This window comes from Pseudomonas sp. NFIX10 (assembly GCF_900111955.1).
GTDB lineage: Bacteria > Pseudomonadota > Gammaproteobacteria > Pseudomonadales > Pseudomonadaceae > Aquipseudomonas > Aquipseudomonas fluorescens_AA.
The window spans coordinates 115,344-173,014 of sequence record NZ_FOKH01000006.1; the positions used below are offsets into that span (position 1 = coordinate 115,344).

48 protein-coding genes, 1 pseudogene and 2 riboswitches (1 of these 51 only partly in view) are annotated in these 57,671 nt (G+C 62.0%); of the genes and pseudogenes, 24 read left to right on the plus strand and 25 right to left on the minus strand.

The annotated features are described in order from the left end of the window. Nucleotides 1–96: 96 nt before the first annotated feature. Nucleotides 97–876, minus strand: a pseudogene (locus BM321_RS31230) (PAS domain-containing protein); the annotation flags it as partial. 159 nt (nt 877–1,035) lie between these two features. Continuing rightward, entirely contained in the window at nt 1,036–1,227 is a 192-nt protein-coding gene (locus BM321_RS07700) for a TIGR02450 family Trp-rich protein (RefSeq protein WP_092442096.1), read from the minus strand. A 196-nt stretch (nt 1,228–1,423) separates the two neighbouring features. Here BM321_RS07700 and BM321_RS07705 point away from each other — a divergent pair, with 196 nt between their 5' ends. From BM321_RS07705 to BM321_RS07720, 4 genes are all read left to right on the plus strand, one after another. After that, nucleotides 1,424–2,839, plus strand: a complete 1,416-nt coding sequence (locus tag BM321_RS07705; protein ID WP_092442097.1) for a sigma-54 interaction domain-containing protein — start codon at nt 1,424–1,426, stop codon at nt 2,837–2,839. A gap of 300 nt (nt 2,840–3,139) precedes the next feature. Beyond that, nucleotides 3,140–4,531: a GntP family permease gene (locus BM321_RS07710; protein ID WP_092254326.1), complete on the plus strand. Its 1,392-nt coding sequence runs from the start codon at nt 3,140–3,142 to the stop codon at nt 4,529–4,531. A 7-nt stretch (nt 4,532–4,538) separates the two neighbouring features. Further along, on the plus strand, nt 4,539–5,315 hold the full coding sequence (locus BM321_RS07715) for a 3-hydroxybutyrate dehydrogenase (protein ID WP_092442098.1): 777 nt from the start codon (nt 4,539–4,541) through the stop codon (nt 5,313–5,315). A gap of 197 nt (nt 5,316–5,512) precedes the next feature. After that, nucleotides 5,513–7,468 carry an acetoacetate--CoA ligase gene (locus BM321_RS07720; RefSeq protein ID WP_092442099.1) on the plus strand — a complete coding sequence of 652 codons (1,956 nt, stop codon included), beginning with the start codon at nt 5,513–5,515 and terminating at the stop codon, nt 7,466–7,468. A gap of 103 nt (nt 7,469–7,571) precedes the next feature. Here the strand turns inward: BM321_RS07720 and BM321_RS07725 are convergent, their stop codons facing one another. Then, nucleotides 7,572–8,690: a PilT/PilU family type 4a pilus ATPase gene (locus tag BM321_RS07725; protein WP_092442100.1), complete on the minus strand. Its 1,119-nt coding sequence runs from the start codon at nt 8,688–8,690 to the stop codon at nt 7,572–7,574. A 132-nt stretch (nt 8,691–8,822) separates the two neighbouring features. On the opposite strand from BM321_RS07725, the gene BM321_RS07730 reads away from it, so the two are divergent. Beyond that, nucleotides 8,823–11,360 carry a hybrid sensor histidine kinase/response regulator gene (locus tag BM321_RS07730; protein ID WP_092442101.1) on the plus strand — a complete coding sequence of 846 codons (2,538 nt, stop codon included), beginning with the start codon at nt 8,823–8,825 and terminating at the stop codon, nt 11,358–11,360. 48 nt (nt 11,361–11,408) lie between these two features. Then, nucleotides 11,409–11,684 (plus strand): peptidylprolyl isomerase, encoded by a 276-nt coding sequence (locus tag BM321_RS07735; RefSeq protein WP_019690952.1) that lies wholly within the window; start codon nt 11,409–11,411, stop codon nt 11,682–11,684. Nucleotides 11,685–11,808: 124 nt separating this feature from the next. Here BM321_RS07735 and BM321_RS07740 read toward each other — a convergent pair whose 3' ends face one another. From BM321_RS07740 to cobW, 15 genes are all read right to left on the minus strand, one after another. Next, nucleotides 11,809–12,723: a sugar kinase gene (locus tag BM321_RS07740; protein WP_092442102.1), complete on the minus strand. Its 915-nt coding sequence runs from the start codon at nt 12,721–12,723 to the stop codon at nt 11,809–11,811. A 151-nt stretch (nt 12,724–12,874) separates the two neighbouring features. Then, nucleotides 12,875–14,092 carry an amino acid deaminase gene (locus tag BM321_RS07745; RefSeq protein WP_092442103.1) on the minus strand — a complete coding sequence of 406 codons (1,218 nt, stop codon included), beginning with the start codon at nt 14,090–14,092 and terminating at the stop codon, nt 12,875–12,877. 41 nt (nt 14,093–14,133) lie between these two features. Then, the gene (locus BM321_RS07750) at nt 14,134–14,898 is read right to left on the minus strand and encodes an IclR family transcriptional regulator (RefSeq protein WP_092327516.1); all 765 of its coding nucleotides are present in this window, start codon (nt 14,896–14,898) and stop codon (nt 14,134–14,136) included. A 128-nt stretch (nt 14,899–15,026) separates the two neighbouring features. Next, entirely contained in the window at nt 15,027–15,413 is a 387-nt protein-coding gene (locus tag BM321_RS07755) for a RidA family protein (protein WP_025214537.1), read from the minus strand. Nucleotides 15,414–15,454: 41 nt separating this feature from the next. Next, nucleotides 15,455–16,261, minus strand: a complete 807-nt coding sequence (locus tag BM321_RS07760; RefSeq protein ID WP_092327512.1) for an amino acid ABC transporter ATP-binding protein — start codon at nt 16,259–16,261, stop codon at nt 15,455–15,457. Next, nucleotides 16,258–16,920, minus strand: a complete 663-nt coding sequence (locus BM321_RS07765; RefSeq protein WP_028236639.1) for an amino acid ABC transporter permease — start codon at nt 16,918–16,920, stop codon at nt 16,258–16,260. The genes BM321_RS07760 and BM321_RS07765 overlap by 4 nt, the downstream gene beginning before the upstream one ends. 9 nt (nt 16,921–16,929) lie before the next feature. Beyond that, nucleotides 16,930–17,592, minus strand: coding sequence for an amino acid ABC transporter permease (locus BM321_RS07770; protein ID WP_092327511.1), 663 nt, complete (start codon nt 17,590–17,592; stop codon nt 16,930–16,932). A 54-nt stretch (nt 17,593–17,646) separates the two neighbouring features. After that, nucleotides 17,647–18,495 carry a transporter substrate-binding domain-containing protein gene (locus tag BM321_RS07775; RefSeq protein WP_060738109.1) on the minus strand — a complete coding sequence of 283 codons (849 nt, stop codon included), beginning with the start codon at nt 18,493–18,495 and terminating at the stop codon, nt 17,647–17,649. A gap of 398 nt (nt 18,496–18,893) precedes the next feature. Next, nucleotides 18,894–19,235, minus strand: coding sequence for a YdcA family protein (locus BM321_RS07780; RefSeq protein WP_092442104.1), 342 nt, complete (start codon nt 19,233–19,235; stop codon nt 18,894–18,896). 55 nt (nt 19,236–19,290) lie between these two features. Next, nucleotides 19,291–20,937 (minus strand): phospholipase D-like domain-containing protein, encoded by a 1,647-nt coding sequence (locus tag BM321_RS07785; RefSeq protein WP_092442105.1) that lies wholly within the window; start codon nt 20,935–20,937, stop codon nt 19,291–19,293. Nucleotides 20,938–21,320: 383 nt separating this feature from the next. Then, nucleotides 21,321–22,034 (minus strand): methyltransferase, encoded by a 714-nt coding sequence (locus BM321_RS07790; protein ID WP_092442106.1) that lies wholly within the window; start codon nt 22,032–22,034, stop codon nt 21,321–21,323. 484 nt (nt 22,035–22,518) lie between these two features. After that, the gene (locus tag BM321_RS07795; RefSeq protein ID WP_092442174.1) at nt 22,519–23,076 is read right to left on the minus strand and encodes a vWA domain-containing protein; all 558 of its coding nucleotides are present in this window, start codon (nt 23,074–23,076) and stop codon (nt 22,519–22,521) included. A gap of 101 nt (nt 23,077–23,177) precedes the next feature. After that, nucleotides 23,178–24,176: a magnesium chelatase ATPase subunit I gene (locus BM321_RS07800; RefSeq protein ID WP_092442107.1), complete on the minus strand. Its 999-nt coding sequence runs from the start codon at nt 24,174–24,176 to the stop codon at nt 23,178–23,180. A 43-nt stretch (nt 24,177–24,219) separates the two neighbouring features. Next, nucleotides 24,220–27,993 (minus strand): cobaltochelatase subunit CobN, encoded by a 3,774-nt coding sequence (cobN, locus tag BM321_RS07805; RefSeq protein ID WP_092442108.1) that lies wholly within the window; start codon nt 27,991–27,993, stop codon nt 24,220–24,222. Nucleotides 27,994–27,996: 3 nt separating this feature from the next. Then, complete coding sequence (cobW, locus tag BM321_RS07810; RefSeq protein ID WP_092442109.1) at nt 27,997–29,061, minus strand: cobalamin biosynthesis protein CobW; 1,065 nt, start codon at nt 29,059–29,061, stop codon at nt 27,997–27,999. 97 nt (nt 29,062–29,158) lie between these two features. Further along, nucleotides 29,159–29,375: riboswitch (cobalamin riboswitch) on the minus strand. A gap of 201 nt (nt 29,376–29,576) precedes the next feature. Further along, a riboswitch (cobalamin riboswitch) is annotated at nt 29,577–29,800 on the plus strand. Between the two features lie 99 nt (nt 29,801–29,899). Here cobW and BM321_RS07815 point away from each other — a divergent pair. The 4 genes from BM321_RS07815 (at nt 29,900) to cobM (ending at nt 32,020) form a co-directional block, all read left to right on the plus strand. After that, a complete protein-coding gene (locus tag BM321_RS07815) occupies nt 29,900–30,088 on the plus strand; it encodes a CbtB domain-containing protein (protein WP_014338677.1) in 189 nt (62 codons plus the stop codon). A gap of 11 nt (nt 30,089–30,099) precedes the next feature. Continuing rightward, entirely contained in the window at nt 30,100–30,795 is a 696-nt protein-coding gene (locus BM321_RS07820; RefSeq protein WP_092442110.1) for a CbtA family protein, read from the plus strand. After that, a complete protein-coding gene (locus tag BM321_RS07825; protein ID WP_092327495.1) occupies nt 30,792–31,196 on the plus strand; it encodes a cobalamin biosynthesis protein in 405 nt (134 codons plus the stop codon). The genes BM321_RS07820 and BM321_RS07825 overlap by 4 nt, the downstream gene beginning before the upstream one ends. A gap of 77 nt (nt 31,197–31,273) precedes the next feature. Further along, entirely contained in the window at nt 31,274–32,020 is a 747-nt protein-coding gene (cobM, locus tag BM321_RS07830) for a precorrin-4 C(11)-methyltransferase (RefSeq protein WP_092442111.1), read from the plus strand. A 180-nt stretch (nt 32,021–32,200) separates the two neighbouring features. Here cobM and nfuA read toward each other — a convergent pair whose 3' ends face one another. Together nfuA and BM321_RS07840 are read right to left on the minus strand one after the other, a co-directional pair. Next, nucleotides 32,201–32,785 (minus strand): Fe-S biogenesis protein NfuA, encoded by a 585-nt coding sequence (gene nfuA / locus BM321_RS07835; RefSeq protein ID WP_003182850.1) that lies wholly within the window; start codon nt 32,783–32,785, stop codon nt 32,201–32,203. A gap of 115 nt (nt 32,786–32,900) precedes the next feature. Beyond that, nucleotides 32,901–35,192: a fatty acid cis/trans isomerase gene (locus BM321_RS07840; RefSeq protein ID WP_092442112.1), complete on the minus strand. Its 2,292-nt coding sequence runs from the start codon at nt 35,190–35,192 to the stop codon at nt 32,901–32,903. Between the two features lie 156 nt (nt 35,193–35,348). Between BM321_RS07840 and metH the strand changes: the two genes are divergently transcribed. The 4 genes from metH to BM321_RS07860 all read left to right on the plus strand — a co-directional run bounded on the left by metH (nt 35,349) and on the right by BM321_RS07860 (nt 42,101). Then, on the plus strand, nt 35,349–39,059 hold the full coding sequence (gene metH / locus BM321_RS07845; RefSeq protein ID WP_092442113.1) for a methionine synthase: 3,711 nt from the start codon (nt 35,349–35,351) through the stop codon (nt 39,057–39,059). Between the two features lie 141 nt (nt 39,060–39,200). Next, entirely contained in the window at nt 39,201–39,419 is a 219-nt protein-coding gene (locus tag BM321_RS07850) for a DUF2970 domain-containing protein (protein ID WP_092255470.1), read from the plus strand. Between the two features lie 545 nt (nt 39,420–39,964). Then, nucleotides 39,965–41,623 carry a nitrite/sulfite reductase gene (locus tag BM321_RS07855; RefSeq protein ID WP_092170368.1) on the plus strand — a complete coding sequence of 553 codons (1,659 nt, stop codon included), beginning with the start codon at nt 39,965–39,967 and terminating at the stop codon, nt 41,621–41,623. Continuing rightward, nucleotides 41,607–42,101 (plus strand): DUF934 domain-containing protein, encoded by a 495-nt coding sequence (locus BM321_RS07860; protein WP_092327489.1) that lies wholly within the window; start codon nt 41,607–41,609, stop codon nt 42,099–42,101. The genes BM321_RS07855 and BM321_RS07860 overlap by 17 nt, the downstream gene beginning before the upstream one ends. A gap of 246 nt (nt 42,102–42,347) precedes the next feature. Here BM321_RS07860 and sohB read toward each other — a convergent pair whose 3' ends face one another. Beyond that, nucleotides 42,348–43,379: a protease SohB gene (sohB, locus tag BM321_RS07865; protein ID WP_072405184.1), complete on the minus strand. Its 1,032-nt coding sequence runs from the start codon at nt 43,377–43,379 to the stop codon at nt 42,348–42,350. 226 nt (nt 43,380–43,605) lie between these two features. Between sohB and BM321_RS07870 the strand changes: the two genes are divergently transcribed. The 4 genes from BM321_RS07870 (at nt 43,606) to BM321_RS07885 (ending at nt 47,548) form a co-directional block, all read left to right on the plus strand. Continuing rightward, a complete protein-coding gene (locus BM321_RS07870; RefSeq protein WP_092442114.1) occupies nt 43,606–44,316 on the plus strand; it encodes a histidine phosphatase family protein in 711 nt (236 codons plus the stop codon). Nucleotides 44,317–44,367: 51 nt separating this feature from the next. Beyond that, on the plus strand, nt 44,368–44,685 hold the full coding sequence (locus BM321_RS07875) for an SCP2 sterol-binding domain-containing protein (RefSeq protein ID WP_092442115.1): 318 nt from the start codon (nt 44,368–44,370) through the stop codon (nt 44,683–44,685). A gap of 216 nt (nt 44,686–44,901) precedes the next feature. Then, complete coding sequence (locus BM321_RS07880; protein ID WP_092442116.1) at nt 44,902–46,620, plus strand: hydrogenase maturation protein; 1,719 nt, start codon at nt 44,902–44,904, stop codon at nt 46,618–46,620. A gap of 64 nt (nt 46,621–46,684) precedes the next feature. Beyond that, on the plus strand, nt 46,685–47,548 hold the full coding sequence (locus tag BM321_RS07885; RefSeq protein ID WP_092442117.1) for a LysR family transcriptional regulator: 864 nt from the start codon (nt 46,685–46,687) through the stop codon (nt 47,546–47,548). 222 nt (nt 47,549–47,770) lie between these two features. On the opposite strand, the gene BM321_RS07890 is transcribed toward BM321_RS07885, so the two are convergent. Beyond that, nucleotides 47,771–48,013: an HP1242/YdcH family protein gene (locus BM321_RS07890; RefSeq protein ID WP_092442118.1), complete on the minus strand. Its 243-nt coding sequence runs from the start codon at nt 48,011–48,013 to the stop codon at nt 47,771–47,773. A gap of 217 nt (nt 48,014–48,230) precedes the next feature. On the opposite strand from BM321_RS07890, the gene BM321_RS07895 reads away from it, so the two are divergent. Further along, on the plus strand, nt 48,231–48,752 hold the full coding sequence (locus BM321_RS07895; RefSeq protein ID WP_092442119.1) for a DUF4142 domain-containing protein: 522 nt from the start codon (nt 48,231–48,233) through the stop codon (nt 48,750–48,752). Nucleotides 48,753–48,850: 98 nt separating this feature from the next. Here the strand turns inward: BM321_RS07895 and BM321_RS07900 are convergent, their stop codons facing one another. Both BM321_RS07900 and BM321_RS07905 read right to left on the minus strand, forming a co-directional pair. Then, a complete protein-coding gene (locus tag BM321_RS07900; protein WP_092442120.1) occupies nt 48,851–49,636 on the minus strand; it encodes a pyrroline-5-carboxylate reductase family protein in 786 nt (261 codons plus the stop codon). Then, on the minus strand, nt 49,626–50,330 hold the full coding sequence (locus tag BM321_RS07905) for a TetR/AcrR family transcriptional regulator (RefSeq protein WP_060738128.1): 705 nt from the start codon (nt 50,328–50,330) through the stop codon (nt 49,626–49,628). Before BM321_RS07905 ends, BM321_RS07900 begins: the two co-directional genes overlap by 11 nt. 368 nt (nt 50,331–50,698) lie before the next feature. On the opposite strand from BM321_RS07905, the gene BM321_RS07910 reads away from it, so the two are divergent. The 5 genes from BM321_RS07910 to BM321_RS07930 all read left to right on the plus strand — a co-directional run bounded on the left by BM321_RS07910 (nt 50,699) and on the right by BM321_RS07930 (nt 56,881). Next, the gene (locus tag BM321_RS07910) at nt 50,699–51,637 is read left to right on the plus strand and encodes a LysR substrate-binding domain-containing protein (protein ID WP_092442121.1); all 939 of its coding nucleotides are present in this window, start codon (nt 50,699–50,701) and stop codon (nt 51,635–51,637) included. 139 nt (nt 51,638–51,776) lie between these two features. Next, the gene (locus BM321_RS07915; RefSeq protein WP_092442122.1) at nt 51,777–53,033 is read left to right on the plus strand and encodes an aromatic ring-hydroxylating oxygenase subunit alpha; all 1,257 of its coding nucleotides are present in this window, start codon (nt 51,777–51,779) and stop codon (nt 53,031–53,033) included. Nucleotides 53,034–53,042: 9 nt separating this feature from the next. Further along, the gene (locus BM321_RS07920; RefSeq protein WP_092442175.1) at nt 53,043–54,179 is read left to right on the plus strand and encodes an FAD-binding oxidoreductase; all 1,137 of its coding nucleotides are present in this window, start codon (nt 53,043–53,045) and stop codon (nt 54,177–54,179) included. Between the two features lie 187 nt (nt 54,180–54,366). Further along, a complete protein-coding gene (locus BM321_RS07925; RefSeq protein WP_072339727.1) occupies nt 54,367–54,630 on the plus strand; it encodes a hypothetical protein in 264 nt (87 codons plus the stop codon). 229 nt (nt 54,631–54,859) lie between these two features. Further along, the gene (locus BM321_RS07930) at nt 54,860–56,881 is read left to right on the plus strand and encodes a DKNYY domain-containing protein (RefSeq protein WP_092442123.1); all 2,022 of its coding nucleotides are present in this window, start codon (nt 54,860–54,862) and stop codon (nt 56,879–56,881) included. Here the strand turns inward: BM321_RS07930 and BM321_RS07935 are convergent. Continuing rightward, a protein-coding gene (locus BM321_RS07935) for a zinc-dependent alcohol dehydrogenase family protein (protein WP_092442124.1) crosses the window boundary here: on the minus strand, nt 56,878–57,671 show its 3' portion. It continues 247 nt past the right edge of the window; 794 of the gene's 1,041 nt are visible here — the last part of the coding sequence; the start codon falls outside the window, past its right edge; its stop codon occupies nt 56,878–56,880. The genes BM321_RS07930 and BM321_RS07935 overlap by 4 nt on opposite strands.

The following is a 57,671-nucleotide window of genomic DNA, read 5'->3' on the forward strand; positions in this document are numbered from 1 at the left end:
CTGGACAACCGCCGTGCCAAGCCGGGTGTGCTCGTCGGTCTGCCGGGACGTCTCGAAGGCCAGCCGCGCCGCGTTGGATTCGCTCTGGCGCTGCTCGACCTCGCGGGTGTGATCGGTGGCGAACTTGACCACGCCGTACAATCTTCCCTGGGCGTCGTAGAGCGGGTTGTAGGTTGCCTGCAACCAGACCGTGGCGCCTTGCTTGTCGATACGCTGGAACAGGCCGGTCACATACTCCCCCCGATTCAATCCAGCCCAGAACCGGCGATACGCGTCGCTCTGGACCTCACTGGGCTTGCAGAACAGGCGGTGGTGCTGGCCGCAAACCTCCTCCAGGCGATAGCCCATCACCTTGAGGAAATTCGCATTGGCATTCACCACCTGACCATTGAGGTCGAACTCGATGACCGCCATGGAGCGGTCGATCGCGTGCCTGAAGCTGGACTCGGTCTGGGTCCGAAGGACATGCTCACTAACGTCCCGGGCCACTTCAATGACGCGTTGCAGCTTTCCCTCCTGGTCCAGCACCGGGATGTAGCGGGCCTCCACCCACAACCCATGCCCGTCGCGGGCCAGGTGCAAGAACTGTGCATCGACACTCAGGCCTTGCCCCACCTGTTGCCACACAGCGGCATATTCCCGACTGCGCGCGTAGGCAGGCTCGCAGAACATCTGGTGATGCTTGCCCTGAATGTCCTCGAGGGAATAGCCCAGCATCTTCAAGAACAACGCATTGGCACCGAGCACCTGCCCAGCCGGATCGAGTTCGATAATCGCCATTGCCTGATGGAAAGCGGCTCGCTCGGTCTCGAGAATAGCCTGCCTGGCCTGAATCGGGTGCAAGGTTTCCTGATGCTTGCGGGTGCGAATGAACATGGATACCACTCCGGAAACGTAAGTGCTTGGCCGCAGCCAACTGAAGGCACGATGCCTTGTTTGCTAGAGAGGAACCATTAAGCCACTATCCTCCCATAAATTGTACAATTTTATTTATTTGTACAAGAAATTGCGAAGCCGGAATATTCACCCAACGGCTTAATGCCAACCGATTTTCCAGCGTTTGTCATCGCGCAACTCTGACCAGTCGAACAGCTCCACGCGCCCGCTGTGAACTGACTGAAGCTTAATCTGTACAGGAGCTCCCGCCTCGTCAAAGATCAATTCGGTGACCAGAAAATGCTTTTCCCGATTGACTGGCGCGCAGGCCGTCCATTTGGAGAGCTTCAACTTACGGGGATTGAATTCACGTGTTCACCAAAAAAGGCAGGAAACCCGGGCAGGATCATGTACAAAAACAGCTACCCGTACAAGTTAACCCCGAAAATAACGGTGGCGCTTCGATCTTGGGACTTCCCCCGGCATAATGCGGCTCTTGGCGCCCGTCCATGGCTGCCGGCAAATCCCTCCTCTCTGGAAATGCCCGATGAACCCCACCGAAAGCCTCAAGGATTACAAGCGCGTGCGCACGCTGGCGATCCGTTCGTTGTTCGAGATCATCGAGCAGTCCAGCGAAGGCACGGTGATTGTCGACCGTGATGCGAACATCGTCTGGATGAACGAGCGCTACGCCCGCCGTTTCGGCCTGAACTCGGCGCAAGACGCGATTGGCCGGGCGTGCGAGAGCGTGATTCCGGGCAGCCTGTTGCGCGAAGTGGTGCGCACCGGGCGCCCGATCCTGCTGGACATGCAGGACACGCCCAAGGAGCCGCTGGTGGTGATGCGCCTGCCGATCCACGACAGCGCGGGCGCGGTGATCGGCGCCATCGGCTTTGCCTTGTTCGATGAATTGCGCAGCCTGTCGCCGATGCTCAAGCGCTACCTGAGCATGCAGGAAGAACTGGCCTCCACCCGCTCATTGCTACGGGCGCGGCAAACCAAGTACAACTTTGCCCATTTCATTGGCACCAGCAGCGCCGGCCTTGAGGTCAAGCGCCGTGCCCGACGCAGCGCCAGCGCCGATTCGCCGGTGCTGCTGCTCGGCGAAACCGGCACCGGCAAGGAACTGCTGGCCCAGGCCATCCACAGCGCTTCGCCGCGGGCGCACAAGGCGTTCGTCAGCATCAACAGCGCGGCGATTCCTGAATCGCTGCTGGAGGCCGAGTTCTTCGGCACCGCCCCGGGGGCCTTTACCGGGGCCGACCGCAAGGGCCGTGCCGGCAAACTGCAGATTGCCCAGGGCGGCACGCTGTTCCTCGACGAGATCGGCGACATGCCGCTGCCGCTGCAAAGCAAACTGCTGCGGGTGCTCCAGGAAAAAGAGTACGAACCGGTGGGCTCCAACGAGGTGCTGCAAAGCGACGTGCGAATCATCGCCGCCACCTCCATGGATCTGGAAGCGGCGATCAAGCGCGGAGAGTTCCGCGCCGACCTGTATTACCGCCTCAACGTGCTGCCGATCCGGGTCCCGCCCTTGCGCGAACGCCTGGATGACCTACCGGCCCTGAGCGAGGCGATCCTGGAAGAGTTGCGCAGCCGGCACGAACTGAACCCCGCCGCCCTCGACCTGCTGCGGCAACACGCCTGGCCGGGCAACATCCGCGAGCTGCGCAATGTGCTGGAACGGGCTGCGCTGCTCAGCGATGACCTGATACTCACGGCTGCGGACATCCGCGCGGCCATCGGGACCTTCATGCCGGTAACGCGCCCAGCGGACGTGAGCTTCGAACCCCTGCCCCATGAAACCTTCAGCCAGGCCCGGGCGCGCTTCGACCGACAATTGATCGTAACCACCCTCGCGCAATGCGGCGGCAAGGTGGTGGAAGCGGCCGAGCGGTTGGGGCTGGGGAGGTCGACGTTGTACAAGAAGATGGTGGCATTGGGGATTGCCGAATCTCAATAAAGAGACTTCATTCTCAAAATATAGACTGCCGGTTTTGGAGTGCTTTGCGCTCATCGCGAGCAAGCTCGCTCCCACAGATTATGGGGTTCTCTTGAGCTACGCGCCCAACTGTGGGAGCGAGCTTGCTCGCGATGAGGCCAGCCCACCCCATAAAAATCTCCAAACAGAGACAAAACCCTTGCTTCGCCCCTACTAAACCAAACAATTTCCTTATATTTCAGCCAGTTACACACCTGGCACAAAACTCGCTAAAGCCCCTCCATAGCATCACCACAACAATAACAATCCAGGAGACACACCATGAGTGTGATCATTGCCTTGGCAGCCCTCGCGCTGCTGATGGTCGCTGCCTACCGTGGCTACAGCGTTATCCTCTTTGCCCCCATCGCCGCCCTCGGTGCCGTCCTGCTCACCGACCCTTCCGCCGTCGCCCCCGCATTCACCGGGGTGTTCATGGAGAAAATGGTCGGCTTCATCAAACTGTATTTCCCGGTGTTCCTGCTCGGCGCGGTGTTCGGCAAGCTGATCGAACTGTCGGGGTTCTCTCGCTCCATCGTCGCCGCGGCGATTCGCTTGCTGGGGACGCGCCAGGCCATGCTGGTGATCGTGCTGGTCTGCGCCTTGCTGACCTATGGCGGCGTGTCGCTGTTTGTCGTGGTGTTCGCGGTGTACCCGTTCGCCGCCGAGATGTTCCGCCAGAGCAATATCCCCAAGCGTCTGATCCCGGCCACCATCGCCCTCGGTGCGTTCTCCTTCACCATGGACGCCCTGCCCGGCACGCCGCAGATCCAGAACATCATCCCCAGCACGTTCTTCAACACCACCGCCTGGGCCGCACCGTGGCTGGGGGTGATCGGTACACTCTTCGTGTTCAGCCTCGGCATGCTGTTTTTGCAACGCCAGCGCAACAAGGCCCAACGTGCGGGCGAAGGCTACGGCACCGAGCTGCGCAACGAGCCGGAAACCGCCGAAGACATCAAACTGCCGAACCCGTGGATCGCCGTTTCACCACTGCTGGCAGTGGGCATCATGAACCTGCTGTTCACCCAGTGGATTCCACAGTGGTACGGCAAGACCCACAGCCTGGCGCTGCCGGGCATGGCGACACCGGTGACCAGCGACATCGCCAAGCTCACCGCGATCTGGGCAGTACAAGCAGCGTTGCTGGTGGGCATCATCATGGTCTTGCTGTTCGGCTTCCGGGCCATTCGCAGCAAGCTGGCCGAAGGCAGCAAGAGCGCCGTGGGCGGCGCGTTGCTGGCGGCGATGAACACCGCTTCGGAATACGGCTTCGGCGCGGTCATCGCGTCTTTGCCGGGCTTCCTGGTGCTGGCCGACTGGCTAAAGAACATTCCCAACCCACTGGTCAACGAAGCGGTGACGGTCACGCTGCTGGCGGGCATCACCGGCTCCGCCTCGGGCGGCATGAGCATCGCCTTGGCGGCGATGTCCGAAAGTTTCATCAACGCCGCCCACGCCGCCAACATTCCCCTGGAAGTGCTGCACCGGGTGGCCGCCATGGCCAGCGGCGGCATGGACACCCTGCCCCACAACGGCGCGGTGATTACCCTGCTGGCGGTGACGGGGTTGACCCACCGCGAAGCCTACAAAGACATTTTCTGCATTACGCTGATCAAGACCCTCGCGGTGTTCTTCGTGATCGCTGTGTTCTACGCTACTGGCATTGTGTGAGGTTCCCATGACAACTCCTCTTTCGGGCAAGACCGCCCTGGTCACCGGTTCTACCAGCGGCATCGGCCTGGGCATCGCCTTGAGCCTGGCCAAGGCCGGCGCCAACCTGATCCTCAACGGCTTCGGCGATGCCTCGGCGGTGATCGCCGAGGTCAAACAATTCGGCGGCAAGGTCGGTCATCATCCGGCCGATGTCAGCGACCCGGCGCAAATCGCCGACATGCTCGCCTACGCCGAGCGCGAGTTCGGCGGCGTGGACATCCTGGTGAACAACGCCGGGATCCAGCACGTGGCCGCCGTGGAGGATTTTCCGGTGGAGCGCTGGGACTCGATCATCGCTATCAACCTGTCCTCGGTGTTCCATGCCACCCGCCTGAGCCTGCCGGGCATGCGCGCCAAAGGCTGGGGCCGGATCGTCAACATCGCCTCGGTGCATGGCCAGGTCGGCTCGGTGGGCAAGGCGGCGTATGTCGCGGCCAAGCATGGGGTGATCGGCCTGACCAAGGTGGTCGGCCTGGAGACCGCCACCAGCAACGTGACCTGCAACGCCATCTGCCCAGGCTGGGTGCTGACGCCACTGGTGCAAAAACAGATCGACGACCGCATTGCCGCCGGCGTTGACCCGCAACAGGCGCAGCATGATCTGTTGGCCGAGAAACAACCGTCCCTGGAATTCGTCACCCCGCCGCAACTGGGGGAACTGGTGCTGTTCCTGTGCAGCGAAGCCGGCAGCCAGGTGCGGGGCGCGGCGTGGAATATCGATGGTGGGTGGTTGGCTCAGTAGATCCCTTGCGGCGAGGGGATTCATCTCCGCTCTGTGGGAGCAAGGCTTGCCCGCGATGAACGAAAACGCGGTTTAGCTGTTAAACCGCAGTGCGGCCATCGCGGGCAAGCCTTGCTCCCACAGAGAGGGAATAAATCCCCCTCGCCACAGGATTGAGTCGCTCTATAGTGTGTACATAAGAAAACAAGAGGCACCCCATGTCCGACCTCCTCTGGCAACCCAGCCCCGAACGCATCGCCCAGTCGCGCATGAACGCCTTTCGCCGGTTCGTCAACGCGCGGCATCACCTGCAACTGAATGACTACCCCGCCCTGCACGCCTGGAGCATCGACCAGCGCGAGGCCTTCTGGCAGGCCATCGTCGACTTCTTCGAGATCCACTTTCACCACGCTCCCGACGCGGTACTGGTGGAGGGTGCGCAAATGCCCAGCGCCCAGTGGTTCCCTGGCGCCACGCTGAACTTCGCCGAGCACCTGCTGCGCCGCCGCGACGACGCCGTCGCGGTGGTGGCGCTGGGCGAGAACGGCGACCAGGAACAACTGACCTGGGCCGAACTCGCCGCCCATGTCGCCGGCCTGCAGAAAAGCCTGCAAGCCGCTGGCGTCATCCGGGGTGACCGGGTCGCCGCCTGCATGCCCAACACCTGGCAGACATTGGTGGGCATGCTCGCCAGCACCAGCCTGGGCGCCATCTGGTCATGCTCGTCACCGGACTTCGGCACCCAGGGCGTCATCGACCGGTTCGGCCAGATCGAGCCCAAGGTGCTGATCACCTGCGCCGGTTATCGCTACGCCGGCAAGGTCATCGACCAGCGGGCCAAGGTCAATGAAATCCTCGAACGGCTGCCATCGCTGCAACAACTGATCGTGTTGCCTTATGCCCAGCCTGGCGCCCGCCCCGAGGACTTCGAGACCCCAGCCGCGGTCGCGTTGTGGAACGACTTCTATCAACACGGTGGCGAACCGGAATTCGTCAGCGTTCCGTTCGACCATCCGCTGTACATCCTGTACTCCAGCGGCACCACCGGCGTGCCGAAGTGCATCGTCCACGGCACCGGTGGCGTGCTGCTGCAACACGTCAAGGAACATGGCCTGCACGTCGACCTCGGCCCCGAGGATCGGCTGTTCTACTACACGACCTGCGGCTGGATGATGTGGAACTGGCTGGTGTCGGCCCTCGCCGTGGGTAGCGCGGTGGTGCTCTACGATGGCTCGCCGTTCCACCCCGGCCCCGAGCGCTTGCTGGACCTGATCGACCAGCAGCGCATCAGCGTCTTCGGCACCAGCCCCAAATTCCTCGCTGCCCTGGAAAGCGAAGGCCTCAAGCCCCGGCAGACGCACCGCCTGGACAGCCTGAAGACCCTCCTCTCCACCGGTTCAGCGCTGGCCCCCCATAGCTACGACTACGTCTACCGGGACATCAAGCCCGACGTCTGCCTGGCCTCGATGTCCGGCGGCACCGACATTGTGTCCTGCTTCGTCAACGGCAACCCACTGTCGCCGGTGCGCCGGGGCGAAATGCAGGGCAAGAGCCTGGGCATGGCCGTGCAGGTCTGGAATGAGGCCGGCAACCCGGTCATCGGGGAAAAAGGCGAGCTGGTGTGCACCCGGCATTTCCCGGCGATGCCCATTGGTTTATGGAACGACCCTCGGCAGGAAAAACTTCGCGCGTCCTACTTCGCCCAGTTTCCCGGGGTGTGGGCCCAAGGCGACTACGCCGAGGAACTGCCCCACGGCGGCCTGTTGATCCATGGGCGCTCCGACGCCGTGCTCAACCCTGGCGGCGTGCGCATCGGCACCGCGGAAATCTATCGGCAGGTGGAAAAGGTCGAGCAGGTGCTGGACAGCGTCGCCATTGGCCAGCAATGGCAGGGCGATGTCCGGGTGGTGCTGTTCGTGCGCCTGCGCGATGGTGTGACGCTGGATGACGCCTTGGAACAGCGGATTCGCCAGGTCATCCGGACCCACACCACGCCACGGCATGTGCCAGCGAAGATCCTCGCGGTCAGTGATATTCCGCGGACCATCAGCGGCAAGGTGGTGGAGTTGGCGGTGCGCAACGTGGTGCATGGCGAGGCGGTGAAGAACACCGATGCCCTGGCCAACCCCGAGGCGTTGGAGCAGTTTCGGGATCGGCCGGAGCTTGCGAGCTGACCGTCAGGGCCTCATCGCGAGCAAGCTCGCTCCCACAGTAGAACTCCGGTGATTGGCAGATCCCATGTGGGAGCGAGCTTGCTCGCGATGAGCGATAACCCGATCAATCCATAAGCCCCCACTCGCCCGCCTCCGGAGCGGCCGGTGGCGCCAGCGCCCCCGACTCGGTATGCAGCTTCAAACGCAACCGCAGGTTGTTCGCCGAATCGGCATTTTTCAGTGCCTCCTCCTCATCGATGGCACCTTCGACCACCAGGTTGAACAGTGCCTGGTCAAAGGTTTGCATGCCCATTTCCTCTGACTTTTCCATGATGCCCTTGAGCTCGCCAAGCTCGTTGCGCCGGATCAGGTCGGCCACCGTGGGCGAACCCAGCATGACCTCCACCGCCGCCCGCCGCTGGCCGGTACGGGTGCGTACCAGGCGTTGGGAAACGAACGCCTTGAGGTTGTTGCCCAGGTCATTCAACAACTGCGGCCGGCGCTCTTCCGGGAAGAAATTGATCACCCGGTCCAGGGCCTGGTTGGCGTTATGGGCATGCAAGGTGGAAATCACCAAGTGCCCGGTGTCGGCAAACGCCAGGGCATGCTCCATGGTTTCCCGATCGCGGATTTCGCCGATCAGCACCACGTCCGGCGCCTGGCGCAAAGTGTTTTTCAGGGCCGCATGAAAACTGCGGGTGTCGACACCGACTTCTCGTTGGTTGATGATGGATTTCTTGTGCCGATGGATATACTCCACCGGGTCCTCGATGGTGATGATGTGGCCGCTGCTGTTGCGATTGCGGTAATCGATCAGCGCCGCCAGGGAAGTCGACTTGCCCGAACCTGTCGCGCCGACGAACAGCATCAACCCCTGTTTCTGCATGATGCTGTCCAACAGCACCCGGGGCAGTTTCAGGTCTTCGAAGCGCGGAATGTCCAGCTTGACGTTGCGGATCACCATGGACACGTCATTGCGCTGCTTGAAGACATTGACCCGGAACCGCCCGACGCCGGCCAGGGAAATCGCCAGGTTCATTTCCAGTTCCCGATCGAACTCAAGGCGCTGTTCGGCGTCCATCAAAGACTCGGCGAGCCGGGCAATGTCGCCGACCTTGAAGGCCTCGTGACCCAAGGGCTTGAGCACGCCCTCGAAACGCGCGCACGGCGGCGCCCCCGTAGACATGTAAAGGTCGGAACCATTCTGGCTCGCCAGGATTCGCAACAACGGATCGATTTCCATGGACTGAAACTTCCGCGAGACATCAATGAAACAAGTTGAGCCGAACATGAAACCCTTCAGACCCGCCCGCACTTACTTTCCCCAAAGGATAGTAGACGCCGTGGTACAGACACGACAGCCAGGGATCGCGTGATGAACGCGACACCCGCCGGCAGCGATGCCCAGCGCCTGGTCAGCCAGGTGGACTGGGCCCAGACCCCACTGGGCACTGCCCGAAACTGGCCCCAGAGCCTGCGCACCGCCGTGGACATCATGCTCCATTCGCCGATGCCGATGGCCTTGCTGTGGGGCGCGCAGCTGACCCACCTCTACAACGACGCCTTCGGTCGACTGACCGGTGACAAGCACCCCCGGGCGTTCGGCCAGCCGACCCATACAGCATGGCCCGAACTCAAAGGGACGACCGAAGGGATTTACCACCGCGTATTGCAGGGCCAGACGCACACCTGCCGCGATCAGCGCTGGCGCGTGCCTTTCGCCGGTCGCCTCTGCGATGTCTGGCTGGACCTGACCTACAGCCCGGTGCATGACGAAAACGGCAGCGTCGCCGGCATCCTGGTCACCGCCATCGAGACCAGCGAGCGCCGCCGCCTGGCCATGGAATTCGAACGGCGCTCCGAGGCCAGCCTCAAGGCCCAGCACGAAAGCGAAGAGCGCCTGCAACTGGCCCTGGCCGCCGCCGACGCGCTGGGCACCTGGGACTGGGACATCAGCGAAGACCGCTTCATCGCCGACGCGCATTTCGCCCTGCTGCATGGCGTCGACCCGAACCTGTCGCGCCAGCTGCCCATCAGCGCCTACCTCGAAGGCGTGCATCCCGAGGACCGGGCGATGGTTGCCCGCAGCATCAAGCACTGCATCACCCATGGCACCGAATACGCCGAAGAGTACCGGCTGTTGCAGCCCAACGATGAATTACGCTGGGTGTACGTGCGCGGCCGTTGCTACAAGGACCGCCACGGCCGGCCCAAGCGTTTTCTGGGCGCGGCCCTGGATCTGACCGAACGCAAGCGCACCGAGCAAGCCCTGCGCCAGAGCCAGACCGAGCTGCAGCTGATCATCAACGCCATGCCGATCCTCATCAGCTACGTGGACCGCGAAGAGCGCTTCCGGCTGAACAACAGCGCCTACCTGGACTGGTACGGCCTGACCCCGCAGGAGCTCTACGGCAAGACCATCCGCGAAGTGCTCGGCGAAGAGGCCTATGCCGCCCGCGCCCAACAGATCGCCGATGCCCTGGCCGGCAAACCGTGCAGCTTCACCTTGCAGATGGACCATCGCGACGGTCGCCCGCGCCATGCACTGATCAACTACTTGCCTCGCCACGGGACGGACGGGGCGGTGAACGGTTTCTACATCTTCGTGATCGACGAGACCGAGAGCCGGAAAACCGAGGAGGCCCTGCGCAACCTCAACGAAACACTGGAGGAACGGGTCATCGCCCGGACCCAGCAACTGGCCGAAGCCAACCACCGCCTGCAAAGCGAGATGTTCGAACGCGAGCGCGCCGAAGAAGCCCTGCGCCATGCGCAGAAAATGGAGGCCGTGGGCCAACTCACCGGCGGCATTGCCCATGACTTCAACAACATGCTCACCGGCATCCTCGGCAGCCTCGACCTGATGCAACGCTACATCGCCGCCGGCCGCACCGCCGAGATCGGGCGCTTCACCGAAGCGGCGGTGTCCTCGGCCAACCGCGCCGCGGCCCTGACCCATCGGCTGCTGGCGTTTTCCCGCCGCCAGTCCCTGGACCGCAAGCCGCTGGACGCCAACGAACTGGTGCGCTCGCTCGAAGACCTGCTGAGCCGGACCACCGGCGATCACATCGTGCTACGACTGCAACTGACCCACGAACTGTGGCCGGTCAGCACCGATGCCAGCCAGCTGGAAAACGCCCTGCTCAACCTGGTGATCAACGCCCGCGATGCCATGCCCGACGGCGGCGAATTGATCGTCGAAACCGCCAACGTCTATCTCGACGGCACTGACATCAACACCCTCGAACCGGTCAAGGCCGGCGACTACGTGATGATCGCGGTCAGCGACAACGGTAGCGGCATGACCCCCGCCGTGCTGGCCAAGGCCTTCGACCCGTTCTTCACCACCAAGCCCATCGGCCAGGGCACCGGCCTGGGCTTGTCGATGATCTACGGGTTTGCCCAACAGTCGGGTGGACACCTCAACCTGGACAGCGTGCCGGGCCAGGGCACGCGGGTGCAGTTGTACCTGCCGCGCTTGCACGTTGCACCGGCCCAACAACCCACCACGGCGGAGACGGTCGACGTACCGCCGGCCATCGCCGGGGAAACCGTGTTGCTGGTGGAAGATGAACCGGCGGTGCGCATGCTGGTGCTCGACCTGTTGAAGACCTTGGGCTACACCGCCCTGGAGGCCCAGGACGCCATGACGGCCCTGCCCCTGCTGGAATCGGAGCAGCGCATCGACCTGTTGGTGACCGACGTCGGGCTGCCGGGCATGAATGGCCGGCAACTGGCGGAAATCGGCCGCCAGCACCGCCCGGGGCTGAAAGTGTTGTTCATGACCGGTTACGCGCAGAAAGCCGCCGAGCGCCAGGGTTTCCTCGACCAGGGCATGGACATGGTCGCCAAGCCTTTCACCCTCGATCTGCTGGCCAACAAGATTCGGACGATGATCAACCATGACAGCTGACTTGAGGCATAATCGCCGCCCCGTCGCACCGTTCAGGTCACCGCTGCAATGAAAGCCCAAGCCCGCCATATCCTGGTGAAAACCGCCGAAGAAGCCGAACAGCTCAAGCAACGCATCGCCAAGGGCGAAGCCTTCGATGTGCTGGCCAAGAAATACTCCACCTGCCCCTCGGGCAAACGCGGCGGCGACCTGGGCGAAGTGCGGCCGGGGCAGATGGTCGGTGCGATCGATGCGGTGATCTTCAAGAAGCCCTTGCGGGTGGTGCATGGGCCGATCAAGAGCAAGTTCGGCTATCACCTGGTGCAGGTGTTCTACCGGGATTGAAACTGAGCCTGGCGCTTGTGGGAGCGAGCTTGCTCGCGATGGCGGCGATACAGTCAATATCTCTGCAAGCTGACCCACCGCTATCGCGAGCAAGCTCGCTCCCACAGGTGTTGTGCCCACTTAATTATTTTGGCATCAATGCCCCCGGCACCTGGATCACCCGGCTCGCCAACAGATGCCCCGCCTCGGCCGCCTCCGCCGGAGTCCCCCCCAGCAAGCGGCTCGCCAGGTACGCGGCACTGAATGAATCCCCCGCCGCCGTGGTGTCCACCACACGCTCGACCCGTTGAGCGGGAATCTCATAAGACTTGCCATCGCACCGAATCAGGCAGGCCTCGGCACCGCGCTTGAGCACCACTTCCGGCGTGCCGAACTGCCCATAGGCGGCGAACACCGCGTCAGTGTCCGCATAGCCGAACAGTGCCTGCTCGTCTTCCACCGTCAGCAGGGCCAATTCCACGTGGGGCAGGACGCTGCGATACGCCGCCCGCGCCGCCTCGATCGAAGCCCAGAGTCTTGGCCGGTAATTATTGTCGAACACCACCTGGGCCCCACGGCGACGGGCCTCGACCAGGGTTTCGATGAGCCTGGCGCGCCCCTGCTCGCCGAGCACCGCCAGGGTGACGCCGCTGAAGTACAGCACATCGTAATCCGGCAATGCCGCCAGGATCGGTGCGGCGGCCGGGGTGGTAAAACACTCGCGCACCGCCGCCTCGTTGCGCCAGTAGAGGAATCGCCGCTCGCCCGCCGCATCGGTCTGGATGCAATACAGACCCGGCAGGCGTCCAGGCAAGCGCTGGACCCGTTGCAGGCCGATGTTTTCTTCGGCCCAGCGCTCACACATGGCATCGCTGAAACTGTCGTCGCCCAGGGCGGTGACGTAATCCACCGCGCCCCTGTCGCCCAAGGCGCGGGACAGGTACACAGCGGTGTTCAGGGTATCGCCGCCAAAGCTTTGCAGCAGGCTGCCGTCGGCGCGTTGTTGCAGTTCGATCATGCATTCGCCGATCAGGGCGATGCGGGGTTTGGCGTGGTTCATGGGTGATCCTGATGGTTCGGTGATGTCTGGCAGGCCGCTATCGCGAGCAAGCTCTCCCACAGTGGATTGCTGTGAATACAAACTCTGTGATCGTCTCGATCCCTCTGTGGGAGCGAGCTTGCTCGCGAAAGCCGCGACTCGGTCCTAAGCCCTAGAAACAAGTCTCCATGCTCTCGACCACCCGCAACTGCTCATCCACCAGGCACCCCACCCGCCACTTGTCGAACGTCAGGCACGGGTGTGAAGTGCCAAACGAAATGATGTCGCCCACACGCAGCTCAATCCCTGCCGCCACACTCATGAACGCATGCTGGTCCATCACCGCCGTCACCTTGCAGCCGCTCACGTCGTCCCCCACCACCGAATCCGATCCGGGCGTGTAGCGCTTGAGCGGCACCGGTAATCCGGCGTCGTAGGCCACGTCGCGCTTGCCCAGGGCGATCACCGCGAAGCCCGGCTCCGGCAGCGATTGCACATGGGCCCAGACTTCCAGGGCCGGACGCAGGCCTTCGTGCAGGTCGCTGCGGCGCTCCAGCACGCAGCACTGGGCTTCCTTGTAGATGCCATGGTCATGGGCCACGTAACTGCCGGGACGCAGCACGCTGAGGAAACGCCCGTGGGCATTCTGGGCTTCGAAGGATTCGGCGATCAGGTCGTACCAGGCCGAACCCGAGGCGGTGATGATCGGTTTGTCGATGGCAAAGGCACCGTTGTCCTGCAGCTGCACCGCCAGCCGTACCAACGATGCCGCGAATGCGCGGATGCCACTGATGGCGTGGTCGCCATGGATCACCCCTTCGTAGCCTTCGATACCGGTCAACGCCAGCGCCGGTTGACTGCGAATCGCCTCGGCCAGGGCCAACACTTCAGCCTCGGTTCGGCAGCCACACCGACCACCGACCACGCCGTACTCGATCATCACGTTCAGCTTCATACCGCGCGAGGCGAAGAACGCCCCCAAGTCCGCGACGTTGTCCGGATGATCGACCATGCAATGGAATTCGAACGCCGGGTCAGCCAGCAGATCGGCGATCAGCGCCATATTTGGCGTGCCCACCAGTTGGTTGGCCATCAGCACTCGACGAACGCCGTGGGCGTAAGCGGCACGGGTCTGCACGGCGGTGGCGAGGGTCAGGCCCCAGGCACCGGCATCGAGCTGGCGTCGAAACAGCGCCGGGGTCATGCTGGTCTTGCCGTGGGGCGCCAGTTCGGCGCCACTGTCGGTGACGAACGCTTGCATCCAGCGAATGTTGTGCTCCAGCGCCGCGCGGTGCAGCACCAACGCCGGCAGGCTGACGTCCTTGAGCAGATGAGCGGCGACGGTGGCCGCCCCCTTCTCTACGCCAGCATTGGGAATGACAGAAGACATGTTCGTACTCCTCGCACACGGCCGCTCGCAGCCGCGGTTATCTATTCATTGATGCGCCGGGCCAGGTTGTTGGCGCTTTCGATCAGCACCCGGCGGTAGTCGGCGTAATTGTTCTTGGCGTCGGCCCGTGGGGCGACGATGCACAGGGTGGCGATGGCCACGCCGCCGGGGTCTTTGACCGGGGCGGCGAAGCAGTGGGTGAAGGTGTCGGCAACGCTGTCGAAGGAGAAGAACCCATCGAGGCCGGCCTGGCGGATTTCCTTGAGGAATTGCTCCAGGGGCAAGCGCTCGCCGTCCGGCAAAATGAAGTCGTCGGGGTCGATCAGGTCGACGATCTGTTGGTCACTCAAATGCGCCAGCAGCAGGCGCCCGGACGCCGTCCACGGAATCGGCGCGTTTTCACCGATGTCCGATGAAATGCGGAAATGCCGCTCGCCTTCCTTCATCAGCGCGACGGTGTATTTGCGCCCGTTGAGCAGGCACATCTGCGCCGTTTCGTGGGTCTGGCGCACGATCTCCTGCAAGGCCTGGTCAGCCTCGCGACTCAGGTCGAAATGCCGCAGGTGCGCCTGCCCGAGGAAATACAAATGGCGGCCCAGGTAGACGTGACCGTCCTTGCCCACCGGCTCGAGGATGCGGCGCTCCAGCAGCGACGCCACCAGCTCATAGACCGTGGACTTGGGGCTGCCGATGCCACTGGCAATATCGTTCGGGCGCAGCGGCTGGCCGATTTCCTTGAGGAAATCGAGGATATCGAACGCCCGATCCAGTCCCCGGGCCCGGCGTTTGATGGTGTCTTCGGTCATGTCATTATTCCTGATCGTTCCCACGCTCTGCGTGGGCAATGCATCCCGTGACGCTCTGCGTCACATCGACAGAGGACGCGGAGCGTCCATGGCGGCATTCCCACGCAGAGCGTGGGAACGATCAATGATCACTTCTTCTTGTAGGCCACACAATCGATCTCGACCTTGCAATCGACCATCATGCTCGCCTGCACGCAAGCCCGGGCCGGGGCGTGTTCGGGGCTGAAGTACTCGCTGAACACCTTGTTGAAACTCCAGAAATCCCGCGGGTCATCCAGCCACACGCCGCAGCGCACCACATCCTTGAGCTCGTAACCGGCCTCTTCGAGGATCGCGATCAGGTTCTTCATGGTCTGGTGCGTCTGCTCGACGATCCCGCCGACGATGATCTCGCCGTTCACCGCCGGCACCTGACCGGACACATGCAACCAGCCATCGGCCTCCACGGCGCGAGCGAATGGCCGTGGCTGACCGCCGCCTGCGGAGCTGCCGGTGCCGTAGCGCGTAATGCTCATGGGTGTTTCTCCTTGCTTGGATAAATTAAAGATTCACTGAATTAAAAGCGGGTGTTCTTGAGAAATTCCGCCAACCGCGGCGATTGCGGCCGCTCGAATAATTCTTTCGGTGGCCCCTGCTCTTCGATGCGCCCCTGATTCATGAATACGATCTTGTCGGAGACCTCGAAGGCAAAGCGCATTTCGTGGGTCACCAGCAGCATGGTCATGCCGTCCTCGGCCAGGCCCTTGATCACGTTCAACACTTCACCCACCAGCTCCGGGTCCAAGGCCGAGGTGACTTCGTCGAACAGCATCAGGCTGGGGTTCATGGCAATCGCCCGGGCAATCGCCACGCGCTGCTGCTGGCCGCCAGACAACTGGCCGGGGAAGTGATTGCGCCGCTCCAGCAGGCCGACCCGCTCCAGCCATTTCTCGGCCAACGCCACCGCCTCGTCCTTGGGCAGTTTTTTCACTTTCAGCAGGCCCAGGGTGACGTTCTGCAACGCAGTCAGGTGCGGGAACAGGTTGAATTGCTGGAAGGCCATGCCGGTCATGGCCCGGTGCCGAGCGATGACCTTCTCGGGGTGGCGCACGCGCTTGCCGTCGATGTCGTCATAGCCGATGGATTCGCCGTCGAGCACAATCTGCCCGCCCTGGAATTCTTCCAGCATGTTGACGCAGCGCAACAGCGTGGTCTTGCCCGAACCGCTGGAGCCGATCAGCGTGACCACGTTGCCGCGCTGCATGCTCAGGTCCACGCCCTTGAGCACTTCCAATGGGCCGTATTGTTTGCGCAGGCCGCGAATGTCCAGCAACGGCTGGGTGTTGGAGTGCTCCGTATTGGAGAGATTCGAAACGTCAGTCATGGCAAGGCCACCCGCTTTTCAATGTGCCGCCCGAGCAATTCGATGGCGTAATTGATGATGAAAAAGAGAAACCCGGCGAACAGGTAAAACTCCAGGGTCATGAAGGTCCGGGCGATGATCTGCTGGGTGCTGAGCAGCAGTTCGGCGACGCCGATCACCGACAACAGGGTCGAGGCCTTGACGATCTCGGTAGAGGAATTGACCCAGGTCGGCAGGATCTGCCGCAACGCCTGGGGCAACAGCACATAGCCCAGCGACTGGTAGAACGTCAGGCCGATGGCCTGGCTCGCCTCCATCTGCCCGCGGGGCAGCGCCTGCAAGGCACCGCGCACGATCTCGGCCACATGAGAACCGCAGAACAGCGTCAGGCCCAGGACACCGGCCTGGAATGCGCCGATCTGCCAGCCCAGGGCCGGGGCCATGTAGAAGCAGGCCAGCACCAGCACGAACACCGGCGTGCCGCGGATCAGGTCGACGTAGAAGCGAAACGGCGCGCGCATCCAGGTCCGGCCATAGGTCAGCACCAGGCCGGCGACCAGGCCGATCAGCGTGCCCAACACAATCGCCAACAGCGAACACTGCACACTGGTCAGGAAACCGGCCCACAGGGTGTCCCGGGCGACCCATAACTCATGCAACCAACTGGGTGATTCGTACATGGGAGACTCCTAACGGCGGATCGCCAGGCGCTGCTCGAAATACCGCAGCACCATGGCAATGAGGTAACAGGCCGCGACATACAGGGCCGTGGTCACCAGCCAGGTTTCGATCACCCGGTAGCTCTCCACGTTGATCTTGCGGGCGTAATAGGTCAGCTCCGGCACGGCGATCGCCGCCGCCAGGGAGGTGTCCTTGAACAGCGAAATGAAGTTGTTCGACAAGGCCGGCAACACGTTGCGCAGCATCACCGGCACGGTGACGTAGGCCTTCACCTGCCACTCGCCCAGGCCGATGGCCAGCCCCGCTTCCCGCTGCCCCTTGTGAATGCTCATCAACCCACCGCGGAACACTTCGGTCAGGTAGGCCCCGGCGTACAACGAGAGGGTGATGACGAACGACGGCAGCTTGTCCAGGCGGATGCCCAGGCTCGGCAAGGCGAAGTAGATCAACAGGATCAGCACCAGGATCGGCGTATTGCGGATCACCGTGACATACACCGACGCCAGCACCCGCAGGACCCGGTGCTTGCTCAGCAGCGCGAACGCCATGGCCAGGCCGATCACGCAACCGATGGCGATCGACACCAGCGCCAGGGAAAGCCCCAGGCCCAGCCCCGCCAGCAAGGTGTCGAAATCGCGCCAGACGGCGGCAAAGTTCAACTGATAATTCATGGTTGGCAGTACCTTCGACGAAGCGCCCGCAAGGGGCGCCCCGGGCTCACAGGGTCATTTGAATTCAACGGGGAAACCAATCGCCGGCGACGGCAGCTCGACGCCGAACCACTGCTTGAACGACGCCGCATAGGTAGGAAATTCCACGCCGGTCATGGCTTCATGCAAGGTGGTGTTGACGAAGTTCAGCCAGTCCTGGTCGCCGCGCTTGACCGCACAGGCGTAGGTTTGCGGGCTCCAGGCATAGGCCGGGCTGCGGTAGCGCCCAGGGTTCTGCACCATCAGATACTTGACCGAGGATTGGTCGGTGGCGGCGGCATCGGCGCGGCCGGAGTTCACCGCCTGGTACATCAGGTCGACGCTGTCGTACTGGTCGACCTTGGCCTTGGGCAGCGCCTGGTGCACCAACTCTTCGGCGTAGACGTTCTGCAGCACCGCCACAGTGACGTCATCGCCCGCGGCCTTGAGGTCTTCGATTTCCTTGTACTTGCTGTTGGCCGGCAGCAGCAGGCCCACGCCTTCGCGGTAGTACGGCAGGGTGAACGCCACTTGCTGGGCGCGACTGGCGGTGACGGTGATGAACTGGCAGCTCATGTCGACCTTGTCGGTCAGCAGGTTGGGAATCCGCGCATCGGACGACTGCACCACGAACTCGACCTTCTCCGGGTCATTGAACAGACCCTTGGCAACCATGCGCGCGATATCGATATCAAAGCCCTGCAACTTGCCATCCGCTCCCTGGAAGTGCCACGGCGCATTGGTACTGCCCGTGCCCACGATCAATTTCCCCCGCTGCAGCACGCTGTCCAGCTTGCTGTCGGCCGCCTGAGCGACCCCCATGGCAGCCGTCGTGGCCGCGAAGAGAAAAACACACGCTTTGAACAAGGAAGGTCGGCGTTGCATGGCAAGCACTCCAGAATGAGTTTATTCCGCTATACCGGAACATGGTATGTAACAACGGAATAGACAGCAGAAAGTGTGCCACAGGCTTGATGCCCATGGGTGAGGAAAATGGAAATCTAAGGAAATCAGGGAGATGGGGAAAACAGACCTGCGGACGCTGGCGCCCGCATGTGAATGCTGTTGCTACCGTTAGCTACGACGCACGGGTAATAAGGCCCCAAACCGGGTACTCGCGCACCGAAACGGAGCCACTCTGGAGTTGTAAATGGATACCTGTGGGAGCGAGCTTGCTCACGATAGATATGGAGCAGTCAATGTTGATGTTGATGTTGATGTTGAATGACCTGACGCTATCGCGAGCAAGCTCGCTCCCACCATTGTTCGGCGGTGTGCCTGGTCTATTTGCGCTTGTAGCTCTTGCTGCCGCCAGGCGTGAGGCAATAGACCCCGCCCCGGGGACCGACGCAGTAATTGCCACTGCCGCATTGGCAACCGTCGGCGGACTTGAGCAGCGACTGCGGGCGCGCCTCGTTCCGAAGCCCCAGCACAGCGGAACAGGACTTCTTCGAAGCACTGATGGAGCCGTCATTGCACAGGAAGGTATCGCCGTCGCATCCGGCAATACCGCCCTTGCGCCCGGAACACGGTTGATTGGCGGCAAGGGCCGAGGTGCCCAGAGCCAACAACAGGATCGCGACACAGGTGCGAAGTAAAGCGGACGTTCCGTGACAGAGTTTCATGGCAGCTTCCTGGCTGATAGATGGCTCTATGCTATCACCCGATCATCTCCTGCGCCTAACGCCCGCAAAACCTCACCCTGGACAACATCCGCAAATCCCCCTCGCTGTAATAGTCATCACTCCAGCTGTCATCCACCGCCAGTGGCTTGACCTGTTTGAGGGCGAGTTTTTTCGCGAAGTAGCGAAAGCGGTAATGCTCATAGAAACGCAGCAGCTCCAGCCCGTAGCGGTCGGCCAGGTCGGTATTGCCCTGAATGATCAGGTAGTTCTCGTCGTTGCCGCTGCTGGCGGCGGCGCTGAGGTTGTGACTGCCGCTGAGGATGGTCGGCGTGTCGCTGGTAAAGTCGGTGACGATGGCTTTGGTGTGCACCAGTAGATTGCCCTTCTGACCTTTCATGTTTTCCCGCAGCCACCCTTCCAGACCGGTGTTGAGCAGCGCGGTGGCGGCGAATTCGGCAGTGCGGTCGGCATGGAAGCCGGTGATGCGGCTCTTGGTGTTTTGCAGGCCGTAACGCAGCACGTCATCATTGGGTTGGCCGAGCACGGCATCGAGAATCCGGTCGGGCAACACAAAGGCGGTGACGAACAACAGGTCCTTTCGCGCCCCTTTGATGATGTCGACAAAGCGATCCAGGTCGCCCTCCCCGGCGCGCGGCGAGAACCCGGCGAACAACGCCTCTTGCGGGGCCATGGCATTGTTCAGGGTCAGCCACTGGCGAGTGGCATCGACGTCCTGGGGCGTTGCCCAGATTTGCTCGAATACCTGGAGATAGCTGCCGCTGATCCGAGGGTCGTCCAGCACATGCACGACGTTGGCCTGGCGGTAGACACCGTTGGCGGTGAAGTTGGTGCTGCCGCACAGCACGGCTTCAGGTTGCAATGAGCCGCTGGCCTCCACCTTGCTCAGCACAATGAACTTGTTATGGAAAATGTTGTGGGTGATCCGCCCACGTTTGTTGGCCGCCGGCATGTTCTCGAGGCTGGCTTCGTTGCGCGCCGTGGTGTCGTCTCCCGGCTCGGCGTGATACAGCACCCGCACCTGGGCGCCGCGAGCGTGAGCGGCAGTCACCGCGTCGACGATCATCGGCAATTCGTATTCATAGATGGCGACATCAAGGGCCCAGTTGGCATCCAACGCCCGGTCGATGAAACCGGTCAAGCGCCCCAGCAAGCCGTTTTCCAACCAGCGACGTGGTGCGTCGGGCCAGTCATCGATGGACAGGTGCTTGTTGGCATCGAGCAGCGCGTCCACTTCGGGAAACTTGCGCTGGAACGCCTGGCTGGCGGCCACGGCACGGTTGAAGATGACCCGCTGGTCGGCCGGCTGCCCGTCGTCGCTGGTGATGGTGACGGCCAGGGATTCGCCCAATTGCGGTGAATCGGGGCTGCCATAGGCCAGGTGCACGCGGTAGCGGATCGTCACGCCGGGGTTGACGGCGTAGTCGGCCCAGCGAAATTTCTGCAGGGGTGCCTTGTCACTGGGGGTGGCGTGGAACTGGGGAAAGGTGTGGGCCTTGTCGGGGAACGTCAGGCTGTTGAACAGGAACAGCCAGGGCTTGTCCCCCTGCTGTTTCTCGATGGCAAAACCCAGCAAGCCCTTGCGCCGGGGTTCGGCCAGGTCCATGGCGAGCAGCACGCCGTTGGTGCCGGCATAGGCCTTGACCCGAAAATCGTCCTGGGGGTTGGTGACGAGTACGCGCATGGTTCACTCCTGTGAAGGGCTGCCTGAGCATAGTGCAGCGATACGGGTCAGGAGGGGATGCCATCGCGAGCAGGCTCGCTCCCACAGGGGTCCGGGGTTCGTCATTCATGTGTTTACAAAACAGTGGACTGACCCAAAATGTTCTTCAACAACGGCTGCACATCCAACTAATATCTGCTTGAAAACCTGCTCCGTATGCTGAGAAGGCGCAAGGTTCAACAACTCTGCCGTTTGACGATGAAGCTTGTTGATGTCTGGGCTGTCAGCGCTTCTGCCACACAGATGGCAACCGGTTTAGTTGCGCAAGATGAGATGTCCGGACGTACATATATCGCAAATTGTAACTCCATCGATAAGCAGGAGATAACAATCTAGCGTTTCGCTCAATGCTTTGATCGAGCGCTGATTATCCAGCGTGAGACCCCCGACTGCGTTGAAAATGAAGACGAGATGATCTTATATCGATAACTACCCAATCCACTTAACAACGCCTCGCGATTCATCAGGTTGGACGCCATAAAATAAAGACAACCCGTTGAAGTCAAGTGCTGTGGCGCCTCAGTTAGAAAACGAGTCAACAAATCGCCATTGGGGTCACATAATGCGATTTCAGCTTCGTGCTCTACAGTTTTGTCGAATAAAGGCGGATTAAATAGGATAGTGTCGAAGCGCATGCCTTTCAGATTTGAGAATAAATCACTCAAGATTACTCTCCCCGGTATACCAATACGGCGGAGATTTTCGGTTGTGCTCAAGATTGAGGCATTTGAAATATCGGCCAGAATCAGATCCATCCCTTGGCGATAGAGAGAGATTCCGACAAAACCACTGCCACACCCCAAGTCCAACACGGTTCTCCCCATGTTTTCGTTCAAAAGTGCGTCAACCAAAAGGCTGGAGGATAGTCCGACCCCGGGATGGTACACATTTGGCGGAAGAAATAGCTCGACGCCGCCTATTGAGGCGGCAGGTTGCGGCTTGGCTAGATTGGCAACGTGTTGCGCATGGCTCGAAAACGTACTCGGCCCGATTTCAATCCAGTCCATTGGAAAAATTCGGGGATAGATTTTTGTTGATTCAATTGTATCTTCGAGCATTGCCAACTCCCTTGGTTTGTATTGACTCAAGGTGAGTGGTAACAAATCCGTTGGGGTTCCAATAACTCAACTGACTGCCGCCGTTTGGCAAACCAAAACAGCGAGTTGGCCGCGCCCACCCCGTCTATTGCAGCAGGATGGCCTGCTATCGCGGTAAAGCAGTAGCCACCAGCAAACGACATTGGCGTTGATACCATGCCTCATCGCAATGGCCGCCACGGAAACATCGGACTGCTCGCGCACTCTTGGACTTGACCCGAAAGTCATCCTGGGCATTGGTGACGCGCATGATTCACGCCTGTAAGGGGCTGCCTGAGCATAGTGCAGTGATGCGGGTCAGGTGGACAGGTCATTGGAACCGAGGAGATGCCATCGCGAGCAGGCTCGCTCCCACAGGGGACCGGGGTGCTGATCACTCATGTATTCACAAAACAGTGTGGGAGCGAGCTTGCTCGCGATGGGGCCCTGACAGTCACAGAACCTTTCAGTCAGCCTCATCGATATGCCGATACTCAGCCTGCAACTGCCCCGCCAACTGCCGGGCCCGGCCCAGGCGAATCGGGCCGCGCTCGATGTCGACCAACAGGCACGGGCAATCCAGGGAGGGCAGTGACAGTCCCTCCTTGACTCGCCCGTCGGTCATCACCAACACCCGCTGTTGCTCCGCCGGGAAGCGCTTGCACCGGGCCGTCAACCAGCGTCCGGCCTCGTTCAGCGCCGCCAGCAACGGTGTACCGCCGCCGGCACCGAGTCCATCGAGCCAATCCCGCAGCCCGGCTGAGGCCTTGAGCCCTTGCACCTGCCAAGTCGGGACGGTACCGCTGGCGGTCAACAGCGCCAAGCGAGCGCGTTGCCGGTAGGCGTCGTCGAACAGTTGCGCCAACAAGCCTTTGCCGTCACTCAAGGCGCGATGACGACGGGTCGAGGCCGACGCATCGACGATGACCAGCCACAGCACATGAGGCGCCCGATGCCGAGCGTGCCAGCGCAAGTCTGCATGCCGGTGTGGCCGGCCATTGAGCAATGTTCCCGGCCAGTTCACCGCACCGCTGGCCGCGGCTTTGCTCCGACCCTGGCGTCCCTGCTCCAACTGTCCTGCACGGGGCCTGGCATTCGCCCCCGCCGTTGAACGAGGGCGAATGCCTAGGGCTTTTTTGGCCAGCTCGGCACGTCACGTCGGGCACCGGTCGGCAGTGCCCGGGCCGGCAGGTCGCCCCACTGGCCTTGGCCTTCGTTGGGCTTGGCCGTTTCATTCGCAGCCGTTTGCGGCGCCTGGGACGACGCCGGTGCCGAATGCCCGCGCCGCCGGTGCCGCAAGGCAAATTCGGCGACCGCATCGATGTCCTCATCGGCAATCCCAGCAGCGTCGCGCCAGGCCGCATGGGCCCGGGCCGCCCGCAGCCAGACCAGGTCGGCGCGCAGGCCATCGACCCCGGCGGCAAAACAGCGCTCGGTGATCTGCGCCAGCGCCGCATCATCCAAGGCGATCCCGGCCAAACGGTCACGCGCCCGCTGGCAGCGTTCACGCAACTGCTGCTGGGCCGTCTCCCACTCCGCGCAGAAGGCCAGCGGGTCACTGTCGAAATCCAACCGCCGGCGAATGATCTGACCACGTTCAGCCGGTGCAGTGTGACCGTCGAGGGCGACGTTCAGGCCAAAACGGTCGAGCAATTGCGGGCGCAGCTCGCCCTCTTCCGGGTTCATGGTGCCGATCAGCACAAAGCGCGCCGGATGCCGATGGGAAATGCCGTCGCGCTCGATCAGGTTGGTGCCACTGGCGGCCACATCCAGCAGCAGGTCCACCAGGTGATCGGGCAGCAGGTTCACTTCATCGACATACAGCACGCCACCGTCGGCCTTGGCCAGCACGCCGGGAGAAAACTGCGCGCGCCCCTCCCCCAGGGCCACATCCAGATCGAGGGTGCCCACCAGCCGCTCTTCGGTGGCACCGAGGGGCAAGGTGACGAACTGACCGCTGGCCAGCAGGTCCGCCAGGCCTCGTGCCAAGGTGGACTTGGCCATGCCCCGCGGGCCTTCGATCAGCACACCGCCGATTTTCGGATCGATCGCGGCCAGGCACAGGGCCAGTTTCAGGTCATCGGCGCCGACCACGGCGGAGAGCGGGAAATGGGGTTGGGTCATGGTGAATGTCTCATGAATGTGCGACGTTCCTGTTGTCCTCATTTCAGCCATCCTCCTCAATGTCCAACAACAAATTCTCCAGGGCTTCGCGATAGTCGCCCGGCGCCTGCCACATCCCCCGCTGCTGCGCTTCGAGCATGCGCTCGGTCATGTCCCGCAGGGCGCCGGGGTTGTGCTGGCGGACGAAGTCCCGGGTGTCCGGATCGAGCAGGTAGGCATCGGCCAGCAAAGCGTACTGGTGATCGTCGATCAGCTGCGTGGTGGCGTCGAACGCGAACAGGTTGTCCACCGTCGCCGCCAGCTCGAACGCGCCTTTATAGCCATGCCGCTTCACGCCGTCGATCCACTTCGGATTGGCCGCGCGGGAACGGATGACGCGGTTGAGTTCTTCCTTCAGGGTACGGATCCTGGGCAAGTCCGGCTGGCTGTGATCGCCATGATAGCTGGCCGCGGCCTGCCCGCTGAGGGTCTCCACCGCCGCCAGCATGCCGCCCTGAAATTGGTAGTAATCGTTGGAGTCGAGCAGGTCGTGCTCGCGGTTGTCCTGGTTCTGCAACACCGCCTGCACCTGGCTCAAGCGCCGGGAGAACTGCTCCCGGGCGGCGGTGCCTTCATCGCTACCGCCGTAAGCGTAGCCGCCCCAGTTCAGGTACACCTCGGCCAAATCCTCGCGGCTTTGCCACAAACGACCGTCGATCGCACCCTGCACACCCGCGCCATAGGCACCGGGCTTGGCACCGAAGATCCGCCAGCCGGCCTGGCGCGCCGCCGCTTCCGGCTCCAGGCCCGACGCCAACAAGGCTTCGCGTTCGCCACGGACCTTGGCCGCCAGAGGGTTCATGTCGTCCGGTTCATCGAGGGCGGCGACGGCCTGCACCGCTGCATCGAACAGCCGGATCAGGTTGGCAAAGGCGTCCCGGAAGAACCCGGACACCCGCAGCGCGACATCGACCCGCGGCCGGTCCAGCAGGCTCAACGGCAGGATCTCGAAATCATCGACCCGCTGGCTGCCGGTGGCCCACACCGGACGCACGCCCATCAGGGCCATGGCCTGGGCGATGTCGTCGCCGCCAGTGCGCATGGTGGCGGTGCCCCACACCGACAGGCCGAGCTGGCGCAGGTGATCGCCGTGGTCCTGCAAGTGCCGCTCGAGGATCAGGTTCGCCGACTGGAAACCGATGCGCCACGCCGTGGTGGTGGGCAGGTTGCGCACATCCACGGAGAAGAAATTGCGCCCGGTGGGCAACACGTCCAGACGTCCGCGACTCGGCGCACCGCTGGGGCCGGCCGGCACGAAGCGCCCGCTCAAGGCATCGAGCAGGCCACGGATTTCCGCCGGCCCGCAGGCGTCCAGGCGCGGAGCCACGACAGTGCGCAGGTTTTCGATGATGCCGCCCACCGTCTCCCAACCCGGCGCATTGAGCTGCTCGACCACACCGTCCAGTGCCTGCTCGATCAACTGCGCGGCGAACAACTCCAGGCGCTCGCGGGTATCGCCGGCGGTGCGCCAAGGCTCGTCGCTGACCCGAAGCAAGGCCTCGGGACAGTCGCCAGTCCAAGGCTCGGCCAAGGCACAATCCAGCGGATCGAAACCCAGCCCGAACGCCTTGGCCAGCGCCCGCAACACGCTCGACTGCGCGCCTTTGCCATCGCCCCGGGGAATGCGCAGCAACGCCAACAACGTGTCGATGCGCAGCCGCCCGCTGGGCGACTCACCAAAGATGTGCAAACCGTCACGGATCTGCGACTCCTTCAAGTCGCACAGGTACGTGTCCAGGCGTGGCAGCCAGATCGCGGCGTCAGCATCGCTGTCGAGGCCGGCATCCAGTTGCAGCTCGCGGTCGATGTGAGTCTCGCGCACCAGGTTGAGGATGTCCCGTTGCAGTTCCCGGGCGCGACGCGGATCGAGCAATTGCGCCTCGTAGTATTCATCCGCCAACAACTCGAGGTTACGCAGCGGCCCGTAGGTTTCGGCCCGGGTCAGCGGCGGCATCAAGTGATCGATGATCACCGCCTGGGTGCGACGCTTGGCCTGGGCGCCCTCGCCCGGGTCGTTGACGATGAACGGATAGATATTCGGCAGTGGCCCCAACAGCACGTCCGGCCAGCAATTTTCCGAGAGCCCGACACCTTTGCCCGGCAGCCATTCGAGGTTGCCGTGCTTGCCGACGTGGATCACTCCGTGGACGCCGTAGGTGTGGCGCAACCAGAAATAAAACGCCAGGTAACCGTGGGGCGGCACCAGGTCCGGGTCGTGGTACACCGCGCTCGGGTCGACCTGATAACCGCGGGCCGGCTGGATGCCGACGAAGGTCAGGCCCAGGCGCAGGCCGGCGACCATCAGGCGGCCGTCGCGGAACATCGGGTCCTGCTCGGGCGAGCCCCAGCGCGCCAGCACCGCTTGGCGATTGGCTTCGGGCAGCGCGTCGAACAGGGCCAGGTAGGCATCCAGGGCCAGGCTCTGGTGGCATGGCCGCAGGTCGAGGCTGTCCAGGTCGTTGCTGACGCCGCCGAGCAATTGCCGGATCAACGCAGTGCCGCTCGCCGGCAGTTCGGCCGGCAGTGGATAGCCCTCGGCCTGCAAGGCCCGCAGGATATTCAAGGCCGCCGCCGGCGTATCCAGGCCGACGCCGTTGCCGATGCGTCCGTCCCGGGTCGGGTAGTTGGCGAGGATCAGCGCCACACGCTTCTGCCCATTGGGCAGGCGCGCCAGGGTGGTCCAACGTCGGGCCAGCTCGGCGACAAAATCCATGCGTTCGGGTACGGCGCGGTAGCAGACCACGTCGCTCTGGCTGCGCTCACTGCGCCAGGCCAGATCCTTGAAACTGATGGGGCGGCTGATGATCCGGCCATCCAGCTCCGGCAAGGCAATATGCATCGCCAGGTCTCGCGGACCCAGGCCCTGCTCGTTGGCACGCCAGCCCGGTTCGTTGTCCTGGGCGCAGATCGCCTGGATCACCGGGATGTTGCGGCGGAATGGCCGCAGGTGCGGCGCCTCAGGGCTGGATTGAGCGAAGCCGGTGGTATTGAGGATCACCCCGGCCTCCACCTCGTCCAGCCAGTCTTCGACCAGCGCCAGGCAACCGGGCTCCTTGAGGCTCGCCACGGCAATGGGCAACGGGTTGAGCCCCGCCGCTTGCAGGCGCTGACAAAACACGTCAATGAACGCAGTGTTCGCCGCTTGCAAGTGGGAGCGATAGAACAACACCGCCGCCACCGGTTGTCCGGCCTGCCAGTCGGCTTGCCAATCGTCGAGGCTGGCGTTGGTTTTTCCGGGATGGTAGATCGCCGTGCGCGGCAGGACTTGCGGTTCGGCCCAGGGATAATCGCGGCCGAACCATTGACTGCCGAGGTTGTGAAACAGGTCCAGGGCATTGCCCAGGCCGCCCTGGCGCAAGAACTGCCAGAGCCGGTCGCGGTCCTCGACGGGCACGTTGCTCAGGTCGCTGAGTTCCGGGTCCGGTCGATCATCCCCCGGCACCAGGATCAGCTTCACCCCGCGCCCGGCCAGGTCCATCAGGCGCTCGATGCCGTAGCGCCAATAGCCAATGCCGCCGTGCAGCGACAGCAGGATAACTTTGGCGTGGCGCAGCACGTCTTCGAAATACAGATCCACCGAGGCGTGGTTCTGCACCTGCATCGGATTGGCGAGGCGAAACTCCGGATAATCGCCCGGTAGCTGCTTCGCCGCTTCGGCCAGCAGCGCCAGGCTGGAGTCGCCGCTGCACAGGATCACCAGCTCGGCGGGGGTTTGCCCCAGGTCGGCAATGTTGTCATCCGACACGAAACCGCCGGGCTGGGTCCTGAGCAGGTGCATGGCTTAGACGCTGAGGGCGGCGCGCAACTGCGCTTCAAGCAATGCGGCATCGAGCCCCTGGCCGATCAGCACCAGACGGGTGACCCGCGCTTCCTCGACGCCCCACTGGCGGTCGAAATGTTTGTCGAAACGCGTGCCAACGCCTTGGATCAGCAGGCGCATCGGCTTGTTCGGGATCGCCGCGAAACCCTTGACCCGCAGTACACCGTGCTGGACCACCAGTTGCGTCAGCGCGTCCAGCAACAGGCTTTCGTCGGCCTGGGGCAGCTCGATGGAGATGGAGTCGAAGGCGTCGTGATCGTGATCGTCATCGTCGCCATCGTGGTGATGGTCGTGATGGCTGTGGCGGCCGTCGATGTGTTCTTCGGAACCGGCGCCCAGGCCGATCAACACGTCCAGCGGCAGGCGACCGCTGCTGGCTTCGATGACCTTGACCGCCGGCGGCAGCTCTTCGGCGACTTCCAGGCGAACCTTGGCCAGGTCTTCAGGGCTGATCAGGTCGGCTTTGTTGAGGATCACCAGATCGGCGCTGGCCAACTGATCGGCGAACAGCTCGTGCAACGGCGACTCGTGATCCAGGTTCGGGTCGAGTTTGCGCTGGGCATCGACCTGGTCGGGGAAGGCGGCGAAGGTGCCGGCGGCCACGGCGGGGCTGTCGACCACGGTAATCACGGCATCGACCGTGCAGGCGCTGCGGATTTCCGGCCATTGGAAAGCCTGGACCAGCGGCTTGGGCAAGGCCAGGCCGGAGGTTTCGATCAGGATATGGTCGAGGTCGCCACGCCGGGCCACCAGCTCGCGCATCACCGGGAAGAACTCTTCCTGCACCGTGCAGCACAGGCAGCCGTTGGCCAGTTCGTAGACGCGGCCGTTGGCTTCTTCTTCGGTACAACCGATGGAGCACTGCTTGAGGATCTCGCCGTCGATGCCCAGTTCGCCGAACTCGTTGACGATCACGGCGATGCGCCGGCCCTGTGCGTTGTCGAGCATGTGCCGCAGCAAGGTGGTCTTACCCGAACCGAGGAAGCCGGTGACGATGGTGACGGGGAGTTTGGCCAGTGTTTTCATCGGATGCCCTTTGGCAAGGTGGCGGGCAAACGGGACGACAACCGCGGGCACAGGTGTGCACGGAAGATTTCGCCACCGGATCACCCCGCCCGGTTGTAGTGAGAATCTGTCTCGAGGCAGGTCTCCTGGCTGACGGCGGGCCAGTCTTGCGACTGGCAATGGCTGCGCCTTCCCGTGCGCCGTTGGTAAAAAGGGCATGCACAGTGGCCTTGCAGAAACCTCACCGTTCACAGTTGCGGGGGCAGCCGCGGCTTGGACCGCGTTCCCTTCTTAGCTTCGGCGCAGGCCGAAGAACCTCGAAGGCGCAAGGCTACGCAGGGTGTGGGGGCGGGTCAATCTCTGCCGCAGATTCAAGCGCAACTCACACTGTGGGAGCATGGCTTGCCCGCGATAAACGATAACGCGGCTTACCCGCTGGGAACGCGTCGCCTGGATCGCGAGCAAGCTTTGCTCCCACAGGTCTCCACATCAGATCCTACCCCTGCCAATTGACGCCCCGCCCCCACCCATGCTCTCCTGTGCGCCTAGTTACGGGTGCCCTTCACAGGGTGAAACGGGAAACCGGTGAATCGTGTGCTTTACTTCAAAGCCACGTCAGTCCGGTGCTGCCCCCGCAACGGTAAGCGAGCGAAGCGTCTGAACCACTGTGTCCCCGGACATGGGAAGGTGACGCTTGCAGGCAAGGCTCAGCCCCTGCCCCTCGCGAGCCCGGAGACCGGCCCATGACTCAAGCATCAACAAACCCGCGGTGGGCGGGCGCTGTTCGAACCCTGGCGGTCTTTCGCCCGGGGTCTCATTGCGCTCGCATCCCCACGGAACAAAAACAGAGGGAAGCGCCATGTCGACCATCAGCAGCACCGCCCGCACCGCCAGCAGCACCACCACCCTGAGCCAACGCCTGAGCGCCGCGATCCTGGCTTCGATCCTGGGCGCGGGGCTGGTCTATTTCGCCGGTTTCTCCCACATCGAAGCGGTGCACAACGCTGCCCACGATACCCGCCACAGCGCTGCCTTCCCCTGCCACTGAGAACCGACGACATGATCAAGCGTATCGCGCAGACCGCCGGTTTCAGCGGCTTGCTGGCCGCCCTGCTGCTGACCCTGTTGCAGAGTTTCTGGGTATCGCCGCTGATTCTCCAGGCGGAAACCTTCGAGAAGGCCCCGGCGACCGAGGTCCATGAGCACACCGACGGTGTGGCCCACACCCATGATGCCGAGGCCTGGGAACCGGAAGACGGCTGGCAGCGCGTGCTGTCCACCACCGGCGGTAACCTGGTGGTGGCCGTGGGTTTTGCCCTGATGCTGGCGGGCCTGTACACCTTGCGGGCACCGACTCGCACTTCCCAGGGTCTGCTCTGGGGCCTGGCCGGTTATGCCACTTTCGTCCTGGCACCCACCCTCGGCCTGCCCCCGGAGTTGCCCGGCACCGCAGCGGCCGACCTGGCCCAGCGGCAGATGTGGTGGATCGGCACCGCGGCCTCGACGGCGGTGGGCATTGCCCTGATCGTCTTCGGCCGGCATTGGCTGCTCAAGCTGCTGGGCGTGGCGACGTTGCTGGTGCCCCACGTCATCGGTGCGCCACAGCCCGAAGTCCACTCGATGCTGGCGCCCGAAGCGCTGGAAAGCCAGTTCAAGATCGCCTCGCAGGTGACCAACATCGCCTTCTGGCTGGCCCTGGGCCTGATCAGCGCCTGGCTGTTTCGCCGTGACGGTCAAGCCCACCACGACGCATGAACACTGGGGCGATGCTGGTGATCGGCCTCGGTTGCCAGCGCGGTTGCCCGGCCAGCACGCTGCGGGCCTTGCTCGAACAGACGTTGTCGGCCCACGGCATCGCACTTCACCAGGTACGGGCCCTGGCCAGTATCGACCTCAAGCGTGACGAGCCCGGGCTGCTGGAACTGGCCGGGCAACTGGCCCTGCCGCTGACCTGCTTCAGTGCCGAACAGCTGGCCGGTTACGAGCGACGGCTCAGCCATCGTTCCGAGATCGCCTTCGAGCGAACCGGTTGCTACGGCATCGCCGAAAGCGCCGCCCTGGCCTTGGCCGACCAATTGGGCACGACGCCCGCAACGCTGCTGATTCCCCGCCAGAGAGGCCCCATGAGCACGTTGGCGTTGGCGGTCGTGGCGTAAATCCCGATAATCGGCGTCCAGGATCATGAGCGATCTTCATCTGGGCCACGCTCACCCACCTTCCACAGGAGCCGGTCATGACCGTGTACTTCATCGGCGCCGGCCCCGGCGACCCAGACCTCATCACGGTCAAAGGCCAGCGATTGATCCGCCAGTGCGCGGTGATCATCTACGCCGGCTCGCTGGTGCCGACCGCCGTCCTCGAAGGCCATTGTGCCGAACAGGTGATCAACAGCGCCGAGTTGCACCTGGAACAGATCATCGAATTGATCAGCAGCGCCCATTTCAAGGGCCAGGACGTGGCCCGGGTGCACTCCGGCGACCCGAGCCTGTACGGCGCCATTGGCGAACAGATTCGTTGTCTGCGGGAACTGGACATCCCTTTCGAAATCATCCCGGGCGTGACCGCGACCTCAGCCTGCGCCGCCCTGCTGGGTGCCGAACTGACCTTGCCGGACATCTCCCAGAGCCTGATCCTCACCCGTTACGCCGATAAATCCCCGATGCCCGCTGGGGAAGAACTGGGCAACCTGGCACAGCACGGGACGACCATGGCGATTCACCTGGGGGTCAATCACCTGGAAAAGATCGTCGACGAACTGCTGCCCCACTACGGCGCCGACTGCCCGATTGCGGTGATCCACCGGGCGACGTGGCCGGATCAGGATTGGGTGATGGGGACGCTGGCAGATATTGCCGAAAAGGTGCAGGCCAAGGGTTTCCGCCGAACGGCGTTGATCCTGGTGGGGCGTGTGCTGGGCAATGACGTGTTCAGCGAATCGTCGCTGTACCGCGCCGGACATGCGCATCTCTACCGACCCTGACTCGCCAGAGAATCCACCTGGATCCCCCTATAGGGGCGAACCAGTGGGAGCAAGGCTTGCCCGCGAAGGCGTCGCCTCGGTCTATCAACTACACCGAGGTGTTTGCATCGCGGGCAAGCCTTGCTCCCACAAGCTCGCTCCTACAGGTTACGAACTGATCGCAAGACGGTATCGCCACAATCAGTAGTAGGCGTTTTCTTTCTGCGTATGGTCGGTCACGTCGCGCACGCCCTTGAGCTCTGGAATGCGCTCGAGCAAGGTGCGCTCGATGCCTTCCTTCAAGGTCACGTCAGCCTGGCCGCAGCCCTGGCAGCCGCCGCCGAACTGGAGCACGGCGATGCCGTCTTCCACCACGTCGATCAGCGAAACCTGGCCGCCGTGGCTGGCCAGCCCCGGGTTGATTTCGGTTTGCAGGTAGTAATTGATGCGCTCGTTGACCGGGCTGTCGGCATTGACCATCGGCACCTTGGCGTTCGGTGCCTTGATGGTCAGCTGGCCGCCCATGCGGTCGGTGGCATAGTCGACCACCGCATCGTCCAGGAAGGCTTCGCTGAACGAGTCGATGTAGGCGGTGAAGCTCTTGAGCCCCAACGCGGTGTCTTCGGGTTTTTCTTCTCCCGGCTTGCAGTAGGCAATGCACGTCTCTGCGTACTGGGTGCCGGGCTGGGTGATGAAGATGCGGATCCCGATCCCCGGGGTGTTCTGCTTGGACAGCAGGTCGGCCAGGTAATCGTGGGCGGCATCGGTAATGGTAATGGCGGTCATGGAAACTCCTCGCAGGCTTGCCGGCAGTTTACGCCAATCATCGCGCCGGACAAAGTCCTAGTATTTTTGTCAGGAAAGCGTCCGACGGCAGGGAGTTTGCCGCCGGACAGGCCGATCAGAGGTTCTGGTAGCGATTCATGTCCAGCACACCGCTTTCCACAGGCTCCGTTTCCTGGATGTACTGGCTCAAGTCATGGAAGTAATACCAGAACTGCGGGTGACTGCGGCGAATCCCCCAGCGCTCGACGATCCGCTCGAACGCCGGCTCATCCTGGGCTCGTTCCATGGCCTCGACGAAGGCCGGCACTTGCCCGGCCGGAATGTTGAACATGAAGTTCGGATAGCTGCTGAGCACGCCCGGATAGACCGTCAGCGTGTCCAGCCCCGGCTGGTAGCGCGTCTCCTCGCCCAGCAGGAACGCCACGTTGCTGTGGGCCCGGTTGCGCAGCAGGCTGTAGACCTCACGGTGGCCGCTGGCGGTTTCGATGCGCAACAGGGTCGCTTCCGGCAGTTGGTCGATCACCTTGAGCCCCGCCGCTGGGCGCGACACCAGCCGACTGAGGGCCTGTTCGGCGTTTTGCAGCGCCGGGTCGATGTTCGGGCGCGAGCAGTAGGCACCGTCGCAGCGGTTGATCGGATCGGGGTGCGCGTTCAGCTCGCCATAACGGGCCAGCAGTTGCCGGGCGAAATCACCCTTGGGGTCGCGTTCGTCAAGCTTGAGGGCGGTCGGCTTGTCATTGTCGATGGCCTCATAATCGAGCCACATCTTGAATTTGCCACCGGCCTGGTACCAGTCGTCGAGGTAGCCTTCCCGGGAGTCGGCCGGCATCAGGCGCAGGAAGTTCTGTTCCGCACCGTTGCGGATCAAATCGAAATACAACCGGGTCTGGGCCTGGTGGGAGACGTTGCCGAACACGTCGAAATTCACGGCCAACTGATAATAGGTACGCTCCAGCAACGGGAAGTCGAACAGCCACATCGTCTGCGGCACCTCCCCGATCAGCCCCTTGGTGACCGACGCGCTGTCGAAATGCCGGAAAATGCTCAGCAGCGCGTTGTCGTTGCCGGCCCACAGCGTCGACCAGCTCGGAGCCGGCAGTTCGGCATAGTTGTCGCGGCGCAAGGCCTCGTACTCGTTGCGCTTGTCACGGTAATCGAGCCACAGGCTGAGGACGCTGCCCACGTCGTCGTTCTGCCCCGGCATCGCCAGCAGCGGCGTGGCCTGGCCGCGGTAGTTCGGGTCAGTGATGTACAGGTCGTGTTCGGGGGCCTGGAACAGCGCCCAGAAATTGTCGCGGATCACGTCCGTGGCGATCTGGCCCCGGCATACCGGCCCGCGAATGAACGTCCGCACGAAATACTCGGCGTTATCGAGCATGAATTGGTAGCGGGCCTGGGCCGGGATCGCTTCAAAGGTGGAAAACGGGTTGGCCCGGCGCTCCGGACCGTAGCCCGGCAACGCGGTGACCTGCCACTTGCCGCTGTAGAACAGGCTCTTGATCCGCGCCATCTTCGCCGCGCTCAAGCCGTAGGTGATGTGGGTCTTGTGCACGATCACCCCTTGCACCGGCCAGAGCCGATAATAGACGCGGGTGCCGGGATCGTCGTTCGGGCGGCGGGTGTTGATCAGGTCGATGGGCTGCCCGGTGGGCGTACGCGAACGCACCCATTGGAAGAAATGCCCCGGCTCGCCGTCCTTGAAATAGATATGCGCCAGGAACCAGTGCTCGAACAACCAGCGCCCCACCAGGCTTTCCCGGGCACCTGGGGCGTTGAGCAGGTTTTCCCATTGCACCACTTGCAAGGCTTCGGCGGCACTCGGGGCCAAGGCCTGCTGGTCGATGGGGGCGCCAGCGGCCAGCCAGCGCTGCAGGGTCTGGTATTGCTGGTCGGTCAGACCAGTGACTGCCAGCGGCATGCCTTCGCGGGGATGCGCAGCGGCGTATTCGTCGAACTGCCCCGGCACCGGGCAGGTGTTGTCACGGTTGAGCCCAAGCACGATGTCTTCCGGCAATTTGGCGTTGGGCTGCAATGGCGTACGGTGCCCCAGTTCCAGCATCCGCGCCATCAACGCCGCCTGGCTGCCTTGGGCGTCGAGCACCGAATAGAAGCCTTTGCGCTGCCAGGCGCGCTGGCCGGAGGCGTCGTAGAACAAGCGCGTCGGCTCGGCCGCCTGGCGTCGCTCGCCGTCATACACCGAGAGCTTGCTCGCGCCCCGGGCCACGCCTTCGCCACTGCCCAGGTTCAATTGGCAGGCGGAGTCGTAACAGGCATGACATGCCACGCATTTTTCCGTGAAGATCGGCTGAATATCGCGGGTGTAGGACAGCGCTGGGACGGGATCCCTGGCCACTGCATTGAAAGACAACAGCAGCAACAGACTGCCGAAGAAGACGCGGTACGGCATGTCTCGGGTCCTGAAGGAGAATCCGGCGATTCTACCGGGCCAGCATTGCCTTGCAAACATGAGCGATATTCATGCAAAAGCCCCTCATGATCAAATCCTGCGCAGGTTTGCTATCATCCCGACCTTCGTAATGGTCTTTTTTTTCCAGGTAGTCCTATGTCCGATCGCAGCGCTCGCCTTTATCTTCTCCAGCAAGCCCTCAAGGAACGCATCCTGATCCTCGACGGCGGCATGGGCACGATGATCCAGAGCTACAAGCTGGAAGAACAGGACTACCGCGGCAAGCGTTTTGCCGACTGGCCGAGCGACGTCAAGGGCAACAACGATTTGCTGGTGCTCAGCCGTCCCGACGTGATCGCTGCCATCGAAAAAGCCTACCTGGATGCCGGCGCCGATATCCTGGAAACCAACACCTTCAACGCCACCCAGGTGTCCCAGGCCGACTACGGCATGCAGGGCCTGGCCTACGAGCTGAACCTGGAAGGCGCGCGCCTGGCCCGCCAGGTGGCCGACGCCAAGACCCTGGAGACCCCGGACAAGCCGCGCTTCGTCGCCGGCGTGCTCGGCCCGACCAGCCGTACCTGCTCGCTGTCGCCGGACGTGAACAACCCCGGCTACCGCAACGTGACCTTCGACGAACTGGTGGAGAACTACACCGAAGCCACCAAGGGCCTGATCGAAGGCGGCGCCGACCTGATCCTGATCGAGACCATCTTCGACACGCTGAACGCCAAGGCGGCGATCTTCGCCGTGCAAGGGGTCTACGAAGAACTGGGCGTCGAACTGCCGATCATGATCTCCGGCACCATCACCGACGCCTCCGGCCGCACCCTCTCCGGCCAGACCACCGAAGCTTTCTGGAACTCGGTGGCCCACGCCAAGCCGATCTCCGTGGGCCTGAACTGCGCCCTTGGTGCCAGCGAACTGCGCCCGTACCTGGAAGAGCTGTCGAACAAGGCCAGCACCCACGTATCGGCCCACCCCAACGCCGGCCTGCCCAACGAGTTCGGCGAATACGACGAACTGCCGGCCGAGACGGCCAAGGTCATCGAAGAGTTTGCCCAGAGCGGCTTCCTGAACATTGTCGGCGGTTGCTGCGGCACCACCCCGGCGCACATCGAAGCCATCGCCAAGGCCGTGGCCGGCTACGCGCCGCGGCAGATTCCAGAGATCCCGAGGGCTTGCCGCCTGTCGGGCCTGGAACCGTTCACCATCGATCGCAGCTCCTTGTTCGTCAACGTCGGCGAGCGGACCAACATCACCGGTTCCGCCAAGTTCGCCCGGTTGATTCGCGAAGACAACTACACCGAAGCGTTGGAAGTGGCCCTGCAGCAGGTCGAGGCCGGCGCCCAGGTGATCGACATCAACATGGACGAGGGCATGCTCGATTCGAAGAAGGCCATGGTGACCTTCCTCAATCTGATTGCCGGCGAACCGGACATTTCCCGCGTGCCGATCATGATCGACTCCTCCAAGTGGGAAGTGATCGAAGCCGGCCTCAAGTGCATCCAGGGCAAGGGCATCGTCAACTCCATCAGCATGAAGGAAGGCGTCGAGCAGTTCATCCACCACGCCAAGCTGTGCAAGCGCTACGGCGCCGCCGTGGTGGTGATGGCCTTCGACGAAGCCGGACAGGCCGACACCGAGGCGCGCAAGAAGGAAATCTGCAAGCGCTCCTACGACATCCTGGTCAATGAAGTCGGCTTCCCGCCGGAAGACATCATCTTCGACCCGAACATCTTCGCCGTCGCCACCGGTATCGAAGAGCACAACAACTATGCCGTGGACTTCATCAACGCCTGTGCCTACATCCGCGACGAACTGCCGTACGCGTTGACCTCGGGTGGCGTGTCCAACGTGTCGTTCTCGTTCCGTGGCAACAACCCGGTGCGCGAGGCGATCCACTCGGTGTTCCTGCTGTATGCGATCCGCGCGGGCCTGACCATGGGCATCGTCAACGCCGGCCAACTGGAAATCTACGACCAGATCCCGGTGGAACTGCGTGACGCCGTGGAGGACGTGATCCTCAACCGCACTCCCGAAGGCACCGACGCCCTGCTCGCCATCGCCGACAAGTACAAGGGCGACGGCAGCGTCAAGGAAGCGGAAACCGAGGAATGGCGCGGCTGGGAAGTGAACAAGCGCCTGGAGCATGCGCTGGTCAAGGGCATCACCACCCACATCGTCGAAGACACCGAAGAGTCGCGACTGTCGTTCGCCCGGCCGATCGAGGTCATTGAAGGCCCGCTGATGGCCGGCATGAACATCGTCGGCGACCTGTTTGGTGCCGGCAAAATGTTCCTGCCCCAAGTGGTCAAGTCCGCCCGCGTGATGAAGCAGGCCGTGGCCCACCTGATTCCGTTCATCGAGGCGGAAAAAGGCGACAAGCCGGAGGCCAAGGGCAAGATCCTGATGGCCACGGTCAAGGGCGATGTCCACGACATCGGCAAGAACATCGTCGGCGTGGTGCTCGGTTGCAACGGCTATGACATCGTCGACCTGGGCGTGATGGTGCCAGCGGAGAAGATCCTGCAGGTGGCCAAGGAGCAGAAATGCGACATCATCGGCCTGTCCGGCCTGATCACCCCGTCCCTGGATGAGATGGTGCATGTGGCGCGGGAGATGCAGCGCCAGGACTTCCATCTGCCGCTGATGATCGGTGGCGCCACCACCTCCAAGGCCCACACGGCGGTGAAGATCGAGCCCAAGTACAGCAACGACGCGGTGATCTACGTCACCGACGCCTCCCGCGCCGTGGGCGTGGCGACCCAGTTGCTGTCCAAGGAACTCAAGCCGGCGTTCGTCGAGAAAACCCGCCAGGACTACATCGAAGTACGCGAGCGCACGGCCAACCGCAGCGCCCGCACCGAGCGCCTGAGCTACCCCGCCGCCGTGGCCAAGAAGCCACAGTTCGACTGGAGCAGCTACCAGCCGGTCAAGCCGACTTTCACTGGCGCCAAGGTACTGGATAACATCGACCTGAACGTCCTGGCCGAATACATCGACTGGACACCGTTCTTCATCTCCTGGGACCTGGCCGGCAAATACCCGCGCATCCTCACCGACGAAGTGGTCGGCGAAGCCGCCACCGCGCTGTACGCCGATGCCCGGGCGATGCTGCGCAAGCTGATCGACGAGAAACTCATCAGCGCCCGCGCCGTGTTCGGCTTCTGGCCGGCCAACCAGGTGCATGACGACGATCTGGAAGTCTACGGCGACGATGGCAAGCCACTGGCGCGCCTGCATCACTTGCGCCAGCAGATCATCAAGACCGACGGCAAGCCGAACTTTTCCCTGGCCGACTTCGTCGCGCCCAAGGACAGCGGTGTGACCGACTACGTCGGCGGCTTCATTACCACCGCCGGCATCGGCGCCGAAGAAGTTGCCAAGGCCTATCAGGAGGCGGGCGACGACTACAACTCGATCATGGTCAAGGCCTTGGCCGATCGCCTGGCCGAAGCCTGCGCCGAATGGCTGCACCAGCAGGTGCGCAAGGAATACTGGGGTTATGCCCGGGACGAGAGCCTGGACAACGAGGCGCTGATCAAGGAGCAGTACACCGGCATCCGCCCTGCCCCCGGCTACCCGGCCTGCCCGGATCACACCGAGAAGGCCACCTTGTTCCGCCTGCTCGACCCCGAAGCCAGCGAACTGAAAGCCGGCCGCAGCGGCGTGTTCCTCACCGAACACTACGCCATGTTCCCGGCGGCGGCGGTCAGCGGCTGGTATTTCGCCCATCCCCAGGCGCAATACTTCGCCGTGGGCAAGATCGACAAGGACCAGGTCCAGAGCTACACCGCGCGTAAAGGCCAGGACTTGAGTGTGACGGAGCGTTGGCTGGCGCCGAACCTGGGTTACGACAACTAAGCGCCCTTAAAATAAGCGCCCTTAAAAGATCGCAGGCTTCGCCAGTTCCTACAGGGTTTTGTGTGTTCCCGTAGGCGTCGGCGAAGCCTGCGATCCTTTTTTGTCTATGCTTGTCCCACACACATGGCAGACGAGGGATTTATGGACGATCCAGTCGACAACAAGCCGCCAACCCTGTTGCAGATGATGCACAGCGTGCTGGCCGCCGCTTTCGGCGTACAGAGTGGCAAGAACCGCGCCCGGGATTTCACCCACGGCAAGCCGAGTCACTTCGTGATACTGGGGATCACGTTCACGGTGATTTTCGCTTTGACGCTGTTTGGCATCGTCAAGCTGGTGGTGCATCTGGCGGGGTTGTAACGCTCTCCAACACAACACATGACCCTGTGGGAGCGAGCTTGCTCGCGATAGCGGTGGTTCAGTCGGAGTGATGTTGACTGGTACACCGCTATCGCGAGCAAGCTCGCTCCCACAGGGTTTTCATCGCCAGGGATAACCGTTTATTGGTGACTGACCCAGAACACTGCGGTGCCCACCACCAGGATAATCAGGAACAGAATGGCCCAGGCATCAACGGTACTGTCGCTTTTCCTTGCTTTGGTCGGATTACTCATTGCATCGCCTCTTGTCGGTTTTGTAGGTGATTGCATAGGGACTCGACCATAGTTAAGACGATGATTGCCCGTACGACAAATGTGGGTTAGGCAATAATCAATCTCATTAGTCGATTTGGTTCTTTACATATATTCAAACATCACTTTTGCGCATAACTCAAAACAGGTATCTTGCACCGGCTCCTCTAGGAGTGCGCGGCCGTGCGCGCAGAATTGCCGAGGCAGAACCCGATTCCAGCGAGCCAACATGCAGCTGTTTCTGATCGGCCCAAGCCTGAGACCGAGACTTATATGTACGTATATGACGAGTACGATCAGCGAATCATCGAGGACCGCGTCAAGCAGTTCCGTGATCAGACCCGACGCTATCTGGCAGGCGAGCTGAGCGAAGAAGAATTCCGCCCTCTGCGCTTGCAGAATGGCCTGTATATCCAGCGCTTCGCCCCGATGCTGCGTGTGGCGGTGCCTTATGGCCAGCTGACTTCGCGCCAGGTGCGCAAACTGGCGCAAATTGCCCGTGACTACGACAAGGGCTATGCCCACATCAGTACCCGGCAGAACGTCCAGTACAACTGGCCGGCCCTGGAAGACGTGCCCGAGATCCTGGCCGAGCTGGCCACCGTGCAGATGCACGCGATCCAGACCAGCGGCAACTGCCTGCGCAACGTCACCACCGACCAGTTCGCCGGTGTCGCGGCCGACGAGTTGATCGACCCACGGCCGTGGTGCGAAATCGTTCGCCAGTGGACGACGTTCCACCCGGAATTCGCCTACCTGCCGCGCAAGTTCAAGATCGCTATCAACGGTTCGAGTTCGGACCGTGCGGCCATCGAAGTCCACGACATCGGCCTGGAGACGGTCTACAACGCAGCCGGCGAGCTGGGCTTCCGTGTACTCGTGGGCGGCGGCCTGGGGCGTACCCCAGTGGTCGGCGCATTCATCAACGAGTTCTTGCCGTGGCAGGACCTGCTGAGCTACCTCGACGCCATCCTGCGGGTGTACAACCGCTACGGTCGTCGTGACAATAAATACAAGGCGCGGATCAAGATCCTGGTCAAGGCCCTGACACCTGAAGTGTTCGCCGAGAAGGTCGAAGCCGAGATGGCTCACCTGCGTGGCGGCCAGACCACCCTGACCGAAGCCGAAGTCCACCGTGTGGCCAAGCATTTCGTCGATCCGGACTACAAGGCCCTGGGCAATCAGGATGCCGAACTGGCAGCCCTCGACAAGGAACACCCGGGCTTCGCCCGCTGGCGTACCCGCAACACCCTGGCCCACAAGAAGCCGGGTTATGTCGCGGTGACCCTGTCTCTGAAACCCACCGGCGTCGCACCAGGCGACATCACCGACAAGCAACTGGACGCCGTGGCCGACCTGGCCGAGCGCTACAGCTTCGGCCAGTTGCGCACCTCCCACGAGCAGAACATCATCCTGGCGGACGTTGAACAGAGCCAGTTGTTCACCCTGTGGGGCGAGCTGCGCGAACAAGGTTTCGCCACCCCGAACATCGGCCTGCTGACCGACATGATCTGCTGCCCGGGCGGCGACTTCTGCTCCCTGGCCAACGCCAAGTCGATCCCTATCGCCGAATCGATCCAGCGTCGTTTCGATGACCTGGACTACCTGTTCGACATCGGCGAGCTGGACCTGAACATTTCCGGCTGCATGAACGCCTGTGGTCACCACCACGTCGGCCACATCGGCATCCTGGGCGTGGACAAGAAAGGCGAAGAGTTCTACCAGGTCTCCCTGGGCGGCAGCGGCAGCCGCGACGCCAGCCTGGGCAAGATCCTCGGTCCGTCGTTTGCCCAGGATGACATGCCTGACGTGATCGAGAAGCTGATCGACGTGTACATCGAACAACGTACTGCGGACGAGCGTTTCATCGACACTTACCAACGTATCGGCATCGACCTCTTCAAGGAACGCGTCTATGCAGCGAATCATTAAGAACAACGAGGTCATCGACGAAACCTGGCACCTGTTGCCCAAGGACGCGACCCTCGATGGCATCTCCAACTGCGACGACCTGATCGTGCCATTGGCCCTGTGGCGCGATCATGCCCATGCCCTCAAGGCCCGCGACGGCGGCCTGGGTGTGTGGCTGGACGCCGACGAGGAAGCGGAAGAAATCGGCGAAGACGCCAACCAGTTGCAAGTCATCGCCCTGAACTTCCCGGCCTTCACCGATGGGCGCAGCTACTCCAACGCCCGCCTGCTGCGTGAACGCTATGGTTTCAAGGGTGAGTTGCGGGCGATTGGCGACGTGCTGCGCGACCAGTTGTTCTACATGCGCCGCTGCGGTTTCGACGCCTTTGCCTTGCGCGCCGACAAAGACCCCTACGAAGCCCTCGAAAGCCTCAAGGACTTCTCGGTGACCTACCAGGCTGCCACTGACGAGCCGCTGCCACTGTTCCGTCGTCGCTGAAACAGCCCCATGAAAAAGCCCTGATCCGGGTGTGCCGGTTCAGGGCTTTTTTTGTTTTCGGGGTCTTGAATCCACCTCACTCCCACAAAGGGATAACTGTGAACCCGAAGCTTCTACCTGCCTCAGAACCACTGTGGGAGCGAGCTTGCTCGCGATAGCGCTGGGTCAGCTTGCATCCATATTGGATGTGCCGTCGCTATCGCGAGCAAGCTCGCTCCCACAGAGGGGTAGGCATTATTTCTGCAATTACCAGAACCGCTGCTGGGTCAGGCGGCTCCACCAACTGAGCAGCACCCGATCCACCGAACCGCTGGCCGCCATGCCAATGCGTTCCTGCAGGCTTTTACGTTCGGCGTAGTGCAGGTGGTACAGCTCGGCCCCCTTGGCCCGTTCGGCCAGGTACTCGTCGCTGGTTTTCAGCTCGTCCACCAGATGCTTGCCCAGCGCCGCGACACCCAGCCAGACCTCACCCGTCGCCACTTCATCGATGGCCAGTTGCGGGCGATAGTTGGACACGAAGTTCTTGAACAGTTCATGGGTGATGTCCAGGTCTTCCTGGAACTTCTCCCGGCCCTTCTCGGTATTTTCGCCGAACACCGTCAACGTGCGTTTGTATTCGCCGGCCGTCAACACTTCGAAATCGATGTCATGTTTCTTCAGCAGACGGTTGACGTTGGGCAATTGCGCAACGACGCCGATGGAGCCCAGGATCGCGAAGGGAGCGCTGATGATCTTCTCGCCGATGCACGCCATCATGTAGCCACCGCTGGCCGCCACCTTGTCGATGCAGACGGTCAGCGGCACGCCGGCCTGACGGATCCGCGCCAGTTGCGACGAGGCCAGGCCATAGCTGTGGACCATGCCGCCGCCACTTTCCAGACGCAGCACCACTTCATCCTTCGGCGTCGCCAGGGTCAGCAGCGCGGTGATTTCATGACGCAGGCTCTCAGTGGCCGAGGCCTTGATGTCACCGTCGAAGTCCAGCACGAACACCCGGGGCTTGGCCGCCGGCTTGTCCTTGTTTTTCTTCCCGGCCTTTTCTGCCTTGCCTTCGGCCTTGCGCAAGGCCTTGAGCTGGTCCTTGTCCAGCAACGTCTGTTCCAGGCGCTCACGCAACCCCTTGTAGAAATCGTTGAGTTTGCTCACCTGCAACTGGCCGGCCGACTTGCGCCGCCCCTTGCTGCGCAGCGCAGCAAAACTGGCCAGCACCACCAGGATGGCGATCACCAGCGTCACGGTCTTGGCCAGGAAACCGGCGTACTCGATGAAAAACTCCACAGCAACTCCTTAAATGCGATGCGCCATTGAACGCAGGCGCGTGACAGTCCCAGCATACCCATGCGCCTGCGTCGCGACCAGCCAAGAAACCTATGGTTACCTTGACGCGAGCCAGGCAGGACAAGGCTGCAACGGGCATTTCAAACAAGCGTATGTTTTTTCATTGACAGCTCACCGCCATCCCCATAACCTCGCCAAACCTTCAACGTACCGGGATGACACGGACGTGGGCAGTATCTATCTGATTCGACATGGCCAGGCCTCCTTTGGTGCGGACGACTACGATGTCCTCTCGCCCAATGGCGTACGCCAGGCGCAAGTGCTCGGCGACCACCTCGCCCAGCTCGGTGTCGTATTCGACCGCTGCCTCTCGGGTGACCTGCGGCGCCAACAGGATACCGCCGTCGGTGCGCTGGGCCAGATGTCCGCCGCCGGCATGCCGGTCCCCGAACTGGAAATCGACCCGGCGTTCAACGAGTTCGATGCCGACGCGGTCATTCGCGCCCTGTTGCCGGACATGCTCCCCCAGGAACCCGAGGCGGTGCATATCCTGCGCAATGCCGCGCAGAACCGCGCCGAATTCCAGCGTATCTTCGTGCTGATCGTCGAGCGCTGGCTGAGCGGCCAGTATGACCCGCCCGGTCTCGAAAGCTGGCTGGGTTTCGTCGAGCGGGTCCAGGCGGGCCTGCAGCGCATCCTGGAGCAAGCCGACAACACCCACAAGATCGCCGTGTTCACCTCCGGCGGCACCATCACCGCCCTGCTCCACCTGATCACCCGGATACCGGCCCGACAGGCCTTCGAACTGAACTGGCAAATCGTCAACACCTCGCTCAACCACCTGAAATTCAGGGGCCGCGAGGTGGCCCTGGCTTCCTTCAACAGCCATGCCCACCTGCAGCTGTTGAAGGCCCCGGACCTCATCACCTTTCGCTGAGTCCGGATTACTGTAGACCCTTGCTGTACCACCCAAATAAGGATCGAAACCATGACCACCGTAGCCGACGCCGTACAAGCCATGAAAGCCAAGTTCAACCCAGCCGCCGCTGCCGGCCTGGACCTGGTATTCGGTTTCAACATCACCGATGAGGACAAGCAATACGCCCTGATCGTCAAGGACGGCACCTGCGAACTGCAGGAAGGTGAGAATGCCGACGCCAACTGCACGCTGATCATGGACAGCGAAACCCTCAAGGGCATCGTCAGCGGCGAAACCGATGGCATGCAAGCGTTCATGGGCGGCAAGCTGCGCGTTGAAGGCGACATGATGCTGTCGATGAAGCTGTCCGAGCTGTTCCCAGCCTGAGATTGAGTTCGCACCTCTCGCGAGCCTTTTGATTGCCAACGAATCCCGCCCCCATGGCGGGATTCGTGTTTTTGCCCCTCCTTGATTCCGCACCGTACACAACCTTGACCCCTGTCAGTTCCCGCTCCTCCTTCAACCGCTAACGTAGCGCTTCCATCAAGGCCAGGGACGGCTCATCGGGAGCCTGCGTCCGCTCATCTCACGGAAGAGGCTTACATGCCCGCACTGAAGATCATTCTCTTATCGACTGCGTTCAACGGCCTGACCCAACGCGCCTGGCTGGACCTGCGCGAGGCCGGTTATCGCCCCAGCGTGGTGCTGTTCACCCATGGGGCCTCGGTCTGCCGGCAAATAGAAGAAAGCGACGCCGACCTGGTGATCTGTCCGTTCCTCAAGGACCGCGTACCCGAGCAGTTGTGGCGCAACCCACGGCGCCCGGTGGTGATCATTCATCCCGGGATTGTCGGCGATCGCGGTGCCAGTGCCCTGGACTGGGCGATCACCCGGCAAGCCGAACGCTGGGGAGTCACCGCATTGCAGGCGGTGGAGGAAATGGATGCCGGACCCGTATGGGCCACGTGCGAATTCGACCTGCCCAAAGGCCTGCGCAAATCGGAGCTGTATAACGGCCCGGTCAGCGACGCGGCCATTCGTTGCATCCGCGAGGTCGTGGAAAAATACCGTGGCGGTTTCGTCCCGGTGCCACTGGACTATGGCCGCCATGATGTGATCGGGCGCCTGCAACCGAACATGACCCAGGACGATCGCAGCTTCAGTTGGCATGACAGCAGTGGTTTCATCAAGCGTTGCATCGACGCCGCGGACGGTCAACCCGGTGTGCTCGCAAGCCTGGCTGGCGAACAGTTTTACCTGTACGACGCCCATCCGGACGTTCGCCACGGCCTGCCCGGCGAGCTGTTGGCCGTGCGTGACGATGCGGTGCTGGTGGCGACGGGGGATGCCAGCCTGTGGATCGGCGCACTGCGCCGCAAACCGCAACCCGGCGAACAGACCTTCAAGCGTCCGGCGCGCCATGTACTGTCGAACCGCCTCGAAGGCATCCCGGTGCTCGACAGCTCCCTGGCCCGGCAGCCGTTCAGCGACGAGCCCTATCAACCCATTCGTTACCGCGAATGCGGCCATGTCGGGGAGCTGACGTTCGAGTTCTATAACGGGGCGATGAGCACTGAGCAATGCCAGCGCCTGGTGGCGGCATTGCGCTGGGCCAAGTCCCGGGACACCCAGGTGCTGTTGATCCGTGGTGGGCGCGGCAGCTTTTCCAACGGCGTACACCTGAACGTGATCCAGGCCGCCGCCGAACCGGGCCTGGAAGCCTGGGCCAACATACAAGCCATCGACGACGTCTGCCTGGAGTTGTTCAGCGCCCGGCAACTGGTGGTCAGCGGCCTGACGGGGAACGCCGGGGCCGGCGGTGTGATGCTGGCCCTGGCCGCCGATATCGTGCTGGCGCGCCGTGACATCGTGCTCAATCCGCACTATGCGACCATGGGCCTGTACGGCTCTGAATACTGGACCTACAGCCTGCCCCGCGCGGTCGGTCCGGACATGGCTTGGAAACTCACCCAGGACTGCCTGCCCATCAGCGCCTTGCAGGCGTTGCGCTACGGCATGGTCCAGGAGATCGGCCCGCGTTGCCCCGACGAGTTCGGCCTGTGGCTGCTGCAGCGAGCCAACCGCGCGCTGCTCGATCCGACCTATGAAAGCATCCGGACGCGCAAGGCCGAACGGAGCCTGTCGGCGATCCAGGCGTGTCGCGATGACGAACTCGCACAGATGCGCCGCGACATGGCGGACGATCGCCACAGCTTCGCCGACAAGTGCCGTCGTTTTGTCTTCAAGCACAAGGCCTGCGGTACGCCCGAACGCCTGGTTGCACCCTGGGCGCGGACAAAACAGGCCCAAGCCGTCCAGTAACTCCCGGTATCGGGGGAGCCTTGGCAACTCTTACAATACCCGCCTCCCCCGCATCAGCCTGAACATGGACATCGACCTCGCCCGCACTTTCCTGGAAATCGTCCGCCACGGCAGCCTCGCCGCGGCGGCCGACAAGCTGCACGTGACCCAGACGGCGATCACCGCCCGGGTCCAGAAGCTCGAAAGCCAGCTCGGCTGCGCGCTGTTCGTGCGCAACCGTGCCGGCGCGCGCTTGACCGCCGACGGCGAGGCCTTTGTGGTCTACGCCAACCAGTTGGTGCAAACCTGGGAAGCGGCCCGCCGGGGCCTGCCGCTGCCCGACGGCTATCGCAACGTCCTGCACCTGGGAGGCGAGGTCAGCCTGTGCAACCCCTTGATGCTCGCCTGGGCCGGAGCACTGCGCCAGAAGATCCCCGGTCACGCCCTGCGCATGGACATCCGCGACGGCGAGAAGCTGCTGCAACAGTTGGAACTGGGCCTGCTGGATGCGGCGCTGGTCTATCAGCCTGAATACTGGCCGCGCCTGCAGGTAGAACAACTGCTGGAAGAAAAACTCATCCTGGTACGCCTGGCCGCCCGTCCCGAACCCTACGTGTATATCGACTGGAGCGCGGACTTCCGGCGCCAACACGACACCGCGCTGCCAGACAAGGCCAAGGCCGCCGTAACCTTCAACCTCGGCCCCCTGGCCCTGCAATACATCCTGGAAAACGGCGGCAGCGGTTACTTCCGCACGCGGGTGGTGCAGAGCTATCTGGACAGTGGAATCCTGGAACGGGTGCCCAAGGCACCGGAGTTCAATTACCCGACCTACCTGGTCTACTCCCGCGATCGGGACTCAGCGGCGTTGCAGCAGGCATTCGACGTGCTGCGAGAGATCGTCAAGACCGGCAGCGACTGGTCGCAGCGCTGGGATCCATTGACCTGACAGCAGCTCAGGCGAGACGTGCCCGGGGTGAGGACCTGACATGGCCAGGGATTGCTCCCGCTTTTCAGGCGCTGGCGAAGCCGGCGATCTTTTGACCTTTCTCTTGCGGCTCAATCGCCAGTGGAAAGATCGCAGCCTCGTTGCACTCGGCAGCTCCTACAGTCGCAACCCAGCGGGAGCCATCCTGGCCACAAAGCCCTTCGCGATACGAAGGATCGGGTTCTATGACTCGCTCTGCATGTGATCCACGATCTCGTCCTTGATCTGCAATCGCTTCTTCTTGAGCGTCTCCAAGACGTCATCGGGCAGCGCGGCGGAGGACGGCTTCTCGGCATCGACCACCTCGGCATCAAGTTGGGCGTATTTTTGAAGTAACGAGTCGAGCCTTGGATTCTCGCTGCGTTTTTGCTGGATTTGATCTTTTGTGTAGTTGAGATCCTGGCACAAATCGTGGGACACCGGCATGGAACACCTCCTTTGATGGATCGGTGGCAGGCGTCCTTTCAACGCCCGTCGATTATCAGGATGGCCTCTTGAACGGGGTTCTGTCGACCGCCAATCCGACCAGCGGTGACCGTTCGTCGTCCCGGATCGCTTGGCGATCAAACCTTTGCCTGGGCGCAACCCTCCATTGATCAGAGACGACAAGAATCGCTCGTTCAACCTGTATGGAGACTTACTTATGGACAAATTCATCCTGCGTCAACTCGGCCTGGCAGTTGCCCTGAGCACTAGCATGGGCATGGCCTGGGCCGCGACTTCCAACGACTTCGTCGACGAAGCGGCGGCCGGTGGCATCGCGGAAATCGAAACCAGCAAACTGGCCTTGGAAAAAAGCCAATCGGCGGACATCAAGGCGTTCGCCAACAAGATGATCACCGACCACACCAAGGCCAACGAAGAGCTGAAGGCGCTGGCGAAAAAACATGACATCGAAGTGCCCGACGACACCACGTTGATGAAGAAAGCCAAGGCGAAGATTCTCGAGGTGCGCGATGAGTCCTTTGATGCGGCCTTCGCCAACAACCAGGTCAAGGCCCACGAAGAAACCATCGCTCTGTTCAAGAAAGAAGCCGAGACCGTTACCGACGACAAGAAAGCTGGTAACACCGAACTCAAGGCGTTCGCCCAGAAGATGCTGCCGGACCTGCAACACCACTTGGATGAAGCCAAGAAACTTCAGGCGGCCCACCCAAGCAAGTAACCCTAAACCCGCTACTTGAGCCGCCATAGGGCTCGCTCAAGGAAAAACGGCGCTTCTCCCAAGACTGGAAGGCGCCGTTTTCGTACCCCGGACTTCTATCAGGCCTCAAGCCCCTTGCGCGCCACCGCGGCACCCGCCTGCAACGCCCTTCCCACCTGTTCTTCGAAATCCCCCCGGCTCATCACCTGCAAGGCGGCGGCCGTGACACCCCGGTAAGCCACCAAGGCGTCGATCATCTGCTGGGGGTCACGGCTCGCCAGCAACTGGCTGCTGTTGACCACGATACTTTTCGCGGCCAACTGAGCGATGTCGCCAGGTATGCCGGCCAGCATCGCCTGGCGGGCCAGCGTCGTCATCAACAAGGCTGGAAAGGCCGGGCCAGTGCCCGAGAGTGCGGAGAGGTAGTCGATGAAATCTTCTTTTTCGACCTCAACCGCAGTGCCCACGCATTCGAACAGCTGCTGCACGAGGCTTTTCATCGTCGGCGCTAGCGCGCCAAACCCATACCAAGGTGTAAAGGACTGCCCGATTTCCACCGCCGCGTTGGGCATCGCCCGCACGAGCGCTGAAGCGGAAGTCTGCGCAGCAATCGCCTGCGCCGTGATCCCGGCCATCAGGGAGATCACCGTCTTACCCGTCGCATTGATGCCCAGGCTGGCGAAATGCTCGGGGCGAACGGCGATGATCACCAGGTCGCTGCGGTCCACCAGGTCCTGGTTGTCCGTGACCAGGCAAGCACCTTGTCGAGCCAGGGGGTGGTTGCCCGAGCGATTGGAAATGATCAGGTTGCCCGCCGGCACCAGCCCCTTCGCCAGGACGGCCCTGGCAATCGCCCCGCCCAACCAGCCGGTGCCGCCAATGATGCCAACGGTCTCATTGATCATCGCCGTGACCTTCGAACGTGTCGGTCAGGGGCACAAAGACCCCGGGCTCTTTTTCGGCATAACCGAACTTCCCGTAGAAACGATCCAGTTCCCGCTGCTTGGGGACTTTGCCGGTGAAGATGCTCACGTAATGCGGGATGCGCTGGAAGCGCACGGTGATCAACTCTGTCGTGTTCATGGTGATGTAGCCGATCTGCGTCAGATAGATCGTTCGGGCCCGGGCATCAGCCCCTTGGCTATCGTAGCCAAAACGCTTGAACATGTTCGCCAGGGCGTTCATTCGCTGCTCGTCCACCACAGCCACCTCTTGGGCCACTTCAGCAGACTGAAGCGCCCAGCTGCGCACGGCGAACTCGAATTGCGAGTCGAACAATTGCGGGTTGAGCCAGCACTCGAACACATTCAGGATCGCCTCGGAAATGCTTTCGGCATAGCTTTCACTTTGCCGGATCAGCCCCCCCGTGTTGGTCTCCCGCCAACGCGACAGCAATGCAGCCAGCAGTTGCTCACGGTCCTCGAAAAACCAGTAGAAGCTGGTGCGTGACAACCCCAGGCGCTTGGCCAGTGGCATGACCCGGACCGCATCGATGCCCGACTCTTTCAAGGCCACGTAGGCCGCTTCCAGCCAGCCCTCCGGCGAGCCCCGCCAGCCTGCGTCCTGGGCCTTGCTACGGGCCTTCCCCACCTGCGGCATCGTGCGCCTCCTTCTTCAAATACGAGATAGAAATGTACTCTGACGACCCCTTAATGTACATATGAGTACATTTTATTGACCCGGCCGTCTTGAGTACTTAAAGTCCAGCAACATGGAGCTCCAACCAACGTTCCCATCAAACAAGCCGGGCCCAGGCATGAAACAACCTGTCCGTGAGGCGCTCCGGGTTGTATCTCCAAGAGGCAGGGACTTTAAAACAACAACGAGCCGCCATTATGTTTTTTTGCTGAACGCCGCTGAAAGAACTTCACCAACCGGTCAAAGAATGCCGGAACAACTGCCTTCGTTATCCCCTTCATCCGATCTTCGGTGACATGAGCCACCAGGCACAGCGTTGGAACACACCTATGCAACCCAGCGATATCGATAAAAAGGTCAAGGGCTATCGGCGGTTGATACCGTCGATGACGGCGTTGCTGGAGTTCGAAGCCGTGGCGCGGCTGGCCAGTTTCACCCTGGCCGCCCAAGAGCTGGGCGTGACGCAGGCCGCCGTCAGCAAACAGATCCGGTTGCTGGAAGATACCCTGCAGACCAAGCTGTTCCATCGCCTTCATCGGTCGATCAAGCTGACGCACGAAGGCTATGTCCTGCATCTGGTCGTCGCGGAGTCCATTCATCGCATGGCCAGTGTCTTCGACAAAATTGCCGAGGGCATTGGTGAACAGGAGATCACCATCGCCTGCACGGAAGCGTTTTCTCACTTGAGAATACTCCCACGGTTGATTGCCCTGCGCACCCTGCAACCGAAGTTGAAGTTGCGCTTGCTGACGCAACAGGTCTCGCCCAGTTCATACCGCGATGACGTCGACCTGGCCATCCGCTTCGGCAATGGGAAATGGGAGGATGGCAGTGCGATTTTCCTGTTCGATGAAGAAGTGTTTCCCGTTTGCGCGCCGGCCTGGCTTGCCGCCAACGCAGCCCCTTCATCCGTTATCGATTTCCTGGACACGGCGCTGATTGATTCGGACTCCACCCTGGAAGGCTGGATGACCTGGAACCGTTGGTGCCGGGAACTCGGCGATATGCGCCCCAAGCTCAACTATTCATTTCGCTGCAGTTCCTATAACGATGCGATCGAGGCGGCTATTCAAGGCCACGGCATTGCACTGGGCTGGAGTCGGCTGATCGCGCACCGGCTCAACAGTGGTGAACTGGTCAGAATTACGCCCTACGTGGTCAAGCCAAAAGACGCTTATTACCTGATTATTCCGAGTGGTCGGAAACCTGAGCCCATCACTCAGGCACTGATCGACTGGCTACGCGATGACAGCCATCTAAGCCATTGATTGCATAGATGTTAAAGACCACTTTTACGCATAACGCAAAGTTATGCGAGCGTGAAAATAAAGCGCGTTGACGGTCTTACCCCACCTTTCCAAACTGGACTCGCCGCCTGATCAACTTTGCGTTTGAGCGAGACCCATCATGACAATTAATACCGTGAAGACCCACCGTGAACTTCTGACCGACCGCACGCCGGGCCATGGTATGCCGGGCGGTTTGTTCGGTCGCCAGGACATTTTTGAAACCGACGTCGATATCTTTTTCACCCGGCATTGGATTCTGGTGGGGGTCACCAGCGACGTCCCCGAACCCGGTGATGTCTCCACCCTCGACATCGGCAAATCCTCCATTCTCCTGGTACGCGACGATGATGAGCATGTGCAGGCGTTTCGCAACGTTTGCCGGCACCGTGGGGCGCGCTTGAAACAGGCTGGCAAATCAACGGTGGGCATGCTGGTCTGCCCCTATCACCAGTGGACCTACGATCTGGACGGTAGCCTGAAACACGCGGCACACATGGGCCAGGACTTCGACCCGACCTGTAAAAGCCTGATCCCGGTGCACACTCGGGTCGTCGGCACCCATGTCTTCGTCTGCCTGGGCGACGAACCGCCTGAAGACATCCTGTACCTTGACCAGGTCATGACACCGCGTTTCGCCCAATATGACCTCGCCCATTCCAAGATCGCCCATGAATCGGAAATCATCGAGAACGGCAATTGGAAACTGGTGATCGAGAACAATCGCGAGTGTTATCACTGCGCCGCCACTCACCCGGAATTGACCGCCTCTTTCCTGCCCGAAGATTTCGGTTTCTGCACCGACGGACTCGGGGAGGATTCACTCCAGGCGCTGGCGGAGTATCACCGCCGCAATGCCGAGACCAAGGCCAACTGGGAGCGCGAAGGTTATATCTGCGATGCCGTCGAACACCTGGGCGAAGACGCCGTGACCCAGTTCCGCTCGCAGCGACTGGCCATTGCCGGCAACGGCGAATCCCAGACCCTGGACACCCGCGTGGCGTGCACCCGGCCGTTTGGCGAGCTCACGCGCCGCGACTTGGGCGACGTGCATTTTTGGACGCACAACTCGTGGAACCACATCATGAGCGACCATGCCGTGGTCTCCTACATCATCCCGCTGGCGCCCGATAAGACCCTGGTGCGCACCAAATGGCTGGTCCATGCCGATGCCGTCGAAGGCGTCGATTACCAGGTGGATAAGCTGACCGAAGTCTGGGTCGCGACCAACCTGCAGGACGCCAGCCTCGTCGGCATCACCCACAGCGGCACCCAGGATCCTGCCTATACGCCCGGGCCCTTTTCGGCCTTCACCGAAACCTATGTCGACCAGTTCTCCCGCTGGTACGCGGCGCGTCTGGCCGCCCATGGCGTGTGAGCAATGATCATGACGACTTACGAAAACCCGACGCGCCCTGGACATACCAGCGTGGTCCAGCGTTTTACCGACCCGGCCACCTGGGGCACGTTCGGCGCGCAATGGCACAGCGGCGAACAGAAAACCCTGCAATGCTGCGCTGTGCGCCAGGAAACCCATGACGTCAAAACCTTCATTTTCCGCTGTGCGGACTTCAGCGCCCTGAGCTTCGAGCCCGGTCAATTCATCACGATCTTGCCGGTGATTGGCGGGCAGATTATTGCCCGCTGCTACACCCTGTCGTCCGCCCCGACCCGGCCGTTTGCGTTTTCCATTACCGTCAAACGCGTGCCGGGGGGCACGGTGTCGAACTGGCTGCATGACCACCTCAAGCCCGGCGACAACCTGAAGGCCTGCGGCCCGGCGGGCAGCTTCACACCGGTCGGCCATCCGGCGACCAAGTGGTTGTACCTGTCCGCCGGTTCCGGCGTAACGCCCCTGATGTCGATGACCCGGGCCGCCTGCGACATGGCCGGCAACCTCGACATCGTGTTCGTCCACAGCGCCCGCACGCCCGCCGACATCATCTTCCACGGGGAACTGACGCGCATGCAGGCCACCATGCCGAGGTTGCGGGTCATCAGTGTCTGCGAAGGTCTCGGCGACACCGCTCAATGGCAGCAACCGATAGGCCGGCTCGACTTGTCGTTGTTGAGCCAGTACGTGCCGGACTACAAGGAACGGGAAATCTTCACCTGCGGTCCCCAGGGTTACATGGAAGCGGTCAAGTCGCTGCTCAGGGAAGCGGCCTTCGATTTCGCCCACTACCACCAGGAAAGCTTCGACATCGCCGCACTGAATGAAGAACCGTTGATCGAACAGGCCGCTTCGCTCAATCAACAGGACGTCTTCACCGTGACCCTGTCGCGGTCAGGCAAGACGTTCAGCATGCCGGGCAATCAGACCGTGCTGTCTGTCGCCAAGAAAGCCGGCGCGATCGTGCCCTCCTCCTGCAGCCAGGGTATTTGTGGCACCTGCAAGACGGCCCTGCTCCAGGGCACGGTGGACATGCATCACAATGGCGGCATCAGGCAACGGGAAATCGACAAAGGCCTGCGCTTGCTGTGCTGCAGCAAACCCACCTCAGACTTGGTCCTTGATCTTTAGCCTTGCCTCAGGCGTCAGCCGCTTGCACCAGTGAGCGTGGGGGCCATTTATCACTATTTCGAAAATTCGTCAGGCGCACCTCTGGGCTCAGCGTTTTTCTGCGATCAATCTCAAAAACGGCCAATAACGGCCGATACCCAGGATAAGACCCCGCCACTGGGGTGCAGGATAGAACGGTAGGTCACTCATGACAGAGATTTATTTGCTGATAGCGCACGGCACGGACCAGGGCGAAGCCTACGTGCTGGGCTGGTTCGACGACCGGAGCAAAGCCCGGGAAGTGGCCGAGCAGAAAGAATGGGAAGCGTACCGCGCCAGCCTGAAGGAGAAACACCCATGGTCCGGCCACAAGCCGCTGGCACCGGACCAGACGGACTACCGCCGCTACTGGATCAAGACCATTTCCAAATTCGAACATGTGCCAGTGCCAAGGTCCTTTGCGGTCCATTGATCATCACGAATGAATATTCGACGAAACGAGCGCTATCGGTGGCGGTCTAGACGATTAAGCCCATCCGATTGAGAGCGTTCTTATGTTGAAATTCCTTGGCGGCACCGTAGGTATCATTTTCCTGATTGGCCTGATCGTGGTGATTGCGCTGTTCAAGTTCATTTTTTGAGCGTTGCAGCGGCGATCTTTGACTTGGTGTTCCACCTACCTGGAGAGCAGATCGCAATAAATGACAATCACAGGGACGGATAAGGCTGACTGGGAACCGCTGAACCTTGAATGGCATCAAGGCTTCGCATTCATGGACGGTGTGCTGCTGGGCGATGGGCAAGTGCCTGATGTGTACATCATGCTCAACCCTCAAGTCACACGACCCAGCGAGTTGGCACAATGTGCCAGCGCTGGGCACTATCCGCCCTCGCCCTTGCTGGCCGGTCAGCCGGTTTGGCGGCATCGACGCAACCCTTGGATCTTGCGCGGCGCCCTGCGTGATTACTACCTGCTTCCGGCCTACCGGGAGCGCCACGGCTACCACGCACTTCAGCCCCTGCCGTTTCGGTTCGACAAGGGCCTGGAAAGCCTCGGCCATCAGTACTGGCGTGACGCAACCGGCGCCTATTGGTTCGGCGAGTACGCGATCACCCAAATCCACGAGGCGCAACCCGACAGGCTGGCCCTGCTGGCCTCGTCCCCAGCCTCGGTCACTTCAGCGTCCGCCCTGTTCTGCGACGGTGTGCATCTCTTTTTGCAGGGACGATTTATCGCCAGCGCCACGGCGCGGGTGCGGTATTGCAACCACCCCTCCTTTCGAGTGATCGACGATCAAGTCTATAGGGGCTTCAAGCCCCTGCACCAGAAGGACGGCACGCCACTGCCGGTCGCCAACCCGGACGACTTCCAGATGCTCGCCCAACGCTGGGGCACCGATGGGCAGTCGATCATCGTACAAGCGCAGCAAGGCTCGAGCATTGCCTATGAATACTTCTACCGCATCGACAATGCCGACCTGGCGACCTTCACCGTGCTTAACGAACGCTACGCCAAGGACAAGCAACGCGCCTATTACCTGACCGGAAAAACCATTCGCTACGTGGGCGACTTCCACCTGCTCCAGTGCTGGCAGCCGGCGTTCGATGAATGCGGTCGCGTGGTCAGCGCCCGCGAATACGAGGATGAGTATTTTGCCGTGGACGACCAGTACGTCTACGCAGCCGGGACCCGCCTGCGCGATGCCCATGGCCCGAGTTTTCGTCACTTGGGGTTCGATTATTACCGTGATCACCAACACGTCTACAGGCGCCAGAAACGCCTCGATGTCGACGTGGAGAGCTTCGTCGTGACCCAGCTCTGTCTGGGCGAACAGGATTACTCGCCCGTGCTGGCAGGTGACAAGCACGGCCCACTGGGCTCTGGCGGCATCATCGATGCGGCCATGCAAGCGGCGTGGGCGCCTTACTTCGAAGCCCATCCGCAGTTGGAAGGTTATTGGTGGCACCGCTTGCAGGCACGGCCTGAAGCCGCGCAAACGCACACGGAAACGCTGCCGCTACAGGCCATCGGTCTCGGTTTTGAGCTAGGCGACCAGGTGTATTTCCATGGACGCGTGATCAACGGGCTGGACGCTGCGAGTTTCAAATTGCTGGACACGCATCTGTGCGGCGACGCCAACGGCTTGTATCTGATCCCGTTCCATAACGCGCAAACGGAAGTGCCCGAACGGTTTTCCCAAGAACCCGCGGAGCAATTCCGCTCACTTGGCTCGCCCTACCTGACAGACGGCAAAACCGTGTTCTGCCACCGGATTTTTTACCATCCTCCGGAACCGATTCGTAAGGCACAAGCGGCCTCTTTCGAGTCCTGCGGGCATGGCTGGGCCAAGGACCAGGACACGGTGTATTACTACGGCGAGGCGAAAAAACGGCTACATCCCTCGGATACCCGCATGCTCGGCACCTATGCTGTCAGCCCTACGCTGATCTTCTCGGAAGGTAAGCCGCTGGACGTGGCGTTCGTTCCTGATGAAGTGCGCGTGCCCCATCCCGACTTCCTGCAACTGGGCACGCGCAAGTTGTTCTGTCATCGACGCCTGTTGAGCGCCAAGCGGATCGACCTGGCCACCCTCGAGTTCCTGAATGACCGCTACGCCCGTGACCAACATCGCCTCTATCACTACGACGGTTATGCAACCCTGACCGAAGTCGACGAAGCGCATTATCGGGAGTCCCTCGGCCAGCCAGCGGCAAGCGTTTAGAACTGCGTCACAACCGTAACGCCTGCGGTGTCAAACCGGTCCATGCTCATGAGTGCATCAATCGATTGCTCAAGGCTGATGGTCTTACCCACCAGTTTTTCAGGCGCCAGCTTGCCGGACGTGATCATCTCCATCATCGCGCCGTAACGGTGAGCCTGCATGCCATGGCTGCCGCAGATCTCCAGCTCGTAGGCAATGACCTTACTCATTGGGATCGAGGGCGTGCTGTGGTCCGCCAGCATCAAACCAACCTGGACATGCCTTCCACGCCGTCTCAGATTATTGATGGAGTTGAAGCAGGTCGTAGGATGGCCTAGGGCATCCAGCGAAACGTGAGCGCCGCCCTTCGTAATCTCGAGTACCGCCTCGGTGACATCCGCCACCCGGCTTGCGTTGATTGTCGCGACGGCACCGAGCGACTGGGCAAGCTTGAGCTTATCGTCGCAGATATCGATGGCGATGACGTTCGCCCCGATAGCGTGGGCGATCATCACGGCGGACAGCCCCACGCCACCACAGCCATGAACCGCCACCCACTGGCCCGCCGTGACCTTGCCTTGATCGACAACCGCACGGAACGAAGTGACGAACCGACAACCAAGGCTCGCCGCCGTGGCGAAGTCCATGTTTTCCGGCAACGCAACCAGGTTCAAATCCGCCTTGTGGATCCCCACATACTCGGCGAAAGAGCCCCAATGGGTGAAACCCGGCTGAAACTGGCTGTGGCACACCTGCTGGTTGCCGCTATTGCATTCCGGACACGCGCCGCAGCCGCCGACAAAAGGCACGG

Excerpts from the sequence above, each read along its gene's own strand:
- BM321_RS07705 (WP_092442097.1), top strand. The coding sequence starts at position 1,424 with ATGAACCCCACCGAAAGCCTCAAGGATTACAAGCGCGTGCGCACGCTG.
- BM321_RS07710 (WP_092254326.1), top strand. The coding sequence starts at position 3,140 with ATGAGTGTGATCATTGCCTTGGCAGCCCTCGCGCTGCTGATGGTCGCT.
- BM321_RS07715 (WP_092442098.1), top strand. The coding sequence starts at position 4,539 with ATGACAACTCCTCTTTCGGGCAAGACCGCCCTGGTCACCGGTTCTACC.
- BM321_RS07720 (WP_092442099.1), top strand. The coding sequence starts at position 5,513 with ATGTCCGACCTCCTCTGGCAACCCAGCCCCGAACGCATCGCCCAGTCG.
- BM321_RS07725 (WP_092442100.1), bottom strand. The coding sequence starts at position 8,690 with ATGGAAATCGATCCGTTGTTGCGAATCCTGGCGAGCCAGAATGGTTCC.
- BM321_RS07730 (WP_092442101.1), top strand. The coding sequence starts at position 8,823 with ATGAACGCGACACCCGCCGGCAGCGATGCCCAGCGCCTGGTCAGCCAG.
- BM321_RS07735 (WP_019690952.1), top strand. The coding sequence starts at position 11,409 with ATGAAAGCCCAAGCCCGCCATATCCTGGTGAAAACCGCCGAAGAAGCC.
- BM321_RS07740 (WP_092442102.1), bottom strand. The coding sequence starts at position 12,723 with ATGAACCACGCCAAACCCCGCATCGCCCTGATCGGCGAATGCATGATC.
- BM321_RS07745 (WP_092442103.1), bottom strand. The coding sequence starts at position 14,092 with ATGTCTTCTGTCATTCCCAATGCTGGCGTAGAGAAGGGGGCGGCCACC.
- BM321_RS07750 (WP_092327516.1), bottom strand. The coding sequence starts at position 14,898 with ATGACCGAAGACACCATCAAACGCCGGGCCCGGGGACTGGATCGGGCG.
- BM321_RS07755 (WP_025214537.1), bottom strand. The coding sequence starts at position 15,413 with ATGAGCATTACGCGCTACGGCACCGGCAGCTCCGCAGGCGGCGGTCAG.
- BM321_RS07760 (WP_092327512.1), bottom strand. The coding sequence starts at position 16,261 with ATGACTGACGTTTCGAATCTCTCCAATACGGAGCACTCCAACACCCAG.
- BM321_RS07765 (WP_028236639.1), bottom strand. The coding sequence starts at position 16,920 with ATGTACGAATCACCCAGTTGGTTGCATGAGTTATGGGTCGCCCGGGAC.
- BM321_RS07770 (WP_092327511.1), bottom strand. The coding sequence starts at position 17,592 with ATGAATTATCAGTTGAACTTTGCCGCCGTCTGGCGCGATTTCGACACC.
- BM321_RS07775 (WP_060738109.1), bottom strand. The coding sequence starts at position 18,495 with ATGCAACGCCGACCTTCCTTGTTCAAAGCGTGTGTTTTTCTCTTCGCG.
- BM321_RS07780 (WP_092442104.1), bottom strand. The coding sequence starts at position 19,235 with ATGAAACTCTGTCACGGAACGTCCGCTTTACTTCGCACCTGTGTCGCG.
- BM321_RS07785 (WP_092442105.1), bottom strand. The coding sequence starts at position 20,937 with ATGCGCGTACTCGTCACCAACCCCCAGGACGATTTTCGGGTCAAGGCC.
- BM321_RS07790 (WP_092442106.1), bottom strand. The coding sequence starts at position 22,034 with ATGCTCGAAGATACAATTGAATCAACAAAAATCTATCCCCGAATTTTT.
- BM321_RS07800 (WP_092442107.1), bottom strand. The coding sequence starts at position 24,176 with ATGACCCAACCCCATTTCCCGCTCTCCGCCGTGGTCGGCGCCGATGAC.
- cobN (WP_092442108.1), bottom strand. The coding sequence starts at position 27,993 with ATGCACCTGCTCAGGACCCAGCCCGGCGGTTTCGTGTCGGATGACAAC.
- cobW (WP_092442109.1), bottom strand. The coding sequence starts at position 29,061 with ATGAAAACACTGGCCAAACTCCCCGTCACCATCGTCACCGGCTTCCTC.
- BM321_RS07815 (WP_014338677.1), top strand. The coding sequence starts at position 29,900 with ATGTCGACCATCAGCAGCACCGCCCGCACCGCCAGCAGCACCACCACC.
- BM321_RS07820 (WP_092442110.1), top strand. The coding sequence starts at position 30,100 with ATGATCAAGCGTATCGCGCAGACCGCCGGTTTCAGCGGCTTGCTGGCC.
- BM321_RS07825 (WP_092327495.1), top strand. The coding sequence starts at position 30,792 with ATGAACACTGGGGCGATGCTGGTGATCGGCCTCGGTTGCCAGCGCGGT.
- cobM (WP_092442111.1), top strand. The coding sequence starts at position 31,274 with ATGACCGTGTACTTCATCGGCGCCGGCCCCGGCGACCCAGACCTCATC.
- nfuA (WP_003182850.1), bottom strand. The coding sequence starts at position 32,785 with ATGACCGCCATTACCATTACCGATGCCGCCCACGATTACCTGGCCGAC.
- BM321_RS07840 (WP_092442112.1), bottom strand. The coding sequence starts at position 35,192 with ATGCCGTACCGCGTCTTCTTCGGCAGTCTGTTGCTGCTGTTGTCTTTC.
- metH (WP_092442113.1), top strand. The coding sequence starts at position 35,349 with ATGTCCGATCGCAGCGCTCGCCTTTATCTTCTCCAGCAAGCCCTCAAG.
- BM321_RS07850 (WP_092255470.1), top strand. The coding sequence starts at position 39,201 with ATGGACGATCCAGTCGACAACAAGCCGCCAACCCTGTTGCAGATGATG.
- BM321_RS07855 (WP_092170368.1), top strand. The coding sequence starts at position 39,965 with ATGTACGTATATGACGAGTACGATCAGCGAATCATCGAGGACCGCGTC.
- BM321_RS07860 (WP_092327489.1), top strand. The coding sequence starts at position 41,607 with ATGCAGCGAATCATTAAGAACAACGAGGTCATCGACGAAACCTGGCAC.
- BM321_RS07875 (WP_092442115.1), top strand. The coding sequence starts at position 44,368 with ATGACCACCGTAGCCGACGCCGTACAAGCCATGAAAGCCAAGTTCAAC.
- BM321_RS07880 (WP_092442116.1), top strand. The coding sequence starts at position 44,902 with ATGCCCGCACTGAAGATCATTCTCTTATCGACTGCGTTCAACGGCCTG.
- BM321_RS07885 (WP_092442117.1), top strand. The coding sequence starts at position 46,685 with ATGGACATCGACCTCGCCCGCACTTTCCTGGAAATCGTCCGCCACGGC.
- BM321_RS07890 (WP_092442118.1), bottom strand. The coding sequence starts at position 48,013 with ATGCCGGTGTCCCACGATTTGTGCCAGGATCTCAACTACACAAAAGAT.
- BM321_RS07895 (WP_092442119.1), top strand. The coding sequence starts at position 48,231 with ATGGACAAATTCATCCTGCGTCAACTCGGCCTGGCAGTTGCCCTGAGC.
- BM321_RS07900 (WP_092442120.1), bottom strand. The coding sequence starts at position 49,636 with ATGATCAATGAGACCGTTGGCATCATTGGCGGCACCGGCTGGTTGGGC.
- BM321_RS07905 (WP_060738128.1), bottom strand. The coding sequence starts at position 50,330 with ATGCCGCAGGTGGGGAAGGCCCGTAGCAAGGCCCAGGACGCAGGCTGG.
- BM321_RS07910 (WP_092442121.1), top strand. The coding sequence starts at position 50,699 with ATGCAACCCAGCGATATCGATAAAAAGGTCAAGGGCTATCGGCGGTTG.
- BM321_RS07915 (WP_092442122.1), top strand. The coding sequence starts at position 51,777 with ATGACAATTAATACCGTGAAGACCCACCGTGAACTTCTGACCGACCGC.
- BM321_RS07920 (WP_092442175.1), top strand. The coding sequence starts at position 53,043 with ATGACGACTTACGAAAACCCGACGCGCCCTGGACATACCAGCGTGGTC.
- BM321_RS07925 (WP_072339727.1), top strand. The coding sequence starts at position 54,367 with ATGACAGAGATTTATTTGCTGATAGCGCACGGCACGGACCAGGGCGAA.
- BM321_RS07930 (WP_092442123.1), top strand. The coding sequence starts at position 54,860 with ATGACAATCACAGGGACGGATAAGGCTGACTGGGAACCGCTGAACCTT.